44 protein-coding genes (1 of these 44 running past the window's edge) are annotated in these 48,146 nt (G+C 70.2%); 8 read left to right on the forward strand and 36 right to left on the reverse strand.

What is annotated here, in order from left to right; genetic code table 11:
* The 16 genes from AB6807_RS18110 to AB6807_RS18185 all read right to left on the reverse strand — a co-directional run.
* Positions 1-415, reverse strand: partial view of a phosphatase PAP2 family protein gene (locus AB6807_RS18110; protein WP_371085614.1) — the 5' portion only. 224 nt of this gene lie to the left of the window's left edge; 415 of the gene's 639 nt are visible here — the first part of the coding sequence; its start codon is at positions 413-415; its stop codon lies beyond the left edge, outside the window.
* A 251-nt stretch (positions 416-666) separates the two neighbouring features.
* Positions 667-1,116 carry a hypothetical protein gene (locus AB6807_RS18115; protein ID WP_116908472.1) on the reverse strand — a complete coding sequence of 150 codons (450 nt, stop codon included), beginning with the start codon at positions 1,114-1,116 and terminating at the stop codon, positions 667-669.
* Between the two features lie 107 nt (positions 1,117-1,223).
* The gene (locus AB6807_RS18120) at positions 1,224-1,784 is read right to left on the reverse strand and encodes an isoprenylcysteine carboxylmethyltransferase family protein (protein WP_371085615.1); all 561 of its coding nucleotides are present in this window, start codon (positions 1,782-1,784) and stop codon (positions 1,224-1,226) included.
* Between the two features lie 40 nt (positions 1,785-1,824).
* Positions 1,825-3,885 carry a phenylacetic acid degradation bifunctional protein PaaZ gene (gene paaZ, locus AB6807_RS18125; protein WP_371085616.1) on the reverse strand — a complete coding sequence of 687 codons (2,061 nt, stop codon included), beginning with the start codon at positions 3,883-3,885 and terminating at the stop codon, positions 1,825-1,827.
* Positions 3,886-4,042: 157 nt separating this feature from the next.
* Positions 4,043-4,774, reverse strand: a complete 732-nt coding sequence (locus AB6807_RS18130; protein WP_116908468.1) for an ABC transporter ATP-binding protein — start codon at positions 4,772-4,774, stop codon at positions 4,043-4,045.
* Positions 4,771-6,672 carry an ATP-binding cassette domain-containing protein gene (locus tag AB6807_RS18135; protein ID WP_371085617.1) on the reverse strand — a complete coding sequence of 634 codons (1,902 nt, stop codon included), beginning with the start codon at positions 6,670-6,672 and terminating at the stop codon, positions 4,771-4,773. The genes AB6807_RS18130 and AB6807_RS18135 overlap by 4 nt, the downstream gene beginning before the upstream one ends.
* Positions 6,669-7,697, reverse strand: a complete 1,029-nt coding sequence (locus AB6807_RS18140; protein WP_116908466.1) for a branched-chain amino acid ABC transporter permease — start codon at positions 7,695-7,697, stop codon at positions 6,669-6,671. The genes AB6807_RS18135 and AB6807_RS18140 overlap by 4 nt, the downstream gene beginning before the upstream one ends.
* A 200-nt stretch (positions 7,698-7,897) precedes the next feature.
* Positions 7,898-9,043, reverse strand: coding sequence for an ABC transporter substrate-binding protein (locus AB6807_RS18145; RefSeq protein ID WP_116908465.1), 1,146 nt, complete (start codon positions 9,041-9,043; stop codon positions 7,898-7,900).
* Positions 9,044-9,090: 47 nt separating this feature from the next.
* Positions 9,091-10,185 (reverse strand): 1,2-phenylacetyl-CoA epoxidase subunit PaaE, encoded by a 1,095-nt coding sequence (gene paaE, locus AB6807_RS18150; protein WP_371085618.1) that lies wholly within the window; start codon positions 10,183-10,185, stop codon positions 9,091-9,093.
* Between the two features lie 17 nt (positions 10,186-10,202).
* Entirely contained in the window at positions 10,203-10,721 is a 519-nt protein-coding gene (paaD, locus tag AB6807_RS18155) for a 1,2-phenylacetyl-CoA epoxidase subunit PaaD (protein WP_116908576.1), read from the reverse strand.
* 11 nt (positions 10,722-10,732) lie between these two features.
* Positions 10,733-11,512, reverse strand: a complete 780-nt coding sequence (gene paaC / locus AB6807_RS18160) for a 1,2-phenylacetyl-CoA epoxidase subunit PaaC (RefSeq protein ID WP_116908463.1) — start codon at positions 11,510-11,512, stop codon at positions 10,733-10,735.
* Positions 11,513-11,533: 21 nt separating this feature from the next.
* Positions 11,534-11,830, reverse strand: coding sequence for a 1,2-phenylacetyl-CoA epoxidase subunit PaaB (gene paaB / locus AB6807_RS18165; RefSeq protein ID WP_116908462.1), 297 nt, complete (start codon positions 11,828-11,830; stop codon positions 11,534-11,536).
* A complete protein-coding gene (paaA, locus tag AB6807_RS18170) occupies positions 11,827-12,837 on the reverse strand; it encodes a 1,2-phenylacetyl-CoA epoxidase subunit PaaA (protein WP_116908461.1) in 1,011 nt (336 codons plus the stop codon). Before paaA ends, paaB begins: the two co-directional genes overlap by 4 nt.
* Before the next feature lie 36 nt (positions 12,838-12,873).
* Complete coding sequence (gene paaK, locus AB6807_RS18175; protein WP_371085619.1) at positions 12,874-14,184, reverse strand: phenylacetate--CoA ligase PaaK; 1,311 nt, start codon at positions 14,182-14,184, stop codon at positions 12,874-12,876.
* A 13-nt stretch (positions 14,185-14,197) separates the two neighbouring features.
* The gene (gene paaI / locus AB6807_RS18180) at positions 14,198-14,650 is read right to left on the reverse strand and encodes a hydroxyphenylacetyl-CoA thioesterase PaaI (RefSeq protein WP_371085620.1); all 453 of its coding nucleotides are present in this window, start codon (positions 14,648-14,650) and stop codon (positions 14,198-14,200) included.
* The gene (locus AB6807_RS18185; protein WP_371085621.1) at positions 14,650-15,453 is read right to left on the reverse strand and encodes an enoyl-CoA hydratase-related protein; all 804 of its coding nucleotides are present in this window, start codon (positions 15,451-15,453) and stop codon (positions 14,650-14,652) included. The genes paaI and AB6807_RS18185 overlap by 1 nt, the downstream gene beginning before the upstream one ends.
* A gap of 182 nt (positions 15,454-15,635) precedes the next feature.
* Here AB6807_RS18185 and AB6807_RS18190 point away from each other — a divergent pair, with 182 nt between their 5' ends.
* On the forward strand, positions 15,636-16,289 hold the full coding sequence (locus tag AB6807_RS18190; protein WP_371085622.1) for a phenylacetic acid degradation protein PaaY: 654 nt from the start codon (positions 15,636-15,638) through the stop codon (positions 16,287-16,289).
* A gap of 89 nt (positions 16,290-16,378) precedes the next feature.
* Entirely contained in the window at positions 16,379-17,056 is a 678-nt protein-coding gene (locus AB6807_RS18195) for a TetR/AcrR family transcriptional regulator (RefSeq protein ID WP_371085623.1), read from the forward strand.
* A gap of 33 nt (positions 17,057-17,089) precedes the next feature.
* Here AB6807_RS18195 and AB6807_RS18200 read toward each other — a convergent pair whose 3' ends face one another.
* On the reverse strand, positions 17,090-17,893 hold the full coding sequence (locus tag AB6807_RS18200; RefSeq protein ID WP_371085624.1) for an SDR family NAD(P)-dependent oxidoreductase: 804 nt from the start codon (positions 17,891-17,893) through the stop codon (positions 17,090-17,092).
* Between the two features lie 174 nt (positions 17,894-18,067).
* Here AB6807_RS18200 and AB6807_RS18205 point away from each other — a divergent pair, with 174 nt between their 5' ends.
* A complete protein-coding gene (locus AB6807_RS18205; protein ID WP_371085625.1) occupies positions 18,068-18,634 on the forward strand; it encodes a TetR/AcrR family transcriptional regulator in 567 nt (188 codons plus the stop codon).
* A gap of 38 nt (positions 18,635-18,672) precedes the next feature.
* On the opposite strand, the gene AB6807_RS18210 is transcribed toward AB6807_RS18205, so the two are convergent.
* The 4 genes from AB6807_RS18210 to AB6807_RS18225 are packed head-to-tail and all read right to left on the reverse strand — an operon-like array spanning position 18,673 to position 22,780.
* Positions 18,673-19,710: a VWA domain-containing protein gene (locus AB6807_RS18210; RefSeq protein WP_116908454.1), complete on the reverse strand. Its 1,038-nt coding sequence runs from the start codon at positions 19,708-19,710 to the stop codon at positions 18,673-18,675.
* Positions 19,707-20,705: a DUF58 domain-containing protein gene (locus AB6807_RS18215; RefSeq protein WP_116908453.1), complete on the reverse strand. Its 999-nt coding sequence runs from the start codon at positions 20,703-20,705 to the stop codon at positions 19,707-19,709. Before AB6807_RS18215 ends, AB6807_RS18210 begins: the two co-directional genes overlap by 4 nt.
* Positions 20,686-21,708 carry a MoxR family ATPase gene (locus AB6807_RS18220; RefSeq protein WP_116908452.1) on the reverse strand — a complete coding sequence of 341 codons (1,023 nt, stop codon included), beginning with the start codon at positions 21,706-21,708 and terminating at the stop codon, positions 20,686-20,688. Before AB6807_RS18220 ends, AB6807_RS18215 begins: the two co-directional genes overlap by 20 nt.
* A 55-nt stretch (positions 21,709-21,763) precedes the next feature.
* A complete protein-coding gene (locus AB6807_RS18225) occupies positions 21,764-22,780 on the reverse strand; it encodes a S1C family serine protease (RefSeq protein ID WP_371085626.1) in 1,017 nt (338 codons plus the stop codon).
* Positions 22,781-22,870: 90 nt separating this feature from the next.
* Here AB6807_RS18225 and AB6807_RS18230 point away from each other — a divergent pair, with 90 nt between their 5' ends.
* The 5 genes from AB6807_RS18230 (at position 22,871) to AB6807_RS18250 (ending at position 26,957) form a co-directional block, all read left to right on the forward strand.
* Positions 22,871-23,731, forward strand: coding sequence for a TatD family hydrolase (locus AB6807_RS18230; protein WP_371085627.1), 861 nt, complete (start codon positions 22,871-22,873; stop codon positions 23,729-23,731).
* Between the two features lie 132 nt (positions 23,732-23,863).
* The gene (locus AB6807_RS18235) at positions 23,864-24,343 is read left to right on the forward strand and encodes a hypothetical protein (RefSeq protein WP_116908449.1); all 480 of its coding nucleotides are present in this window, start codon (positions 23,864-23,866) and stop codon (positions 24,341-24,343) included.
* Positions 24,344-24,440: 97 nt separating this feature from the next.
* Positions 24,441-24,962 (forward strand): DNA-deoxyinosine glycosylase, encoded by a 522-nt coding sequence (locus tag AB6807_RS18240; protein ID WP_371085628.1) that lies wholly within the window; start codon positions 24,441-24,443, stop codon positions 24,960-24,962.
* Positions 24,962-25,738 (forward strand): spermidine synthase, encoded by a 777-nt coding sequence (locus AB6807_RS18245; protein ID WP_371085629.1) that lies wholly within the window; start codon positions 24,962-24,964, stop codon positions 25,736-25,738. Before AB6807_RS18240 ends, AB6807_RS18245 begins: the two co-directional genes overlap by 1 nt.
* A 190-nt stretch (positions 25,739-25,928) precedes the next feature.
* Entirely contained in the window at positions 25,929-26,957 is a 1,029-nt protein-coding gene (locus tag AB6807_RS18250) for a sigma-54-dependent Fis family transcriptional regulator (RefSeq protein WP_286513070.1), read from the forward strand.
* Positions 26,958-27,000: 43 nt separating this feature from the next.
* Here the strand turns inward: AB6807_RS18250 and AB6807_RS18255 are convergent, their stop codons facing one another.
* The 15 genes from AB6807_RS18255 to AB6807_RS18325 form a co-directional block, all read right to left on the reverse strand.
* Positions 27,001-28,716 carry a DUF4157 domain-containing protein gene (locus AB6807_RS18255; RefSeq protein ID WP_371085656.1) on the reverse strand — a complete coding sequence of 572 codons (1,716 nt, stop codon included), beginning with the start codon at positions 28,714-28,716 and terminating at the stop codon, positions 27,001-27,003.
* A 7-nt stretch (positions 28,717-28,723) separates the two neighbouring features.
* On the reverse strand, positions 28,724-29,272 hold the full coding sequence (locus AB6807_RS18260) for a hypothetical protein (RefSeq protein WP_371085630.1): 549 nt from the start codon (positions 29,270-29,272) through the stop codon (positions 28,724-28,726).
* Positions 29,273-29,286: 14 nt separating this feature from the next.
* Positions 29,287-30,783: a DUF4157 domain-containing protein gene (locus AB6807_RS18265; protein WP_371085631.1), complete on the reverse strand. Its 1,497-nt coding sequence runs from the start codon at positions 30,781-30,783 to the stop codon at positions 29,287-29,289.
* A 57-nt stretch (positions 30,784-30,840) separates the two neighbouring features.
* Positions 30,841-31,557, reverse strand: coding sequence for a M35 family metallo-endopeptidase (locus AB6807_RS18270; RefSeq protein ID WP_371085632.1), 717 nt, complete (start codon positions 31,555-31,557; stop codon positions 30,841-30,843).
* A 57-nt stretch (positions 31,558-31,614) separates the two neighbouring features.
* Positions 31,615-36,447, reverse strand: a complete 4,833-nt coding sequence (locus AB6807_RS18275) for a hypothetical protein (RefSeq protein ID WP_371085633.1) — start codon at positions 36,445-36,447, stop codon at positions 31,615-31,617.
* A gap of 16 nt (positions 36,448-36,463) precedes the next feature.
* Positions 36,464-38,812: a hypothetical protein gene (locus AB6807_RS18280; RefSeq protein ID WP_371085634.1), complete on the reverse strand. Its 2,349-nt coding sequence runs from the start codon at positions 38,810-38,812 to the stop codon at positions 36,464-36,466.
* Between the two features lie 154 nt (positions 38,813-38,966).
* Positions 38,967-41,639, reverse strand: coding sequence for a hypothetical protein (locus AB6807_RS18285; protein ID WP_371085635.1), 2,673 nt, complete (start codon positions 41,637-41,639; stop codon positions 38,967-38,969).
* Between the two features lie 2 nt (positions 41,640-41,641).
* The gene (locus AB6807_RS18290) at positions 41,642-44,164 is read right to left on the reverse strand and encodes a baseplate J/gp47 family protein (protein ID WP_371085637.1); all 2,523 of its coding nucleotides are present in this window, start codon (positions 44,162-44,164) and stop codon (positions 41,642-41,644) included.
* Positions 44,161-44,550, reverse strand: coding sequence for a GPW/gp25 family protein (locus AB6807_RS18295; protein WP_371085638.1), 390 nt, complete (start codon positions 44,548-44,550; stop codon positions 44,161-44,163). Before AB6807_RS18295 ends, AB6807_RS18290 begins: the two co-directional genes overlap by 4 nt.
* Positions 44,551-44,726: 176 nt before the next feature.
* Entirely contained in the window at positions 44,727-45,056 is a 330-nt protein-coding gene (locus AB6807_RS18300; protein ID WP_116908438.1) for a hypothetical protein, read from the reverse strand.
* Positions 45,053-45,628 carry a phage baseplate assembly protein V gene (locus tag AB6807_RS18305; protein WP_116908437.1) on the reverse strand — a complete coding sequence of 192 codons (576 nt, stop codon included), beginning with the start codon at positions 45,626-45,628 and terminating at the stop codon, positions 45,053-45,055. The genes AB6807_RS18300 and AB6807_RS18305 overlap by 4 nt, the downstream gene beginning before the upstream one ends.
* Positions 45,629-45,630: 2 nt before the next feature.
* Positions 45,631-46,791 (reverse strand): hypothetical protein, encoded by a 1,161-nt coding sequence (locus AB6807_RS18310; RefSeq protein WP_371085639.1) that lies wholly within the window; start codon positions 46,789-46,791, stop codon positions 45,631-45,633.
* The gene (locus AB6807_RS18315) at positions 46,791-47,063 is read right to left on the reverse strand and encodes a hypothetical protein (RefSeq protein ID WP_116908435.1); all 273 of its coding nucleotides are present in this window, start codon (positions 47,061-47,063) and stop codon (positions 46,791-46,793) included. The genes AB6807_RS18310 and AB6807_RS18315 overlap by 1 nt, the downstream gene beginning before the upstream one ends.
* Positions 47,064-47,083: 20 nt before the next feature.
* Complete coding sequence (locus tag AB6807_RS18320) at positions 47,084-47,752, reverse strand: hypothetical protein (RefSeq protein WP_116908434.1); 669 nt, start codon at positions 47,750-47,752, stop codon at positions 47,084-47,086.
* A complete protein-coding gene (locus AB6807_RS18325; RefSeq protein ID WP_371085640.1) occupies positions 47,749-48,039 on the reverse strand; it encodes a hypothetical protein in 291 nt (96 codons plus the stop codon). Before AB6807_RS18325 ends, AB6807_RS18320 begins: the two co-directional genes overlap by 4 nt.
* Positions 48,040-48,146 lie beyond the last annotated feature (107 nt).

A 48,146-nucleotide genomic window follows, 5' to 3' on the forward strand; every position in this document is an offset into this window, starting at 1 on the left:
CGCGCGCCCAGCCCGTCACCGCCGCCAGCACCAGCAGCGGCGCGCACAGCCAGCGCAGGCTGGGCCGCAGCGCGAAGGCCAGCGCCACCATGAACATGACCGACGCATGCGTGCTCGGCAGCGAGCCGCGGCCCGCGTGCGCGATGTAGGCGGGCGCCAGGCCCAGCACGAAGGGGCGCGGCACGTCGAGCGACATGGCGATGCTGTGCGCCAGCAGCGACGTGAGGCCCGCGGCCGCCGCCACCACGAACAGCCAGGCACGGTCGTCCGGCTGGCGCCACAGCGCCAGCGCGACGACGCCCGCGCTCAGCCAGCTGCCCCACAGCGCGAAGTCCGACGCCACGGACAGCACCCACGGCGTGGGGTGGCTGCCGGCGGTGAGCCATTGAAAGAGCGCGACGTTCAGCATGTTCATGGGGTGACCCCCGGCAGGCGAGTGGAGAAAACGGGCGCGCGACGGCACCCGGCGCGGCGCGCGCACCAGACAAAGCGGGACATGGTCGAACCTTCAGTCGAAGAGAGGAGGGGCCTCGCTGCGCGCGATCACCCAGCCGTCACGCCGCCGTCACACAGCCTGCGCGATACGGTGCAGACAGGGGCGGCAACGCGCAGGTTGGCGCGGCAGGCGCAGGCGCTGTCGACGCACGGCGGCGTCGAAATCGCTTCTCAGGCGGCCGAAGGTGGGGCCGCGGTGGGCGGCAGGCGCCGCCAGGGCGCCGAGGGGGGCGGTGCGCCGCCGAGGAACGGCACCCGCTCGGGCGCCTCGCGCACGATCGGCACCGCAAGCCGCGCCACCGCCAGCACCAACGGCAGCATCGCCAGCACCATGGCCAGCAGCCCGCCGAGGGCGAAGTCGAAGGCGTCGGGGTGGTCGATGCTCGCGGGTGCCTGCGCGAACACGGTGGTCTCGTGGTCGGCCGGATGGTCGGCGCGGTCGTCGGCCTCGAACTGCACGGTGTCGCTCAGGCTGCGCACGCGCAGCATGGGCTCGTCTTCCAGGCCGTCGCAGCGAAAGTGCACCGCGATGAAGGGCTGCAGAAGAATCAGCAGCATGCCCAGCACGCACCACAGGGTGTGGTGGCTGGCGGCGAACCGTCGAACGCGTGCGAGGAGCATGCGCGGATGCTAGGAGCATCGACTGAACGCAACCTGATCGGCCGGGTCAGCATCCCGCAAGGTTGCGTGCAAGGCGCGTGCTACGCGTGCGGCACGCGCCGCGCTTGCTAGAGCACGAAAGGAATGAAGCGCCGCGTGCCGCGCATGTACGCGCGGTAGTCGTCGCCGAAGTGCGCGATGCACTCCTGCTCGTCGCGCAGCGCCGTCAAAAAGAGCAGCACCGTGGCCGCCAGCACCAGCGCCAGCGTGAGCCAGGTGAACTGCTTCAGGAAGGCGCCCCACGCCAGCAGCAGCAACGCCGTGTACATGGGGTGGCGAATGTAGCGGAAGGCGCCGGTCTTCACGATCGACGAGGTCTTCTCGAAGCCGTAGAGCGCGGGGTCGTCGTTGCGCGCCTCGGTGGGCTTGCCCACGGCCTTCAGCAGGCGCACCGCGTGGATGGGCAGCCAGATCGACAGCACGAAGAACACCGAGGAGACGATCTGCTTCGGCGAGAACGGGTCGTCGTGCCACGTGGGCAGGTTCAGCACGATCAGCACCAGCATGCACTCCCACGCGAAAAAGCGGTAGAAGCCGTGCGAGCCGGGCTGGCTCAGCGGGCCGCGCGACACATACAGCAGCGCGGCCGTGCCGGCGACGAACAGGAAGAGCTGGAACCAGAAGAGCATGGCGGCCGAATTTACACGGCCTTGCCAGCCCTGCGGCCCATCAGGCGCTCGGCGCGTCGGGTTTCTTCGACACCAGCGTCAGGATGTCGTAGCTGGCGACCAGCTCGCCGTCCTGGTTGGTCACTTCCACGTCCCAGGCCACCACGCCCTGGCCCTGGCCGCTGGCGTCCTTCTTGTTGCGGTCGATCTTGCGCTTGCAGGTCAGGCGCGCGCGAATGGTGTCGCCGATGCCCACCGGCTTGGTGAAGCGCAGCGTGTCCAGCCCGTAGTTGGCCAGCACCGGGCCCGGCGCCGGCGACACGAACAGCCCCGCGGCGGCCGACAGCACGAAGTAGCCGTGCGCGATGCGCTTGCCGAAGGGCGACGCCTTCGCGGCGATCTCGTCGAAGTGCATGTAGAAGTAGTCGCCCGACAGCCCGCCGAAGGCGACGATGTCGGCCTCGCCCACGGTGCGGCGGTGCGTGAGCAGCGAATCGCCCACGCGCAGGTCTTCGAAGTAGCGGCGGAAGGGGTGCACCTCGCTCTCGCGCACGGCCGCGCCGCGCACGTGCTCGCCGGTCACGGCGGCCAGCATGGTGGGCGAGCCCTGCACCGCGGCGCGCTGCAGGTAGTGCTTCACCGCGCGCAGGCCGCCCAGCTCTTCGCCGCCGCCCGCGCGGCCGGGGCCGCCGTGCTTCAGCTGCGGCAGCGGCGAGCCGTGGCCGGTCGATTCGGCCGCTGCCTCGCGGTCGAGCACCAGCAGGCGGCCGTGCCACGCGGCGGCCACCGGAATGGCCTTGGCCGCGATGGCGGGGTCGCGCGTGACCAGCGTGCCCACGAGGCTGCCGCGGCCGCGGGCGGCGAGCGCCAGCGCTTCGTCGATACCGTCGTAGGGCATCAAGGTGCTGACGGGCCCGAAGGCCTCCACGTCGTGCGCCGCGTCGTGTTCGAGCGGCTTGCGGCTCAGCAGCAGCGTGGGCGCGAAGAACGCGCCTTCGGCCACGCCGTCGCCCACGGGCGAGAAGCCGTCGCGCTCGCCGTACACCAGCTCGGCCCCCTGCAGCAGGGTGGCGACACGCTCGGCCACGTCGGCCTGCTGGTCGCGCGAGGCCAGGGCGCCCATGCGCACGTCTTCGCGCGACGGGTCGCCGGTGACGATCTTGGCCAGCCGCGCGCGCAGCCGCTCGGCCACCGCGTCCAGGTGCTGGCGCGGCACGATCGCGCGGCGAATGGCGGTGCACTTCTGGCCGGCCTTGATGGTCATCTCGCGCGCCACTTCCTTCACGAAGAGGTCGAACTCCTCGTCGTCGGGCGTGACGTCGGGCGCCAGGATGGCGCAGTTCAGCGAGTCGGCCTCGGCGTTGAACGGAATCGACTGGCGCACCAGGTTCGGGTTCACGCGCAGCCGGGCGGCGGTGTCGGCCGAGCCGGTGAAGGTGACCACGTCGGGTCCTTCGAGCCGGTCGAGCAGGTCGCCCGTGCTGCCGATGACCAGCTGCAGGCTGCCCGCGGGCAGGATGTTCGATTGCACGATGAGCCGCACCAGCGCCTCGGTGAGGTAGCTGGTGGCCGTGGCCGGCTTGCCGATGCAGGGCATGCCCGCGAGGAAGCTGGGCGCGAACTTCTCGAGCAGGCCCCACACCGGAAAGTTGAACGCGTCGATGTGCACCGCCACGCCGCCGCGCGGCACCAGGATGTGCGTGCCCGCGAAGCCGCCCTTCTTGCCGAGCGCAAAGGCCGGGCCTTCGTGCACCAGGTTGCCCGAGGGCAGCTCGTTGGTGCCGATGCCTGCGTAGGCGCTCAGCGTGCCCGCGCCGCCTTCGATGTCGATCCAGCTGTCGGCGCGCGTGGCGCCGGTGTGGGCCGAGATGGCGTAGAGCGTTTCCTTGTTCGCGGCCAGGTACTTGGCCAGCGCCTTCAGGCGCTCGGCGCGCTGCTGGAAGTCGAGCGCCATGAGCGCCGGAATGCCGGTGCGGCGCGCGTACTGCAGCGCCTCGGCGAAGTCGATGGCCTCGGCGTGCGTGCTGGCCACGGGCTGACCGTTGACGGCGCTGCGCAGCTGCTGGGCCGCCTGCTGGCCGATCCAGCGGCCGGCGATGTAGCTTTGGAGGGTGGTGGTCATGGTGCGTGTGTCCTTTGACGGTGTGTTGCCTTGCTCCTTCCCCCTCTGGGGGAAGGCGGGGATGGGGGCAAGCGGCACTGGTTCGGCGCAGTGCGTTGTCGGGCGCCGCGTGCCCCCACCCCAACCCTCCCCCGGAAGGGGAGGGAGAAAAACCGGGTCACTCTTTCTTGCCGATGCCCAGGTACGTATCGATGATCCGCTGGTCGTGCAGCAGGTCGCGTGCCTTGCCTTCGAGCGCCACGGCGCCCATTTCGAGCACGTAGGCGCGGTCGGCCACCTGCAGCGCGGCGCGCGCGTTCTGCTCCACCAGCAGCACCGACACGCCGTGCGTGCGCAGTTGCGACACCACGCGCAGCACTTCGCGCACCACCAGCGGCGCCAGGCCCAGCGAGGGTTCGTCGAGCATCAGCAGGCGCGGGCGCGCCATCAGCGCGCGGCCGATGGCCAGCATCTGGCGCTCGCCGCCCGAGAGCGTGGAGGCCATCTGCGGGCGGCGTTCCTTCAGTCGCGGAAAGATCTCGAAGATCTCGTCCATGCGCGCGCGCTGGTCGCGCTTGCCCTTGCGCCACTGGTAGAAGCCGCCGAGCAGCAGGTTGTCTTCGACCGACATCTCGCCGAACAGCTCGCGCCGCTCGGGCACCAGGGCCACGCCGCGCGCCACCATGGTTTCCACGCCGGGGCGCGCGATGCGCTCGCCGTTCAGCGAGAGCTGGCCGGTGGAAGGCAGCAGGCCCATGGCCGCGCACAGCAGCGTGGTCTTGCCCGCGCCGTTGGGGCCGATGACGGTGACGATCTCGCCTTCGTTCACCTGCAGACGCACGCTGTGCACCGCTTCGACGGTGCGGTAGGCGACGCAGAACGCGTCGAGTTGAAGCAGGGGGTGGCTCATCGTGCGTCTTCCAGCAGTTCGTCGTCGGCGCCGCCCAGGTAGGCCTCGAGCACGCGCGGGTTGGCCTGCACTTCGGCCGGCGTGCCGGTGGCGATGACGGTGCCGAACTCGAGCACCGTGATGCGGTCGGCCAGGTTCATCACGAACTCCATGTCGTGCTCCACCACCAGGATGCCCAGGCCTTCGGCGCGCAGCTGGCTCAGCAGCACCGAGAGGGCGCGTTTTTCAAGATGGCGCAGGCCGGCGGCGGGTTCGTCCAGCAGCAGCACCGAAGGCTGGCCGGCCAGCGCGCGGGCGATCTCGACCACGCGTTGCTGCCCCAGCGAGAGCGACGCGGCGGGCGTGTCGGCATGCGCGCCCAGGCCGCAGCGTTCGATCTGCTTGCGGGCCTCGGCCATCAGCGCGGCTTCTTCCGGGCGGTCGAGCCGCAGGGCGGCAGCGAGCCAGCCGCGCCTGGCGCGCAGGTGGGCGCCGAGCGCCACGTTCTCGAGCACGCTGCGCTGCCCCAGCAGGCGCACGTGCTGGAAGGTGCGGCCCAGGCCGCGCGCGGCGAAGGCACGCGAGGGCTTGCCCGACATGGCCTCGCCCACCAGGCGCACTTCGCCCGAGCTCGGGTCGTCCACGCCGGAGATCATGTTGAAGAAGGTGCTCTTGCCGGCGCCGTTCGGGCCGATGAGGGCGTGGATCTCCCCGGCCTTCAGCGTCATGGAGATTTCGTTGTTCGCCACCAGGCCGCCGAAGCGCTTGCTCACGGTGTCGGCCTGCAGCAGCAGCGTGCCGGTGGCGGGCAGCGTGCGCTGCGCCAGCTGTGCCTGTGTAGACACCACGGGCCCGGCGCCCGCCGGCTTGGGCACGGCGCGCACCCAGCGGCTCGCCAGCCGCGCCACCGTGGGCCACAGGCCGTCGGAGAAGCGCTGCAGCACGAACAGCATCAGCAGGCCGAACACGATCACCTCGAAGTTGCCGCTGGTGCCCAGCAGCGCGGGCAGCAGGTCTTGCAGCTTCTCTTTCAGCAGCGTGATCAGCGTGGCGCCCAGCACCGCGCCCCACAGGTGGCCCGCGCCGCCGACCACCGCCATGAACAAGAGCTCGATGCCGATGTTCAGGTTGAAGGGCGTCGGGTTCACGAAGCGCTGCATGTGCGCGTACAGCCAGCCCGACACCGCCGCCAGCAGCGCGGCCAGCACGAAGAGCTTGATGCGGTGGCGCGCCGTGTCGACACCCATCGACTCGGCCATGAGCCGCCCGCCCTTGAGCGCGCGGATGGCGCGGCCTTCGCGCGAGTCGAGCAGGTTGTGCAGCGCCCACAGCGCCAGCAGCAGCACCGCCCAGATCACCACGCCCAGCATGCGCGGCGTGGCCAGTGACACGCCCGCGATGACCAGCGGCGGCACGCCGGTGATGCCGGTCTGCCCGCCCAGGAACTCCATGTTGCCCAGCAGGTAGTACAGGCTCAGGCCCCAGGCGATGGTGCACAGCGGCAGGTAGTGGCCCTGCAGCTTGAGCGTGACCGCGCCCAGCATCCAGGCCAGCGCGAAGGTGAAGACCAGGCCCAGCAGCAGGCCGGCCCATGGCAGCAGCGCGGGGCTCGCCGCCGCGCCCAGCCAGCCCGCGGCCACGGGCGAGGTGCAGATCCACGCGGTGGCATACGCGCCCATGCCGACGAAGGCGGCCTGGCCGAAGGAGGTCATGCCGCCCACGCCGGTCAGCATGACGAGGCCGGCGGCCACCAGCGCGTACAGGCCGATGTTGGCGAGCACCGACACGGTGAATTCGGGCAGGAAGCCCCAGGCCAGCGCCAGCAGCACCACGCATGCCAGCGTGAGCTGGCGCGGCGTGACCAGCGGCTTGCCTTCGGGCGGGGTGTTCACGGCAACGGGGTTCGAAGACGCGCTCATTCCTCGTCCTCCACATGATGGCTGTTGAGCGAACGCCACCACAGCACGGGAATGATCAGGGTGAAGACCAGCACCTCCTTGAAGGGGCTGGCCCAGAAAGAGGCGAAGGCCTCGAGCTGGCCGACCAGCAGCGCGCCGGCCAATGCCAGCGGGTAGCTGGCGAGGCCGCCGACGATGGCCGCCACGAAGCCCTTCAGGCCGATGAGAAAGCCGGTGTCGTAATACACCGTGGTGATGGGCGCGATCAGCAGTCCCGAGATGGCGCCGATGAGCGCCGCCAGTGCAAAGCTCAGGTCGCCCGACAGCTCCGTCGGAATGCCCGAGAGCCGCGCGCCCACGCGGTTGATGGCAGTGGCGCGCAGCGCCTTGCCGACCATGGAGCGCCCGAAGAACAGGAACATGGCAATCACCAGCAGCAGCGTGACGCCCACCACCACCAGCGACTGCCCGCTGACCGGGATGCCGCCGATGTCGAAGCGCGCGTCCGAAAACGCCGCGGTGCGCGAACCTTCGGCACCGAAGAACAGCAGGCCCAGGCCGACCAGCACGCCGTGCAGCGCGACCGAGACGATGAGCAGCATCAGCACGTTGGCATCCGCCAGCGGCCGGTAGGCCAGGCGATAGAGCAGCGGGCCCAGCGGCATGATGAGAACGAGCGTGGTCAGCGTCTGCCCCGTCATGGACGTGGGCTTGAGCAGCAGCACCAGCGCGGCGGCCGCCGCCGGCAGCACCACGCACCATGCGAGCGCGGAGGCCCAGTCGACCACTGCGCCGCGCTTCCAGCGCCAGAACTCCACCACCAGCACCGCCGCGGCCAGCGCCAGCAGCAGCCACAGCGTGGCCGGCACGCGGCCGGTCTGCAGCATGGCCATGGACAGTGCGCCGAAGGCGACGAACTCGCCCTGCGGGATGAAGATCACGCGCGTGACCGAAAACACCAGCACCAGTGCCAGCGCCATCAGTCCGTAGACCGCGCCGTTCACGATGCCGTCCTGCCCCAGCAACAGGGCAATCTGCGAATCCATATAAAACCTTCGGGCTCGGCCCTTGTAGCGAGTCAGTGGGAGCTGCAGGCGCAATCAACCGGTGTTGCTGCCTGGCTCCTTCCCTTTCTGGGGGAAGGTTGGAATGGGGGCACGCGCGGCCTTCAGGGCTGCGCGGCATCGAATGCCGTCGGCCCCCACCCCGGCCCTCCCCCAGCGGGGGAGGGAGAGAGGACGGGAACTCAGGGCTGGTATTTCCAGGCGCCGTTCTCGATCTTCACCATCACGCGGGCGCGCTGGTCCAGGCCCAGGTGGTCGGCCGCGGTCATGTTGAACACGCCGTGCGCGCCGGCCACGTCCTTGGTCTGCTCGAGCGCGTCGCGCAGCGCGGCGCGGAACTCGGGCGTGCCCGGCTGTGCCTTCTTCAGCGCGACCGGCACGGCCGCGGTCATCAGCAGGCCGGCGTCCCAGGCGTGGCCGCCGAAGGTCGAGGTCGAGCCCTTGCCGTAGGCCGCTTCATAGGCCGCCACGTAGGCGAGCGCGGACTTCTTCACCGGGTTGGCGGCGGGCAGCTGGTCGGCCACCAGCACGGGGCCGGCTGGCAGGAAGGTGCCTTCCACGTCCTTGCCGCCCACGCGCAGGAAGTCGGCGTTGGCCACGCCGTGGGTCTGGTACATCTTGCCGGTGAAGCCGCGTTCCTTCAGCGTCTTCTGCGGCAGCGCGGCGGGCGTGCCCGAGCCGGCGACCAGCACCGCGTCGGGCTTGGCGGACATGATCTTCAGTGCCTGGCCCGTCACCGAGGTGTCGGTGCGCGCATAGCGCTCGTTGGCCACGATCTTGATCTTCTTCAGCTCGGCGGCCTTGGCGAATTCCTGCGACCAGCCTTCGCCGTAGGCGTCGGAGAAGCCGATGAAGGCCACGGTCTTCACGCCGTTGCCGGCCATGTGCTCGGCGATGGCCAGCGACATCATGATGTCGTTCTGCGGCGTCTTGAACACCCACTTCTTCTTGGCGTCCATCGGCTCGATGATGCGGGCCGACGCGGCCACCGAGATCATGGGCGTCTGCGCTTCGCTGGCCACGTCGATCATGGCGAGCGAGGCCGGCGTGGTGGTCGAGCCCAGGATCACGTCGACCTTGTTTTCCGCGATGAGCTTGCGCGTGTTGTTCACGGCCGCGGTGGTGTCCGACGCGTCGTCGAGCACGATGTAGTTGATCTTCTGCCCGCCGATCGTCTTGGGCATCAGCGAGATGGTGTTCTTCTCGGGGATGCCCAGCGAAGCTGCCGGGCCGGTGGCCGAGATGGTCACGCCGACGTTGACGTCGGCCCAGGCCGACAGGGCCGTGGCGCACAGGGCGGCAATCAGCAGGGGCTTGAAGAATTTCATGGTTGGTTTGTCTCCGGGTTGAAATGAAGGTTGAGGCCTGAAGTATCTCAGCGCTCGTCGAACGACAGCGTGACGCGTTCAGTGATCGGATGTGCCTGGCAGGTCAGTACGAAACCCGCGGCCACCTCATTCTTGTCGAGCGCGAAGTTTCTTTCCATGCGGACTTCCCCGTCAACGCACTTGGCGCGGCAGGTGCCGCACACGCCCGAGGTGCACGAGAAAGGCACCTCGAGCCCGGCCGCCGAGGCCGCGTCGAGGATGCTGGGCTGGCCTTCGGTGAAAGTGATTTCGCGCTGCAGTCCGTCGCGCACGATGGTGATGCGCGCCTGCTTGGCGTCGCCGGGCAAGGCTTCGTGCACCACGGCGCCGACCTGGGTCGCCGAGGTTGCCGAAGGCAGCGCCACGCCGAAGCGCTCGATGTGAATGCGTTCCTCGGGCACGCCCGCTGCGAGCAGCGCGGCCTCGGCCTCGTCGTTCATCTGGAACGGGCCGCACACGTACACGTGGTCGATCTGCGCGGCCGGCACCACGCTGCGCAGGAACTCGCCGATCTTCTCGCGGTTCATCACGCCGAAGCCCAGCGGCGAGTCGGTGTGCTCGTCGGAGAACACGTGCTGCAGCACCAGGCGCGTCATGTAGCGGTTCTTCAGGTCCTCGATTTCTTCCTTGAACATCGTGGACTGCAGCTGGCGGTTGCCGTAGATCAGCGTGAAGCGGCTTTGCGGCTCGCGCGCCAGCACGGTCTTCATGATCGACAGGATGGGCGTGATGCCGCTGCCGCCGGCAATGCCGACATGGTGGCGCGCGGCCTGCGCCTCGATGGGCACGAAGAAGCGGCCCTGCGGCGCCATCACCTGCACCTCGTCGCCGGGTTGCAGGTGCGCGTTGATCCAGTTGGAGAACACGCCGCCGCGCACCTTGCGCACGCCCACGCGCAGCTCGCCGTCGTCGATGCCGGCGCAGATGGAATACGAGCGGCGCAGGTCCTGCCCGTCGATGTCCTTGCGCAGCGTGAGGTACTGGCCCTGCGTGAAGCCGAAGACCTGCTGCAGCTCGCCGGGCACGTCGAAGGAGACGATGACGGCCTCGGCCGTGTCGGGCTCTACGGCCTTCACGCGCAGGGGATGGAAAAGGGTGCTCATCGTGGACATCGTGAAACTCAGATCGGCTTGAAGTGTTCGAAAGGCTCGCGGCAGGCCATGCAGCGGTACAGCGCCTTGCAGGCCGTGGAGCCGAAGGCCGACAGTCGCTCGGTGCGCTCGCTGGCGCAGCGCGGGCAGGCGATGCGCTCGCCGGCGATGCGCCCGAACAGCTTGATCGGCATGGGCGTGCCGGCGGCGGCCTCGGGCGTCAGGTGGGCCGGCGGCGCGATGCCGTAGGCCTTGAGCTTGGCGCGGCCCGCCTCGCTGATCCAGTCGCTCGACCACGCGGGTGCGCGGCGCAGCGTGGCGCGCGCGCGGCCCAGGCCGGCCTGCTCGATGGCGGCCAGCACGTCGTGCTCGATGGCCTCGGTCGCGGGGCAGCCCGAGTAGGTGGGCGTGAGCACGACCTCGAGGCCGTCGTCGTGCTCGATCACCTCGCGCACGATGCCCAGGTCGCACACCGACACGGCCGGCACCTCGGGGTCGAGCACCGTGTGCAGCACCGCCCATGCGGCATCGACGCGCGACGCGGTCATGGTGTGGTCGTTCACCACACGCCTCCGGGGAAGCTGCGCTGCAGGTGCTGCATCTCGGCCAATATGAAGCCCATGTGCTCGCTGTGCACGCCTTGCTTGCCGGTGCTGCGGAAGGCGGCTTCCTTGGGCGCGGCGAGGCCGGCCGCGTCGAGCACCTGCTGCATTTCGGCGAGCCACGGCGCGCGCAGTTCGCTCCAGGCCGGGCCCAGGCCGCTGGCGCTGGCTTCGGTTTCCACCGCGTCGCTCTCGAACAGCTCGGGCATGTAGAGCCACAGCTGCTTCAGTGCCTTTTCGGTGCGGCGGCGCGACTCTTCGGTGCCGTCGCCCAGTCGCACCACCCAGTCGGCGGAGTGCTGCTGGTGGTAGCGCGCTTCCTTCACGGCCTTGCCGGCAATGGCGGCCACTTCGGCGTCGCTCGACGTGGCCAGGCGCTGCCACAGCAGCTTGAGCAGGGTGGACACCATGGTGTTGCGCACCACGGCGAAGGCGAAGTCGCCGCGCGGCAGCTCGGCGATGGTGAGGTTGAAGTAGTCGCGCTCGTTGCGCAGGTAGGCGAGCTGGTCTTCGTCGTGTTCCCGGCCCGCGCCTTCGAGCTTGCCCGCGTGCGTGAGCAGCGCGCGCGCCTGGCCCACGAGGTCCAGCGCGATGTTGGCCATGGCGATGTCTTCTTCGAGCACGGGCGCATGGCCGCACCATTCACCCAGGCGCTGCGCGAGCACGAGGCAGGTGTCGCCGATGCGCAGCAGGTACTGCACGGCGGGCGTGCGGTTCAGTTCGATCGATGCTTGCATGATGTTCCCGTCAACGGCCGCTCACATGTGGTCCACGGACTTGGGCAGCGCGTAGAAGGTCGGGTGGCGGTAGACCTTGTCTTCGGCCGGGTCGAAGTACATGTCCTTCTCGCCCGGGTCGCTGGCCACGATCTGCTCGGAGCGCACCACCCAGATGCTGCTGCCTTCCTGGCGGCGCGTGTACACGTCGCGCGCCATCTGGATCGCCATCTTCGAATCGGCCGCGTGCAGGCTGCCGCAGTGCTTGTGGTCCAGGCCGGCCTTGCTGCGCACGAACACTTCCCACAGGGGCCATTCTTGTTTTGCTTCGGTGCTCATGCTGCTTCCTTCATCGGTTGTTTGTTGGCGTGGGCCATGGCGGCTTCGCGCACCCAGGCGCCGTCGTCCCAGGCATCGACGCGGGCCTGCAGGCGCTCGCGGTTGCAGGGGCCGTCGCCGCCGATCACGCGCCAGAACTCGCTCCAGTCGATGGTGCCGAAGTCGTGCGCCTGGCGCTCTTCGTTCCACTTCAGGTCGGGGTCGGGCAGCGTCACGCCCAGGATGGCGGCCTGCTCGACGGTGGCGTCGATGAACTTCTGGCGCAGCTCGTCGTTGCTGAAGCGCTTGATGCCCCAGCGCATCGACTGCGCGCTGTTGGGCGACTGGTCGTCCGGCGGGCCGAACATCATGATCGAGGGCCACCACCAGCGGTTGACCGCGTCCTGCACCATCGCCTTCTGCGCCTCGGTGCCCTGCTTCATCATCGTCAGCAGCGCTTCATAGCCCTGGCGCTGGTGAAAGCTTTCCTCGCGGCAGATGCGGATCATGGCGCGCGCGTAGGGGGCGTACGAGCAGCGGCAGATCGGCACCTGGTTCATGATGGCCGCGCCATCGACCAGCCAGCCGATGGTGCCCATGTCGGCCCAGGTGAGCGTGGGGTAGTTGAAGATCGAGCTGTACTTGGCCTTGCCGGTGTGCAGCGCGTCGAACATCTGGTCGCGCGAGGTGCCCAAGGTTTCGGCGGCGGCGTACAGGTAGAGGCCGTGGCCGCCTTCGTCCTGCACCTTGGCCAGCAGGATGGCCTTGCGCTTGAGCGTGGGCGCGCGGCTGATCCAGTTGCCCTCGGGCAGCATGCCCACGATTTCGGAGTGCGCGTGCTGGCTGATCTGGCGCACCAGCGTCTTGCGGTAGTGCTCGGGCATCCAGTCTTTCGCCTCGATGAAGTCGCCCGCGTCGATGTGCGCGTCGAAGCGCTGCTCGAGCTGCATTTCCTCGGCCGAACGCACGGCTTTCTGCTTGCCGTCGCCTGCGTCCTTGCCCATGGTGTCCATGGCCTGGGTGTACATGTGCGTGTCCTTTGGGTGAGTGTTGGGGGGGCGCGTTCAGCGCGGGCGCGTGTCGATCACGCGGCGCGCCTTGCCGGTCTGGGTGCGTTCCATCTCGTTGGGCGCGTGCACCACCACGCGCGTGGAGATGCCGATGAGCGTTTTCACGCGGTGCTGCACCCATTCGCCGATGGCCGCGCGGTCGGCCGCGGCGGCGTCGGCCGCATTGAGCTCGCAGTGCACCTCGACCTGGTCGAGCTTGTCCGCGCGGCTCACGTGCACCTGGTACAGGCCCGAGAGCGCCTGGTGCGCGAGCACGATCTCTTCGACCTGCGTGGGGAACACGTTGACGCCGCGGATGATCATCATGTCGTCGCTGCGCCCGACGATCTTGCCCATGCGGCGGAACGCGCGCGAGGTGGGCGGCAAGAGGCGCGTGAGGTCGCGCGTGCGGTAGCGCACGATGGGCATGGCCTCCTTGCTCAGCGAGGTGAAGACGAGCTCCCCCTCTTCGCCGTCGGCCTTCAGCTCGCCCGTCTCGGGGTCGATGATCTCGGGGTAGAAGTGGTCTTCCCAGATGACGGGGCCGTCCTTGCTCTCCACGCATTCGCTGGCCACGCCCGGGCCCATCACTTCGGAGAGGCCGTAGATGTCGACCGCGTCCAGCCCGGCCTTGGCCTCGATGTCGCGGCGCATGGCCTCGGTCCAGGGCTCGGCGCCGAAGATGCCGACCTGCAGCGAGCTGTCCTTGGCGTCCAGGCCCTGGCGCTCGAACTGCTCGATGATCACCTGCATGTAGCTGGGCGTGACCATGATGATGTTCGGCTTGAAGTCCTGGATGAGCTGCACCTGCTTCTCGGTCTGCCCGCCCGACATCGGGATGACGGTGCAGCCCGCGCGCTCGGCGCCGTAGTGCGCGCCCAGGCCGCCGGTGAACAGGCCGTAGCCGTAAGACACATGGATCATGTCGCCCGGCCGCCCGCCCGCCGCGCGGATGGAGCGCGCCACCAGGTCGGCCCAGGTGTCGATGTCCTTCAGCGTGTAGCCGACCACGGTCGGCTTGCCGGTGGTGCCCGAGGAGGCGTGGATGCGCGCGACCTTCTCGCGCGGCACGGCGAACATGCCGAAGGGGTAGTTGTCGCGCAGGTCGCTCTTCACCGTGAACGGGAACTTCGACAGGTCGGCCAGCGACTTCAGGTCGCCGGGTTGCACGCCCTTGGCATCGAAGGCCTTGCGGTAGTGGGGCACGTTGTCGTAGGCGTTCTGCAGCGTGGCGCGCAGGCGCGTGAGCTGCAGCGCGGCGATCTCGTCGCGGCTGGCGGTTTCGATGGGGTCGAGGTCGCCGGGGGCGGGGCGTTTCACGGTCATGGGCTTTGTCTCCTCAGGCTGCGACAGCGGGACGGCCCTTGGCCGTGTACGAGCGGCCGCGGAACATCGCGATGCGCTCGCCGCGCTGGTTGGTGATTTCGGTGTCGTACACGCCGGTGCGCCCGGCCTTGGACACCTCGTGGCAGCGCGCGGTGAGCACGTCGCCCTCGCGCGCCGGGGCGATGAAGTCGATGGAAAAGCCCGAGGCCACCGTCAGCTCGTTGTACGAGTTGCAGGCGAAGGCGAAGGTCGAGTCGGCCAGCGTGGCCATGAAGCCGCCGTGGCAGGTGGCGTGGCCGTTGAGCATGTCGGGGCGCACGCGCATTTCCAGCGTGGCCTGGCCGGGTCCGACCTCGACGATGCGCATGCCCAGGCCCTGGGTGGCGTTGTCGTTGGCGAACATGCCGTCGCGCACGTACTCGGCGGTCTGCTGCGGGGTGCGGGTGACGGAAGACGTGTCGGTCATCAACGGTCCTTGAAAACGGGGGCGCGCTTGGCGCGGAAGGCTTCCACGCCTTCGCGGTAGTCGGCGGCACTGCCCATGTCGCGCTGCAGGCGGGCTTCTTCGGCCAGCGCCGTGTCCAGGTCCATGTGCTGCGCGGCGGCCATCGCCTGGCGCGTGGCGACCAGGGCGCGGGTGGGCATGCCGGCCAGCCTGGTGGCGAGGGCGGCGGCCGTTTCGGCCAGGGCCGCGTCGTCCACGCACTGCCAGATGAGGCCGATGCGCGCCGCTTCTTCGGCGGCCAGCTTGTCGCCCAGCAACGCGATGCCCAGCGCGCGCGCCGAGCCCACCAGGCGCGGCAGCAGCCAGGTGCCGCCGGTGTCGGGCACTAGGCCGATCTTGGTGAAGGCCTGGATGAAGCTGGCCGAGCGGCCCGCCACCACCAGGTCGCAGCACAGCGCCAGGTTGGCGCCCGCGCCGGCGGCCACGCCGTTCACGGCCGCGACCACGGGCACCGGCATCGAGCGCAGGCGCGCGACCAGCGGGGCGTAGTAGGTGGAGATGACGTGGCCCAGGTCCTTGGGGGCGGCACCGGGCGTGGGGTCGGGCGCGACCGAAGGGTCGGCCAGGTCCTGGCCCGCGCAGAAGGCGCGGCCGGCGCCGGTGAGCACCACGCAGCGCACGCTCTCGTCGCCGGCCGCCGATTCGAGGGCGGCCAGCAGCTCGGCATGCAGCCCGGTGGTGAAGCTGTTGAGCGCCGCGGGGCGGTTCAGGCTCAGCGTGCGCACCGCGCCGGCGTTGCTGATGAGTACCAAAGGCTCAGTCATGCGTGTCTCTTTCATCCTTGTGGGAGGCGTGGCCAACGTGCAAACACTATTGACCGACCGTTCGGTTGATTTTAGGATCGACCTCGATGCCGGCACAAGCGGGAGCGGTTTAGGGCAAACCCTAGGCCGTGGGCCAATCGCCAGCCGCCGACCCCGCGCGCCCACGAACAAAAGGAGACCGAATGCCCAGCTATGCCATCGACGGCGTGATTCCCGTCGTCCACCCCAGCGCCTACGTGCACCCCACGGCCGTGCTCATCGGCGACGTGATCGTCGGCCCGCACTGCTATGTGGGCCCCTGCGCCAGCCTGCGCGGCGACTTCGGCCGCATCGTGCTGGAGGAGGGCTCCAACGTGCAGGACCACTGTTGCATCCACGGCTTTCCCGAGAACGACACGGTGGTGGAGGTCAACGGCCACATCGGGCACGGCGCCATCCTGCACAGCTGCATCGTGCGGCGCGACGCACTGGTGGGCATGAACGCGGTGGTGATGGACGAGGCCGAGATCGGCGAGAAGGCCATCGTCGCGGCCTGCGCCTTCGTGCCCGCGGGCATGAAGGTGCCGGCGCGCTCGCTGGTGGCGGGCATTCCGGCCAAGGTGAAGCGCGAACTGACCGACGACGAGATCGCCTGGAAGCTGGAAGGCACGCAGACCTACCAGGCGCTCACCGTGCGCAGCCTGGCGAGCCTGCGCGAGGTGGCGCCGCTCGCGCAGGTGGAGGCCGACCGGCCGAGCCTGCCGCGCACGGACGTGCGCTCGCTCATCGCGACGAAGCGCGGTGAAGCTGAAGGTGAAGGCGTGGGTGTGAGCGAAGGCGTGGGCGCGAAAGGCTGAAGCCGCCCGCGCTTCGTGCAAGATCGCGCGCCGCCCTCGGCAAACGAACCACCCGACCACCCAACCACCGAACCCAGGAAACCGACCCGATGCCGCGTGGAAGATCCGCCACCTACGACGACCAGCGTGAACTGATCCTGGCGCAGGCCGCGCAGCTGTTCGCGCGCAGCGGCTACCCGGCCACTTCCATGAACCAGGTGGCCGAGGCCTGCGGGCTCTCGAAGGCCACGCTGTATCACTACTACAAGGACAAGAGCAGCCTGCTGATCAGCATCGCCGAGACGCACGTGTCCAAGCTGGCGGCGCTGGTGGCCGAGGAAGAGGCCTCGACGCAGACCGACGAGGAGCGCCTGCGCCGCTTCATCTACCGCATCGTGGAGGAGTACGCCGGCGCGCAGGACGCGCACCGCGTGCTGACCGACGACGTGCGCTTTCTGGAAGAAGCCGACCGCGAGCGCGTGCTCGACAAGGAGCGCGAGGTGGTCGCGGGCTTTGCGCGCGCGGTGTCCGCGCTGCGCCCCGGCGCGCCCAGCGACGACCTGGCCAAGCCGCTGACCATGCTGCTGTTCGGCATGATCAACTGGATGTTCACCTGGATGAAGCCCAACGGCCGGCTCGACCACGCGGCCATCGCGCCCATCGTGGCCGACCTGTTCCTGGGCGGCATCGGCGCGGTGAAGTCGCCGGACTACGCGGCCATCGCGGCGGTGAAGGCCGCGATGGAAGCGCAGGCGACCCAGGGATCCAGCGACTCAGTGATTCAGTGATTCACTGATTCAGTGACTCAGTGACTCAGTGACTCAGGACGTCACCGAATAGCGCGCCGCCGGCTTGCCGTTCTGCGACGCGCCGAACAGCTTGGCGCCGGCATCCACGAAGGTGGCGAGCAGCGCGGCGTCGTTCACCGACGGCAGCGTGATCGGCTCGCCCAGGTCCAGCCCGGCCAGCGCGGCGTCCACGCAGTGTTCGGCGGCCATGATGGTGCCTTCGGCCAGGTTCGACATCGGCACGCCCGAGAGCTCCCAGATGTCGGTGGCGGTGGCTGCCGGCAGCACCAGCTGCACCTTCACGCCGGTGCCGCCCACTTCGTCCTGCAGCCCGCGCGTGAACGCGACCACGAAGGCCTTGGTGCCGCTGTAGATGCTGCTGATGGGCAGCGTGTGAAAGCCCAGCACCGAGCCGATGTTGACCAGCGTGCCCCGGTTGCGCGCCTTGAAGGCGGGCAGCACGGCGTGGCTCAGGCGGGCCAGCGCCACGATGTTCACGTCGAGCATCTGCTGCATCTGCGCGTTCGAGGTTTGCGCCACGGGCGCCAGCGTGGAAGTGCCGGCGTTGTTCACCAGCAGGGTGATGGCGGGGTCGGTGGCCACCACCTGCGCCACGCGTTCCAGGTCGGCGGCGGCGCCCAGGTCGGCCACCAGCGTCTGCACCTTCACGCCGTGTTCGGCGCGCAGCGAGGCGGCCACTTCGTCGAGCCGGTCGCCGCGGCGGGCCACCAGCAGCAGGTCGTACCCGCGGCGGGCCAGGCGGTCCGCGTAGATCTTGCCCAGGCCGGCCGAGGCGCCGGTGACGACGGCGGTGCCGAGGGTTGCTTGTTCGCTCATTTCGATTCCATTCAGAGGTGGGTTCAGGAAGACATCCGGGTCGTTGCCGGCTCGTTGCCAGGTCATTGCCGGTTTAAGCATGATGACCATCATGTTTGGCAGGTCGAAGCATGATGGCTATCATGCTTAGCGTCAAGCCAGTGTTCGAAGTACCCGGGAACGGAAAGAGGTCACATGCGATACCCCGCAGCGGAAACCGCCGAAAAGCACCAGAAGATCCTGTCCGAGGCCTCGCGCCTGTTCAAGGAGCGCGGCTTCGGCGTGAGCGTGAGCGAAATCATGAAGGCCACCGGCCTCACGCACGGGCCCTTCTACAACCACTTCGACTCGAAGGAGGCGCTGATGGCCGAGTGCATCACGCACTCCGCCGCCGGTGCGCTGGTGGAGCTCGACGAGGCCGGCGAATCGCCCGAGCGCATGCGTGCCTACGTGCGCGACTACCTGAGCCACGAGCACCGAGACGCGCGCGCCGAAGGCTGCCTGGTGGCGGCCTTCGCGGGCCAGGCGGAGGGCACCTCGGGCGTCGGCGCGTCGTTGACGGCGTACCTGAAATCCGTCATCGACCGCTTCACGCGCAACTTTCCGTGGCGCACGAAGAAGAATGCGCGCGGTGACGCGATCCGCATGCTCGCGGCGATGTACGGCGGCGTGGTGCTCGCGCGCGCGGTGGACGACGAGGTGCTGTCCGAGGAAATACTGCGCGAGGTGCTCGAGGGCCTCCAGGCCATTCAAAAAGCCTGAAGGCCTGAAGCCCCGAGCTTGGCCGGGCCTCTACAAGGTCACAGGATCCGGTTGAACCACAGCAGCGACAGCCCCGCCGACAGCAGCGTCAGCACCGCCGCGCCCAACGCGAACAGCGCGGAGATCTCGGTTTCCTTCTTCTCCACGGTGAGCTTGGAGCTCAGCGTTTCGTAGACCTTCTTCAGGTCGCTCGCGGTGCCGGCGTAGAAGTACTCGGCGTTGGTCTTGTTGGCGATGGCCTTGAGCGTATCTTCGTCGAGCCGCACGCGCATCGACCAGCCCTCGAAGCCGATGGTCTCGCCGTCGACCGTGCCCACGCCCACCGTGTAGATGCGCACGCCGCGGTCGGCCGCGGCCTTGGCCGCGTCCAGCGGGTCCACGCCCGTGGTGCGCTGGCCGTCGGTCAGCATGATGACGGCGGCCGAGGTGAACGAGCCAGGCGCCACGGGCGTGAAGTCCTTGAGCTTCTTCTCCGACGAGTCGATGGCCGCGCCGCGCTGGCGGCTGGGCGCGCTGAACTGCTCCACGTCCAGCCCCGCGTCGGGGAACAGCGTGGCCAGCGACACCACGATGGCGTTGCCCGTGGCCGTGGCGCGCTGCAGCTGGAAGCTGTCGATGGCGGTCACCAGGTCTTCGTGGTTGGTGGTGGGCAGCTGCGCCACCTGCGCGCTGCCCGCGAAGGCGACGATGCCCACCTTCACGCTGCGCGGCAGGTCCTTGATGAAGCTCTTGGCCGCCTCCTGCGCGGCCACCAGCCGGTTGGGCAGCACGTCGGCCGCGCGCATGCTGCCCGACACGTCCATCGCCAGGATGATGGTCTGCTGGTTCGACGGCAGCACCACCACCGCCATGGGCCGCGAGGCGGCGACCAGCATCGCTGCCATGGCCAGCAGGAACAGCAGCGGCGGAATGTGCCGCCGCAGGCTCTGCCCGGTGCCCATGGCCTCGCGCACGATCGACAGGCTGGCGTAGCGCACCGCCATCTTCTTCTTGCGGCGGATCAGCCAGATGTAGAGCAACACCAGCAGCGGCAACGCCGCCAGCAGCCAGAGGAATTGAGGCCAGAGAAAGGTCATGCTGCCACCGCCTTCACACCTGCGGAGCCGATGCGCGTGCGGCGCTTGCGCAGATCGGCAAAACGAACGATGGCCTCGACCAGGTCGTCGCTGGTCGACAGCTCCAGCGCGTCGACGCCGGCCTTGGCCAGCGAGGCGCGCAGCGTGCTCTCGCGCTCGGCCGCCAGTTTGGCGAAGCGCTTGCGAAAGCCGCTGTCATGCGTGTCGACCCACAGCTGCTCGCCGGTCTCGGCGTCGCGCAGCGGCACCAGGCCGAGGTCGGGCAGCTCGAGCTCGAGCGGGTCGAACAGGCGCACGGCAATTACTTCATGGCGCTGCACCAGCTGCCCCAGCGGGCGTTCCCAGCCGGGCTCGCTCAGGAAGTCGGACACCACGAACACGGTGGAGCGCCGCGGCATCAGGTTAGCGGCCGATTTCAGCAGGTCGTCCAGCCGCGTCATGCCTTTTTGCGTGGGCGCCGCCTCGGCTTTTTCGGCGCGCTTTTCCATGGCGTGCAGCAGGTGCAGCACATGGCGGCGACCGCTGCGCGGCGGAATCACCGCCTCGAGGTCCTTGCCGTACACCAGCGCGCCGACCCGGTTGCCGTGCCGCGTGAGCAGCCGCGCGAGCACGCCGACGAAGCCGGCCGAAATCTCGCGCTTGGCCTTCAGGCCCGAGCCGAAGTCGACCGAGCGGCTGAGGTCGAGTACGAACCAGGCGGCCATCTCGCGGTCTTCGGTGAACACGCGCACATAGGGCGTCTGCAGCCGCGCGGTGACGTTCCAGTCGATGTGGCGCACGTCGTCGTGGTGCTGGTATTCGCGCAGGTCGGCAAGGTCGAGGCCGGCGCCGCGCATCAGCGTGCGGTAGTCGCCCTGCAGCAGTCCGTCGAGTCGGCGAATGACGGTCCATTCGAGCCTGCGCAGCGCGCGCTCGGCGCCGCCGGCCACGGCCGCTTCCGCAGCGAGCCGTTCGTCGTTCGCGGCCGCGGGGGCCTTACGCCACCAGCTTTTCATGTTCGAGTGGCTTGGGAGGGGCGGGAACCGCACGCATGATCTTCTCGACCAGGCCGTCGGGCGTGAGCCCCTCGGACAGGCCTTCGTAAGACAGCGTCACGCGGTGGCGCAGCACGTCGGGCACCAGCGCGGTCATGTCCTCGGGCAGCGCATAGCTGCGTCCGCGCAGCAGGGCCAGCGCGCGCGCGCCTTCGGTCAGGCTGATGCTCGCGCGCGGGCTGGCGCCGAAGGTGATGAAGCGGCGCAGGTCCTTCAGGCCGTGCTTCTCGGGCGTGCGCGTGGCCGACACCAGCTTCACCGCGTACTGGATGAGCGAAGGGTCGACGTACACGCGGCGGGCCTCGGCCTGCAGCGCGGCAAGCTGCTCGGTGGTCGCGACCGCGGTGGCTTCCACCGGCGGGCCGATCACGCGCTGCACGATCACGAACTCTTCCTCGTCGGTGGGGTAGTCGACCAGCACCTTCATCATGAAGCGGTCGACCTGCGCCTCGGGCAGCGGGTAGGTGCCTTCGGTCTCGATGGGGTTCTGCGTGGCCATCACCAGGAAGGGGCGCGGCACCTTGTGCGTTTCGCCCGCGATGGTGACCTGGCGTTCCTGCATCACCTCGAGCAGCGCGCTCTGCACCTTGGCCGGCGCGCGGTTGATTTCGTCGGCCAGCAGCAGGTTGGCGAACACCGGGCCCAGCGAGGTACTGAACTCGCCCGTCTTCTGGTTGTAGATGCGCGTGCCCACCAGGTCGGCCGGCACCAGGTCGGGCGTGAACTGGATGCGCTTGAAATGCCCGCGCACCGTGTCGGCCAGCGTCTTGATGGTGAGCGTCTTCGCCAGCCCCGGCACGCCTTCGACCAGCAGGTGGCCGCCCGCGAGCATGGCGACCATCACGCGCTCCAGGAAGCGGTCTTGCCCGACCACCACGCGCTTGACCTCGTAGAGGATCTGCTCCATCAACTCTGCGGTGGCGACGGGCGTGGCGAAGGTGCTGCTGGGGGTCTCTGTGCTCATGCGAAGGGCTTTCGTAGAGGAAAGGAGTGCGGGGAAGAAGGGCGGAAAAGAAAGATCAGAAAGGTGGCGAACCCGCCGCCGAAGCCGCGTTCTCGATGGGCACCGCGAAGCCGATGCCGATGAAGGTGCGCTGCTGCGTGGGGTTGAGGATGGCGGTGACGATGCCCAGCACCTCGCCGTCCATGTTGATGAGCGGCCCGCCCGAATTGCCGGGGTTGGCCGCGGCGTCGAACTGGATCAGGTTGCCCAGCTCCTGCTTGCCTTCGGGCGAGCGGAACGAGCGCTTCAGCCCCGACACCACGCCGGCCGACACCGACGGCCCGATGCCGAACGGAAAGCCCACCGCGGCCACCTGGTCGCCCGGGCGCAGGTCGGCGGTGGAACGCATGGTGGCCGGAATGAGGTCGTCGGGCACCTTCTGCGCCTGCAGCACCGCCAGGTCGTTCTCGGGCTGCACGCCGGTGATGGTGGCCACGGCCTCCAGGCCGTCGTAGAAAGTGACCTTGATCTTGTCCGCGCCCGCGACCACGTGCAGGTTGGTGAGGATCACGCCCTTGTCGACGATCACCACGCCCGTGCCCACGCCGCGCTCCACCTCGCCGGTGGGGCCGCCGTCGTTGGGTGCCTCGGGCGGCTTGCCCTTGGCCACGTTGCGCCCGCGCTTCTGCGTCTTGGCCTCGGGGGTGTTCTTTTCCTCGCCGTAGCTCACCACGCGCACCACCGAGGGCCGGATGATGTCGGCCGCCTTGGCCGCGGGCGAGGGCAGGGTGTTGGTCTGCAGCGTGCGAAGCACCGCCGCGTCGATGTCTTTCTGGGTGAGGGCCTTGGCACCGGGGCGCGGCGCCCAGATGGCACCGCCGACCAGCGCGGCCGACAGCACGACGAGCAAGGCGAAGCTGCGGCGCCCGGGTTGCCAGCCGGCTTTCTTCACCGGCGCGGCCTGCAGGGCGCTGCCGGCATCGGCCGCCTGCGCTGCGTCAGGCGATGCCGGCGCGTCCGCCTGATCGGCCGCATCCGTTGCGGCCGGTGGCGGCGTGCGGGGCGAACGGCTGTAGAAAGCGGGCCTGCGCATCGGAGCACCTCCGGCAAAGAAATATCGCGTGAAGGAGTTCACAGTAGCACGCTTTCTTCTGCTGTGCATCCCTTCGGGCATCATGGTGCGATGGCTACCTTCGTCGATACCCACTGCCACCTGGACGCGCCCGAATTCGGTGCGCAGATGCCCGTCATCCGCGCCCGCGCGGCGCAGCAAGGGGTGGCGATGTGCGTCATTCCCGCGGTAGCCGCGTTCAATTTCGCCACCGTGCGCGAGCTGGCCCACATGCAGGGCGACGCCTATGCGCTGGGCATTCATCCGCTGTGCACCGGCCAGGCGAAGGACGAGGACCTCGACGCGCTCGACGCCGAGCTCGGCGCCCGCCGCGACGATCCGCGCCTGGTCGCGGTCGGCGAGATCGGGCTCGACTACTTCGTGGAAGGCCTCGACGGGCCACGGCAGGAGCGTTTCTTTCACACTCAGTTGCAACTGGCACGCAAGCACGGGTTACCCGTGCTCATTCATGTGCGGCGTTCGGTCGACAAGGTGCTCAAGCACCTGCGCCAGACGGCGGGCGGCAGGCCGTGGCAGGGCATTGCCCATGCTTTCAACGGCAGCGAGCAGCAGGCCCAGGCCTGCATCGCGCTCGGTCTGAAGCTGGGCTTCGGCGGCGCCGTGACCTTCGAGCGCGCGCTGCAGCTGCGCCGCCTGGCCAGCACCTTGCCGCTGGCGTCGATCGTCATGGAGACCGACGCGCCCGACATCCAGCCGCACTGGCTCTACCGCACCCAGGCCCAGCGCGACGCCGGCGAGGCGCAGGGCCGCAACGAGCCCGGCGAGCTGCCGCGCATCGCGCAGGTGGTGGCCGGGCTGCGGGGCATCGGCATCGACGAACTGGCCGAAGCCACCACCCGCAATGCGCTCGAAACGCTGCCGCGGCTGAAAAGTCTGATGCCCGTGTCGGAACGCCCGCCGCACCCCGCGTAGGCCAATGTCCCGACCTGCAACCGAGTGTGCAGATGCCATGCATTTGCTGTCATCCTTGAGGTTCGGAAGTTCGTTGCATAGACCAGTGGCACGTCAGTCACTTCAAAACTTCATCCAACAAGGAGCGTTTTCATGACCACGTCTTTTGTTCGCACCATGCCCGTCGTCCTCGCGCTGGCGCTCGCCTCCATCGGCGTGTCGGCAGTGGCACAGACCACGGCTCCCGCCACCACGGCAGCCCCGGCCACGGCCGAACCCACCACCGGCGAAAAGGTGAAGGAAGCCGGCAGCAACGCCGTCGACGCCACCAAGCGCACGACCAAGAAGGCCGTGAACGCCACCGAGAACGGCGCTGAAAAGGCATGGGACGCCACCAAGCGCACCACCAAGAAGGCCGCCAACGCCACCGAAAACGGCAGCAAGAAGGCATGGAACGCCACCAAGCGCACCACCAAGAAGGCCACCACCGCCACCAAGAACGTGGCCGCGAAGACCGGCGACGCGGTTGAAAACACCGGCCACAAGGCCGCCGACGGCATGCGCAGCACCGGCGCCGCCATTGGCGAGAAGATTCCCGGCACGGCCGAGAACGCAGCCGCCAAGAAGCAATAAGCTTTCCGGCTTCTCTCCGAAGAACCCCCAAAGAACCCCCAAAGAACCCGCCTCGGCGGGTTTTTTCATGGGCCGCGACAGTGGCACGATGCCTCCCATGACTCCCCCCACCGCATCCGCCGCCGTGCTCACGGGCCTCGCGCCCATCGTCTCGCCGAACACCGCCGTGCTCGTGCTCGGCAGCTTTCCCGGTGTGAAGTCGCTCGAACGGCAGCAGTACTATGCACACCCCCAAAACCAGTTCTGGAAGATCCTGCAAGCCGTGTGGCCCGACATTCCCCTGCCTTCGGGCGCCGACAGCTACGCCGCGCGCTGCCAGTGGCTGCTCGACCGCGGCCTGGGCGTGTGGGACGTGTACGGCGCCTGCGAGCGCGAAGGCAGCCTCGACTCGGCCATTCGCTCGCCGGTGGTGAACGACATTGCCGGCCTGCACCTGCCCAGGCTCGCCGCCATCGCGCACAACGGCGGCGAGAGCTTCAAGCACGCACGCCACACGCGCGCGCTCGGCGTGCCGGTTCATTCGCTGCCATCCACCAGCCCCGCCAACGCGTCGTGGAGCTTCGAGCGCAAGCTCGCGGCCTGGCGCGAGGTCTTCGCAGCCCACCACCTTGTCGTCTGATGGCATCGAGCAAAACACCCGCCCAACCCCTCGTCCTTCCCGAAGTCAATTTCTCCGACTGGGGCGACATCCGCTACCTGCACCTGGGCACCGAATGGGTCCAGGGCTCGATGAAGATCGACGCGCCCTTCGAGATCGAGCTCGAGTACGTGCAGCGCATGATGGCCTGGCTGCTGTTCGCCGACGGCAAGACCGTGGCCAGCCGCCATGCCATGCAGCTCGGCCTGGGCGCGGCCACGCTCACCAAGTTCAGCCGCAAGGTCTTGCGCATGCGCACCACCGCCATCGAGCTCAACCCGCAGGTGGTGTCGGCCTGCCGCGGCTGGTTCAAGCTGCCGCCGGACGACCCGAAGCTGCGCGTGGTCATCGCCGATGCCGCGGCCGAGATCCGCAAGCCCGAGTGGCACGGCACCGTCGATGCCTTGCAGGTCGACCTGTACGACCACGAGGCCGCCGCGCCCGTGCTCGACAGCGAAGACTTCTATGCCGACTGCCGCGCGCTGCTCACCGAAGACGGCTGCATGACGGTGAACCTGTTCGGCCGCTCGTCGAGCTACGAACGCAGCCTCGAGAAGATCGCCGCCGCCTTCGGTGCCAACGCGGTGTGGGCCTTCAAGCCGACGCGCGAAGGCAACACCGTGGTGCTCGCGCAGCGCACGCCGAGCCGGCCCAAGCGCGAGCTGCTGGCCGAGCGCGCGCAGACCATCCAGACGCGCTGGAACTTGCCCGCGCCGAAGTGGCTGCGCGTGTTCAAGCCGATGCAGGTTTCGTTGTGAAACATCTCCGCGCCCCGGCAAGAGGCCTTTACGTTTAACTTCCTACGGAAAACGGTAGTACGTAAGGCCTGCCTTCACTAATGGAATATTGACCGGGGAGGGACCTCCGGCTCACGATGGCCCGCCAGTCGATTACCGCGTCATCCACCTTCCGGGTCATTGCGTGTTCCAAGCCTGCTTTCTATCGCCCTTGCCGAGCGAGCTGCACACCGGCCACGGCGTCGATGTGTCGGGCCAGCCCCTCGTCGGCGCCTCGCCCCGCTTCGTCGGCATGCTCGGCCAGTTGCGCCGCGTGGCGGCAAGCGACGCGCCGGTGCTGGTCGAAGGCGAGACCGGCTGCGGCAAGGAACTGGCGGCGCGCGCGGTGCATGCATGGGGCGCGCGCAGCAAGGGCCCGTTCGTGCCCGTCAACTGCGGCGCCTTGCCCGACCACCTGCTGGAGGCCGAACTCTTCGGCCACGAGCGCGGCGCCTTCACCGACGCCAAGGCCGCGCGCCGCGGCCTGGTGGCCGAGGCCAACGGCGGCACGCTGTTTCTCGACGAGGTCGATGCGCTGAGCGCCAAGGCGCAGGTGGTGCTGCTGCGCTTCGCGCAAGACCAGCGCTACCGGCCGCTGGGCAGCGCGCGCGAACTGCGCACCGACGTGCGACTGGTCACCGCCACCAACCGACCGCTGGACATCGCGGTGGAGGCCGGCGACTTTCGCGCCGACCTCATGTACCGGCTGAAGATCCTTCAGGTGCGCCTGCCCGCGCTGCGCGAGCGGCCCGGCGACGCGGTGCTGCTCGCGCGCTATTTCCTCGAGGCCTTCTGCGCCAAGTACGGCCTGCCGGGGCGCCGCTTCGACGAGGCCACGCTCGACTGGCTGCACCGCCAGCCCTGGCCGGGCAACGTGCGCGAGCTGGAAAACTGGGTGCACCGCGAACTGCTGATGGCCGACGGCAACACCGTGGGCCACGCCGCCGCGCCTTCGCAACCGTCTCAAGCTTTCCAGGGTGCCGACAGCATGCGCTGGCGCACGCAGGACCACGCCAACTTCCAGGACGCCAAGGCCGAGGCCGTGCGCAGCTTCGAGCGCGACTACGTGGTCAACGTGCTGCGCCAGTCCGGCGGCAACGTGACGCAGGCCGCGCGCATCGCGGGCAAGGAGCGACGCGCCTTCGGCAAGCTGCTGAAGAAGTACGGCATCGACCGACGCGGCGTGGCCGAGGCGAACTGAGCCACCGTTTCAATACCGCTTCAACATCGCTGTACAGGGTGCTTCAGGGCCGCCCCAGGAAGATCTCCCGGATCACATCGCGGTAGCTCGCCAGTTCGGCGCTGCGTGCCGTCGCCGCCGCGCCGCGCAGGTCGGTGCTTCGCGTGTTGGTCGCCACCTCCACGGTGATGACGCTCATCGACGGGCGGTCGGTCGCGCGGCCTTCGGTGATGTCCTGCGGCCCCCAGCCGCCCAGCGAGGTGCCGCCCGGAATCGCGCCGCTCCAGCCCGTGGTCGGCGTGCCGCCCAGGTGGTTGCCCTGCACGCCGCGGCCGAAGCCGCGCCGCGCCATGTCGCCGGCCATCGCGAGCGCCAGCGCCTGGTCGCTCGCGGTGCGCGCCGACGCGGCCGCCTGCAGCGCGGTGGCCGCTGTGGGGTCGGCCGCCCGTGCCAGTGCGCCGGCCGACACCGTGTGCGCGTCGCTGAAGATGCCCGCGGCATCGCGCGTGCTCGAGCCGTGCACGCTGGCGATGCGGCTCGGCCGGAAGCGCTCGATGAGCCGCATCAGCGCGATGTTCTCCGGCAGCACCGCGCGCGCCGGCGAGCCGGCGTCCATCGGCGTCGCACGGCCCGCGGGGGTGGCCGCGTCCAGCCCCTGGCCGGGGCTCGGAAAGTTGCGGTTGGTCGGCGTGGCGCGTTCGCGCGTGCGCGTGGCCGCGTTGTCGGGGAAGAGCACGGGCACGACGATCACCGTGTAGCAGGGCCGCAGCAGCGCGTTCTGCAGCGTCTGGATGAGCATCTGTGCCACCTCGATGCCGCCTTGCTCCGAGCCGTGCACGCCCGCGATGACCAGCGCGCGTTCGTCGCTGGTGCCCGGAAAGAAGAAGGCATCGACCGAGCGCCCGCCCGACGTGGTGAGCAACGACGCCGCGATGCCGCCGCGCTCCTCGGTCCAGCCGTGGTCGCGCTGCCGGCGCCGCCGCTCGTCGAGGTCGGCGGTGGGCCACAGGGGCTCGGGGCCGTTGCGCGCGATGGCCTGCGCGAGCCACAGGTCGTCGGAGCCGGCGGGGAAGATGCGCGCGAGCACCGCGTCGAGGTCCGGGTCGGCCACCGGCCGGCCCTGCGCGCGCAAGGCATCGAACACCCGGCCCTTGTCGGCGGCGGACAGCCAGATGGCGTCCACGCTGTCGGAGAGCGGGCTGGCCAGCAGCGCATCGGGCGCGGGGCGGTGCGTGACGCGCGCCGGGCCGAGGCCGAAGGCCAGTTGCACGGCGGCGCGGTCGGCTTCCTTTTCGGCTGCAAGGTCGGTGCTGTGACGGGCCGTGAGGTCGGGGGTGTGACCGGCCGCATCGTCCGGGCGTTCGCCCGCGCCGCGCATCTGCGCCACGTGCGCGACTTCGTGCGCCAGCAGAAAGCGTTCGCCGATGCGCCGCGCGGCAGGCATGGGCCCGCCGAGCACGATGGCGTCGGCCGTCGAGAAGGCGCGCGCGCCCACGGCCTGCGCGGCCTGCGCGGCTTCGTTCGATGCGTGCACGCGCACGGTGTCCAGCGGCTGTCCGAGTCCGCGTTCGAACGCCGTGCGAAGCGAGGACGCCAGCGGTGCGCCTGCGGTGGCCGCGCAGCGTGGGCACGAGCCGCCGCATGCGCACGTGTTCGCCGCCGTCTCAGGGTGCGCTTGCGCGTCGTTGCCCGACGCGGCAGGGCGCGAGCGCGACATCGCCTTCCCGCCCTTTCCGGCCTTCGCTGCCTTCGCGCCCTGCCGCTTCGGCACCGGCGGCATGCGCCCGCTAGCGGAACTCAAGCTGAAAGCTCTCCGCTGCGGGACGCGGCGCGCCGTCGGCGTGCGGCGCCGCTTGCCCGTCGGCCCACAGCCAGCGCGCCGGAAAGTGCAGCCGCAGCGTGTGCGGCGCGCGCTGGTCGGTGCGCAGGCCCAGCAGCACCCACAGGTCGCAGGGCGCGGCCGTGCCGTTGGGGTTTTCGACGTGCGCGATGTGCAGGTCGATCGACCACGCCTCGCCGACCGCGTCCACCCGCACCGGCGTGGCCGTGTCGGTGGTGAAGAACTCGCCCGGCACGCGCGCCACCAGCCAGCCGCCATGCAGCGAGGCGGCCGACATCGGCACCGACGGCGTGAGCCCGACGAAGCTGCTGCCGGCCAGCGTGGCGGGCAGTTGCGCGCCCGACACCACGCGCACGCGGGTCTCGTGCGCGCCGGAGGTCGGGCGCAGCAGCGCGAGCAGGTCCACCGCCAGCCGCGCGGCCGGCGGCTGCACGCGCCCGTGGCTGTCGATGACCTGCAGCGCGTCCAGCGGAGAGGTGAAGGTGATGTCCGTCATGCTGCGCGCCCTCGTCAAGCCACCCGCGTGTCGCCGCCCGGCACCGGGAAGTCGCCCACCGGGCAATCGGGAAAGTCGGGCCCGGCCACGAAGTCGTAGCCGGCGGTGGTGCGGTCGGTGCGCAGCGTGCGCGCGAACGCCTGCGACGGAAAGGAGCGGCAGTCGGGCGCCACCGCCACCATCGGGTCGAAGGCGTGCGTGGTGCCGTTGTAGGCCCGCGTGAAGCCGTAGGTGACGCAGCCCAGCACGCGGTCGGGCGCGTTGTCCTTCACGCACGACACGCAGGTCTCGGCCGTCCAGCTCAGGCTGGTGGTGCCCAGCATGGCGGGCGTGCGGTACGGAATGTCGTAGATCGACTCGGTGCTGCTCACGCGCTCGCCCGCGTCGGGCAGCGGAAAGCCTCGCGGTATCTCGTGCTCGCCCTGGCCCGCCAGGTAGGGGCCCGAGGGCGTGCCGTAGAAGGGCTGCGCGCTGTTCGGGTCGTTGTCGACGAAGTCGCTGCGCCCGCGCGCGTCGTACGGGTGCGTGCTGTTGATGATCTGGATCATGTGGAAGCCGTCGCAGTGGCAGCCGTCGGCGGCGGCCGGCTGGTTCGCGTCGGCCATGAAATGCAGCTCCGCCGCGATGCCCGAGGCCAGGTCGCTGCCGGCCGCCGCGAAGCCGCGGCGCACATCGGTGAAGGCCAGCGGCATCGCGTGCAGCGTGCCCAGGTGCTGGAAGCAGCAGGAGATGGGGCACGACACGGCCGCGCGCCGCTGCGTGGGCGAGGGCGGGCCGATGAAGTTGGCGGGCAGCACCTGGATGGTCGGCGCGCGCTGCAGCGCCGACGTGCCGAAGGCCCCCGCGCCACGCGATTGCTGCACCACATGCGCGAGCTCGTGCGCCAGCAGGCGCCGGCCTTCGGCGCGGCTCGGTGCGTACTCGCCGGGGCCGAACACGATGTGCTCGCCCACCGTGTACGCGCGCGCATCGACACCGGCCGCGCTGCGTGCCGCGTCGGCGCCGGTGTGCACGCGCACCGCGCCGAAGTCGTGGCCGAAGCCCGCTTCCATGAAGCGGCGCGTCGCGGCGTCGAGCGGGCGCGAGGCGGAGCGCAGGCCGCCGGTGTCGAGGCCCGCGGGCGCACGCGGTGCTGATGTGTAGCGCGGCGCGCGCTGCAGGCCGGTGCCGCGTTCGGCGGTGCCGGTCGCATGAGTGGCGTGGCCGCCCGCGACGATGCGCGCGGCGATCGCGTCGGCCTCGCGCTCGTGCGCGTCGCCGGGCTGGCTCAGCGCCGGACCCTGGGGCGCGGCCCTTGCGCGGCAGCGTGGGCAACCGCCGCCGCAGGCGCAGGCACTTGCCGTGCGCGACGGTGCGGCCCCGTGCGCGGATGCCTGCGCGGACGCCGATGCATGCGGGCGACCCGCCGGCAGTCGGTACTCGCGGCGTTCCACCTGCGTGCGCACAGGCGCGGCGCGATGCCTTGCCGACGGCCGGGTGGCCGGCTTCGCGCGGGGCTGGAGGTCTGGCATGGCGAGGCTCCTTCATCCGTCATCGATCGTTGCGCGACCCGCTGTCGCGGCGCGCCCTCAGGGCTTGGACGCATCCCAGGCGAAGTGCGCATACGAGTCGGCGTTGTTCATCGCGTCGCTCACCGACATCTTTGCGTACTTGGCGCTCTCCCATTCGTAGGCGTTGTCGTCGCAGCCCACCACGTCGTGCGCCAGTTCGTGGATCACCGTGCTGGCCTGCAGGTCGGGCGCCGAGCCGAACCAGTAGGGGCACACGTGCAGGTCGCTCCACACCGAGTACACGTAGGCCAGCACGTTCTTGTCGCACGAACTCTCGCACTGGAAGTCGATGGATTGCTTGATCGCGGTGTTCAGCTTCTTGAACCGTTCGAGGATTTTCGCGATGTCCTTGTCGTAGGTTGTGTGGAAGTGTGTGGTGAGCAGCGCCGACACGCGCGCCGGCAGCGGGCTCGGCAGCGCGCCCAGCCCGGTCACCACGTTGCCCAGCCAGCTGGCGCCCAGCGTCTGCGCCGCGTTGGCCACGGGCTTCCAGTTGGCGGGGCAGTCGTCGAAGCGGTTGGCCGTGCCGGCGGGGCCGTGCACCACGCCGTTCTTTCGCTCGCCGGCTTCCTTCTTCGCGCCGCAGCGCGGACAGCTGCCGCCGCATGCGCAGGAGGTCGGCGGCGAGGAAGAAGGGGCAGGGGCCGCGCGCGCTTCGCTGCGCGCGTTCTGCGGCGCATGCCGGCGTGCATGCCGCTCGTTGCCGAAGCGCGAGGCCGACTGGAAGACCGACATGGCGTGCTCCTTGTGCGGTTCGCCCGAGACGAGTTAAGGGTGCAGGCGTTCAGGGTTTCACGGGTTCCTTTTCGGCGCCCGCTTGCGTGCCGTCTTCACCGGCCCGGGCTGCGAGGCCAGCAGCCGCTTGGCACGCTCGATGAGCGTGGTGGCGAGCTGCTTGTCGCCCAGCGCATCGGCCAGCTTGGCCGGCGCGATCTCCAGCACGCCCTCGACATCGCGCACGCCCGCTTCGTTGAGCCGCTTGCGGGTGGCCGCGTCGATGTCGAGCTTGTCGAGCGGCGTACGCACGGTGTCGGAAGGTGGCGCCGGGGGTTGCGGCGCAGGCGGCGTCGGGGCCGGAGGCGTGGGCGCTGGCGGTGCCGGTGGCGAAGGTGGCGGCGGCGGCGGTGCCGGTGGCGTGGCCGGCGTGGTGCGCGTCCCGAAGATCACCGTGCCGTCCAGCGCCACCGATTTCGGCACGATGCGCACCGGCCCGGTCAGCGTCACCTGCACGTTCGCACCCGGCGCGAGCCGCACCGGCTCCTTGCCGCGCACGATGTCCTGCTTGCCGGCCGCGTCGGTCACGCGCAGGAACAGGTCGCCTTCCTTCTGCAGCACGGCCGTCTGCTTCGGGTCGTACACGGCCGAGAAGGCGCCCGCCTCGTCGGTGGTGCCCACCACCTCGATCTGCGTGCCGTTGCCGCGCAGCAGCCCCACCACGTAGCCCTGCTGCCCCTGGCCGCGCGCGTTCACGAAGCGCCCGCCCAGCGCCGAGCCGCCCTCCACCGGGGCCGCCACCTGCACCGTCGCCACCTCGGCGCTGCTGGCGATGAGCTGCGCGGTCTGCGCGCCCGCGTCGGCCTGCGAGCGCAGCGCCTGCGCCATCGGGTGGTCGGCGCCCAGCTTCACCGCGAGGCGCTGCGCCTCGTAGCTGTAGGCCTGCGTGGTGGCCACGTGCGTCTCGTTGGCCACGGCCATGGAGCGCGCCGCGTAATGGCGCGACAGCCCGGCCATCTCGGCCGTGGTGAAGGCGTTGTCGGGCAGCGCCCCGCCCAGCTCGCGCGCGTTGGCCGAGAGCGACTGCGTGGCGAACTGCGACAGGCCCGCGGCGTTGCCGAAGGTGCGGTCGCAGAAGGCCGCGTCCAGCACCTGGTTGGCCGTGTCGATGGTCGGCAGCGGGTTGGCGCCCACGCGCGCGGGCCGCGCCACGATGCAGTGGTCGGCCTGGTTGAGCGTGGTGATGTTGGTGCGAAAGCCCTGCGTGAGCGCCGAGATGGTGTGGTTCGCGTCCTCGCGAAAACGCGAGCCCGTGACGCGCACCGTGTCGCCCATCAGCACCGCGTTGGCCAGGAAGGGCTCGCGCCTGAACACCGACGCGGTGTTGGCCGAATAGCCCAGGTCGTCGAAGCACAGCAGCGCCTGCGACACCAGCGAGCGGTTCACGCTGCCCAGGCGCACGTAGTTGTCGTCGAACAGCGTCTCGCCGCCGGGCAGCACCGCCTCGGCGCGCGCCGCGTAGGCATTGGCGTTGTCGAAGTACTTGCCCAGCGTGCGCGCCAGCAGCCGGTGGATGCCGCCCAGGTTGAACAGCAGCACGCCGCCCACCACCGTGTCGAGCAGGCCGAAGCGCCCGCTGAACTCGCTGTTCAGGTGGTTGTTGGCGACGGACACCGGCCCGAAGGCGTAGGCCGTGAGCGCGCGGCCCGCCGGCTGGTCCACCCGGTTGTCGTGCACGCGCAAGGCCGGCTTGCGCCCGGTGGCGGTCGAGGCCTGCGAGGTCAGCGCGCCCGCGAAGCGAACGTAGAAGCCGCCGCGCAGCCCGGCGCGCCGGTTGTCGTCGGCCGCGGTGCCCACGGGGCCGTTCGCGGCCAGCACGTTGTCGGTCATTTCGAGGTCGTTGCCGTAGCCCACGAACACGCCGCACACCGGGTCGATCAGGCTGGCGCCGTTCTCGTACACGTGGTTGCCGCTGAGCACCGCCGATTCCACGATGGCCAGCGACACGCCGCCGCGGCCGATGCTCTGCGCGTCTTTCACCATCGCGTCGGTGAAGGGGTTGCGCAGGTTGTGGTGCAGCCGGTTGGCCAGCACCACCAGGTCGCGCACCGGGTCGGTGGCACGCAGCAGCGGCGTGAGCCCCAGGTTGAGGATGGCCGCGTCGATGTACGCCAGCAGCGCGCCCTTGGGGTCGTTGGCCGGAATGGCCGGCGTCTTGCTGGCCAGCGTGGCGCCCTCGCGCAGCGCGAAGCCGATGCCCGACAGGCCCATCATCGACACGTCGTTGCCCTCGATGCCGATCTCGTGCAGGAAGCCGCGCTTGGCCGCCGCCACGTCCACCGCGCGCGGCGCGACCGTGACCGCGTTCACCAGCACCCCGTCGGCGTCGCGCGCCTCGGCCACGCGCAGCACGCGGTACTGCGGCGACACGTCCAGCGTGTAGGCGCCGGCGGCGGTCTTCACGCTGGCCATGCCCTGGGCGTCGCTGCGGTCGGTGGCGGTGGTGTCGGCCTCGAGGTACACGTCGACATCGGGCACGGGCTTGCCCTTCTCGTCCTGCACCAGCGCGAGGAACTGGCCGTTGGCCGTGACGTTCACGGCGGCGCCCGGTGCATCGGGGGCGGCTGCCGCTGCAGCGGTCGCGAAGGACGCCGTGGAGAGCGACGCGCTCAGGCTCGCACCGGTCACGTTGCCCGGGTTCGCGCGCTCGATGATCACCGGCGGCGGCGGGTCGATGTCGCCCCCCAGCGTGATGCCGTTGCCCCCACCGCCCACGATGCGGTTCTGCACGATGCGCACGCGCTCCGAGCCCTGGCGCACATGGATGCCGCCGAAGGCGCGGTACGGCTGCCGGGGCACCAGCTTCACCAGCGCGAAGGCCCACACCTTGAACGCATAGAGCAGCACCAGCTTCGGAAACTTGTAGATCACCTGCGGCCGCGCGCAGGGGTCTGCGGGGTCGCGCGTGGGGTCGTCGTCGGGCGTGTCGGGGTCGTCGGGCGTGTCGTCCACAAAGGGCAGCAGCACCAGCGTGTTGCGCTCGATGAGCACGTCGTCGGCGTTGATGGAAATGGTGGCGCGCCCGTCCACCGTGTCGAGCAGGTGCAGCCGGTTGTCGTCGATCTTCAGCTCTGCGGCCTGCGTGGCGCGAATGGCGTTGGTGCGCGCGATGACGCGGCAGCCGTGCACGCGCAGGTCGCGGCAGCTGCCCTCGGCCGTGCCTTCGATGGCGATGGCGATGCCGTCGTAGGTGACCAGGTCGAGCTCGCGCACCTCGATGCCGTCGCAATCGGTGAACGACAGGATGGGCTGGGTGCGCGTGTCGGTGCGCGGCAGCACGATGGAGCGGCGCGCGCAGCCATGGACCACCACGTTGCGCCGGCCCGTGAGCGCGAGGTTGGCGCGGTGCAGGCCGGGCAGCAGGCACAGCTCGCCGCCGGCCAGCGGCAGGTGGCGCGCGGCTTCTTCCAGCGCGTTGAAGTCGCCGAAGCTGGACACGCCGTCGCCCACCAGGAAGGTGCAGCAGATCTTCTGGTTGGTGAGCGGGCGAAAGCGCTTGCGGCAGTCTTCGATGGCACCCGAGATGTCGGTGTTGCGCCGGCCCGTCCAGTCGATTTCGGCGAGCGCCACGCGGTGGTAGACGATGCCCGTGGGCGGCGCGTCGTCCACCAGCACGGCGGGGTTGGCGATTTCGCCCGCGCGCACGGCAAAGGTCCAGTAGTCGCCGGGGCGGTAGTTGCCCGCGCCCGGCGCGTCGAACTGCAGGCGGATGCCGTCGCGCAGCTCGACCGGGTCGACCGCGTTGGTGAAGGCGGACACGTCGGCGATGCCGTTCCACAGCCGGAAGAACACCGAATCGGTGGTCGAGGGCAGGGCGCCGAACACCGGCGGCACGGCCAGCTCCAGGTCGTGGTCGGTGGTGAGCGTGGCCATGGCGCCATAGCTCGGCTGCCACGCGCCGATGGCCTCGTCGTACTGCAGCGCCTCCAGGTAGAAGGCGTTCAGGCCCGAGTGGATGACCGCCGCGCGGCCCGCGTCCAGCGTCACGCGCGGCGGGTTCACCGTGGCGTCGAAGCGCCCGCGCGCGGCGAGCCCGCCGTTCCACTGCGACCACTTGAAGCGCGCCGTGCCCTGGCTGGTTTCGGCGATCTCGATGCGGTACAGGTTGTGCTCGAAGCCCGTGTACCCGCCGCCGCCCACCACCGGGCAGTCGCCCGCGATGGCGATCACCGGCGCCAGCGACGCGGTGAGCCGGCCCTTGGCCGACAGGTCGTCCCGCAGCTTGGCGCGGATGGTGTCGCAGTCTTCGTCCGCGCCCAGCCGCAGCAGGCGGATGCGGTAGTTGACGTAGGCGCGCTCGGTGGTGTCGGGCCCGCCGAGCGCGGGCTCGATCAGGCGCTCCGGGTACTGGAAGCCGTGCAGCGACTCTTCGGACACCTCGAGGATGACCGCGTCGCGCACGCCGTCGCCGATGCTGTCGGGTGTGGGCAGCGGGCTGGAGGGCCGCGGGCTGGAAAGCGGCGGGCCGAAGTAGGTGGCCGTGCGCTCGACCAGCGCCGCCGGGTCGGCCGCCGCGCCGGCCAGCCGCGCGAGGATGCCGTCGGCCCACGCGCGCCCCGGGTGCAGCTGCACATGCACCTGCCCGTTCACCACCGCGGCCGACTGCACCTTGAAGCCGTCGGCCTCGTCGGCCGGCACCGCGCACACGCCCGCGCCGATGACGTCGCGCCCGGCCTGCGCCTGCCAGCCCAGTTCGAGCAACTGGCCGTCGGTGAAGTCGGTGTCCAGCGACACGCGGCCCTGCTGGTGCAGCACCCCGTTGACGTTGCGCAGCACGCCGTTGGCGGCGGGCGCCACGCCGCGCTCGTGCGCATGCGGATCGAAGTCGAGGTTGGAGAAATCGCCTTGCATCACAGCCCCCTCTTTGTCATGTCACAGGCACGACGAGCGGCCGCACGCCGACCGGCATGAACTCGCGCAACCGCACCTGCAGGTTGGTCCACTTGTGCGCCTCCAGCAGAAAGCCGAAGGCGCCCATCGCGTCGTCGTCGGGGCCGCGCGTGCGAATGCGCACGTCGCTGCCGCGCGCCAGCTGCGCATAGCCCGGGTCGCCGAAGCGCTCGGCGGTGAAGGCCAGGCGCGCATCGCCCGCGTGCAGGCAGAAGTGGTTGGGCGGCAGGCGGTTCGCGCCTGCGCTGAACCAGCTCCACTTGATGCAGCCGTGCTGGTTGTCGAGCACCTCGAAGCGCTGCGCGAACAGGCCGCCCGCGCCGCCCACCGCGCTGGTGCGCACCGGGCCGAACACGGTGAGGCCCTGGAACTGCAGCGGCGCGGCCCAGGCGTTGGCAGGGTCGGTGGCGGCGCCGATGGCGAAGGTGCCGTTCGGTACATCGTCCACGCCAAGGCCTGCGTCTACAACGCTGTCGGCGATGTCCAGCCGGTAGCGGTCGTCCACCGCGATGGCGCCCACGACCGAACGCTGCACCACGATGTCGGGCGTCGGCACGAAGGCGTCGCGGTCGGCCGCCTGCGCGAAGCCGTAGCCGTTTTCCAGGCGCAGCGCGGGCGTCATCGGCGCGCGGCTGTCGTCGCGCAGCGCGTGGCCGCCGGGGTCCAGCGTGCAGCCGATGATTTCCAGCCGCGCGAGGGCGGCACGCGCGATGAGCGCGCTGCCCGCCGCAAAGCCCGCGCCGGGCGCAAGGTGCAGGCCTTCGAGCCGCACGGCGGGCGCGTCCAGCGTCGCGTCCACCGCATCCACGGGCCTGAAACCCAGCGGTCGCGCGAGCAGCACCACGGGCCGCTGCCCGTCGGCCGCGCGCACGGTGAGCGAGTGCGCGAGCCGCACCGACACGCCACCATCGATGGCCGTGCCCGCGAGCGCGCCGATGTCCAGCGTGTGCACGCCGCTGTCCTGCAGCTCGATGACGACGGGCTGCGTGGCGGTGGCCAGGTTGTCCATCTGCGCCTGCAGCGGCGTGCCACTGGGCAATGCGCTGGCCTCGCGCACCTCGACGCCGTCGCGCTCGAAGAGGCTGCGCACCACCGGCTGTGCGCCCACCGGGCCGGGGCTCGCGTCGGTGAAGCTGGCGTACAAGTGCGCCTCCGTGCCCGTGACCAGCGCATCGCGCTGCGCCGCGGTGCCCACGCCGACCAGCACGCGGCCGATGTCGGGGTCGATGACGACTTCGCCGTCGGCCACCGGCTGGCGCAGGCCGGTTTCCCAGGCGCAGAGGTTGTCGCCGCGAAAGCGCCACGCGGTGGCGGCGAACAGCGCCTGCGATGACTGCGGCAGGAACAGGTTCAGCCCGACGTTCGCCAGGTCGAGCCCGGTGGGCGGGGCGGTGGTGTCGTCGAAGAAGTCGATGTGCACATAGGCCTCGGGGTGGCCGGCCTGCGCGCCGGTGGTACTGGTGGCCCCGGTCGTGATGCGCGCGTCGAGCATGGGGCCGGGCACGGCGTCGGGCTGCGTGAGGGGCGCGACCACGCCGCCGGAGGCGTTCAGGTCGAGGTCGGCGGGCCGCGCGATGTTGAAGAGCCGCACGGGCCGGTCCAGCGGGTGCAGGTCCAGCCGTATCGCGAAGCGCGCGAGCGGCGAGGGCTGCGCGCCCAGGTCGCTCGTGCCCTTCACCAGCGGCGGCAGCGCAGGCCACTGCCAGGCGGAGAGCCGCCACAGGAAGATCGCGAGGTTCGGCAGGTTGACGTGGCGCACGTCGTCCACCGCCGGCTTCACGTCGGCGCTGTACGCGAAGGTGTCGAAGGGCGTGCCCAACAGGGCGAGCGAGGCCGGGTCGCGAACGGGAGCGGTGCCGCCGCGCGGAACCATGAAGCGCGTGATGCCGTCGCCGCCCCACGGCGGCAGCCCGCCGGCGTCGGGGCGCTGGTGGTTCAGGTGCTGGCGCCAGCCCAGGTTCTCTCGCAGTTCCACGCCGCGGCAGGCCCAGCCCGTGAGGTCGGCCGCGAGCCGCTCGATGGCGCCCAGCGTGCCCTTGCGGCGGCGCAGCGCGATGGTGTCGGCCACGTCGGCGCGCAGCGTGCGCGGCTCGCCCTTCAGGTGCGTGGTGCCCAGCAGGTCGCCCAGGTAGGGCACGACCCAGTCTTCGCAGGTGTCGATGAAGAGGTTGTCGTAGAGCCGGCCGATGTCGTCGTGCAGCGCGCCGAAGGCCTCCTCGATGGCGCCGAGGTAGGCGCGCAGCGGGTAGGCGGGGGACTGCTCCGAGTCGCGCGTGCGGTAGATCTCGGGGAGGCGGTCGAAGAGGGGGACGGTGGGGGTGCTCATGCGGGCGCTCCCTGTGGTTTTCTTTCTCGCTCGCCTGTTGGGGGAGGGTTGGGGTGGGGGCACGCGGCGTGTCCATCGGGCGCTCTGGCTGCCCCCATCCCGGCCTTCCCCCAAAGGGGGAAGGAGCAATGCAAGACACTTGCGGGTTTCGTGTTCATGCGCATTCCCCTGCCGACGGTTCGACCGCCGGCGTCAGCGTGAGGTGCGCCGGCAGCAGCTGCAGCAGCTCGCGCGGCGTGCAGGGCAGCAGCGCGGCCATCGGGCGCGGCGGGTTCGGCAGCGCCAGCGTCGCCGTGTCCGTCACCCCCGCGGCAAAGCGGCCCATCGCGCTCACGCGGCACCACAGCACGCCGGACACGTTCTGCAGCCGGCCTTCGATGCGGCTCGCGTACTCGCGCTCGCCCAGCCGGCGCGCGCGCAGGCCGAAGAGCCCGGTGCGCTCGTGGTCCGCATCGCCGGCCAGGCCCATGGCCGCGCGCAATGCCGTGGCCACGTCCTCCGCCCGGTACGTCGGGTCGCGCGCGTAGCTCACGTCGACGAACACGTAGCGCAGCAAGGCCTGCTGCACGATCACCGGAAAGCGGTCGGGGCCGCGGCAGCGCTGCGCGTGCGCGAGCGTGGCGCGCACGTCCGCGAACTCGGCCTCGCGCCCCGCCTCCAGCAGCACCCGCAGAATCACCGCGGGCACGCCCTGGTACAGGTCCCACGCCGCGGTGGCGGTGGTCACGCCCGGCACCGACAGCGTCTCGGTCTCGAAGTCGCGCAGGCTCACGAGGCGGCCCAGGCTCTGCACCTTGCCGGGTGCGGCCTCGCGCGCCTTCTCCAGGTCTTCGGGGTCGGCGCCGCCCGACACGATGCCCGCCAGCGACACCTTGTCGAAGCCCTCGGGCCGCTCGCTCGACGAAGGCGTGGCGCCGGGCTTGACCGGCCCGCGCGCACCGGTGCCGCTGCGGTAGCGCGCCACCACGTTCTTCATGCCCGAAGGCAGGCGCGCGCCCGTCTCGCCGTCGCCGAACTGCACGAAGCTGCGGCCCTCGGCGTCTTCGCGCACGATGTAGATCTCTTCCTGCGGGCCGTGGCCGAAGAAGGCGTCGACCCGCGTCCACAGGCGCCCGCCCACCCACACTTCGAGGAACGGCGTTTGCGGCGGCACCGCGCCGTTCGACAGCCAGTAGGTCAGCGGCGACTTGGGCAACACGAAGGTCTGCAGCGCCTGTCGCGCGTCGCCGTTGCCCAGCACCGCGTCGGCCTCCTGCTTGCCTTGCGTGGCATCGGCCAGGTTGCCGAACCCGGTGACGGCCGGCGTGGCCTCGTCGAAGTCGGCGCGGGTGAAGGGCGCGGGCGCGCGGTCGAAAGACAGCGGCCACATGCGTGCCGCGTCTTGTGCAGGTGGCACGGGTGGCACTGGTGGGGGGAAGTCCGCGGGCACGTTGGTGCAGGTCAGCTCCACGCTGCGCCCGTCGGCATGCGACAGGTACAGCTTGCGCCCCGCCAGCGCGCTGGCCTGCGCGGCGCTGCCGTAGAAGCTCAACGCCTGCGTGCCGTTGGCGAAGGCCGCGCCGTCGAAGGTGGCCAGCGGGCGCAGCTGCAGCATCGGCCCCCTGGTTTCGTGCAGCCGCAAGGTGCGCAGGTCGGCCAGCGCCTGGAAGGTGGGGAAGGCCGATGTCCAGTCGGGCGCGAAGGCGCGGTCCAGCCGCACGAAACTGGCGGGCATGTTCAGGTTGCCCCAGCGCGCGGGCTGCGAGCGCACCGTGGCAATGGTGCGCGTCACCGCGATGGGGAAGCCCACCGTGCCGGTGACGAGCGCGGTGCCGCCGGCGGCCAGGTCGTGCACTTCCTGCTCCAGCGGAAAGGTCTGCGCATCGAGCGCCATGTAGGGGCTCGCGTAGGCCACGGTCGACTTGCTGCCGCGCGTGAAGGGCGTGTTGCTCACCGTGGTGACGGGCGCGCTGCCGCCGCTGCTCTCCACGAACTGCAGCGGCGCGCTCGCGCCGAAGTGCCTGAAGCTGCGCCCCAGCAGGAAGGCCCGGCAGTGCGTGAACCAGCCGTGCGTGAAGTTGCCGGCCAGCGTGAGCACCACGCGCCCGAGCTGGCGCTCGACCTTTTCCACCACCACGATTTCTTCGTAGCTCTGGTTCAGCGTCCACCCCAGCGCCAGCTGGAACTGCAGGCCCAGCAGGTTCTCCTCGGGCACCAGCACCAGCCGGTCGCCCTTCTTCAGTTCCACCGCCTCGAGCGAGGCCGAGTCGCCCGCGCCGCCCACCGTGGCCAGCTCCACGCGCGCCTGCCCCGCGCCGATGACCCAGCCGTACTGCCGCTGCCGGTACAGGTTGAAGCGCCCCAGGTGCGGCCACGCGACCAGCTCGTCCACCGTCTGAAAGTCCGCCGGCGCGCTCACGTCGCGCAGGTCGGCCTTCACCGGAAAGCCCGCGCGCACCGTCACCGGCTGCGTGCCGCGCGCCTCGAAGGCGAAGGTCGCGCGCCCGCCGATGCCGGGCGCGAGCCGGTAGCCCGTGAGCCGCACCAGGTCGCTCACGCTGGTGCGCCATGCGGCGGTGCGCAGGAAGGCCTCGTTGGCGTAGTGCTCCTGGTAGAAGCTCAGGATGTCGCCGAGCACGGCCGCCCCCTGCATCAGCGCGATGGCCGGGTCGTCGGGGTCGCGGTGCGTCCATTCGGCGAGCTCGGGCGCGGCGTCGATGCGGCGCGTCATGGCCTCGACGAAGTCGGGATAGCGGCCGATGCGCCACGCCATGCGCGGCAGGCCCGGCCGGTTGAAGGGCAGCCGCGGAAAGCGGAAGCCGTCAGTGATGAGCGGGTCGCAGGCCATCGCTATTGCCTCCCGCCCTGCACGTCGATGCGCACCAGGCCGCGTTCGAGGTGGTCGGGGTCGTTGGCGCAGAGCACCACCTCGTCGAACCCCATCTCCAGCACTTCGGTGCCGGGCAGCCCCGGCGTGGGCGCGTCGAAGCGCTTCATCACGATGGACACCAGGTGCGCCACGCCCGCCACCCCGTGCACCCGCCCTTCGATGGCGCTGCGGTGCAGGTCCTGCCCGAAGGTCCAGGCGTCGGGGTGGAAGAAGCCGGGCCGGCCGTCGGCGGTGTAGCCGTCGGAGAACGCCTGCTCCAGCACGAAGCGCAGGTCTTCGACCCACTGGTCGGGCTGTGCGCACACCACGATGCGCAGCTCGATGGGGATGTAGTGCGGCGGGCGCAGCTCCAGGTCTTCGCCGATGAGGCGCACAGCCTCCAGGTGCGCGGCCACGTCGGCGCGCAGGGCGTCGTCGAGCGTGGTGCTGCCCGCGGGGTCGATCACCACGCGCACGGTGCGCCAGCTGCCGGTCCAGGCGTAGCGGGCCACGGCGCGGGACACGCGCGGCACCTCTTCGGCGCGGCGCACGTAGTCGGCCAGCGTCACCGCGCGCAACTGGCGCGCGCGGTAGGCCTCGGGCGCGTTGCGGCGGATGCGCTCGGGCGTCTCGGGGTCGCGGCCGTCGGTCACGTCGAAAGGGTTCCAGGCGTCGGTGAAGGCGCCTTCGAGCGCGCCGGAAAGCTTGGCGACGTTCACCAGCTGGTCCGCGCCGACGTTGCCCTGGTGGCCGCCGCCGATCTGGTACTGCGTGCGCAGCACCGCGCCGAAGGGCAGCAGCTGGCCGTTGACGCCGTTGCCCAGGCGCAGCGTGCTGCGTTGCCGCTCGTCGGTCTCGACCATGAAGCGGCGCCCGAACGAGGCCGAGTCGTCGCTGTGTACCAGGCTCTCGGTCTCGCTCCATGCCTGGGTCTCGATGCCGGTGAGCACGCTGACCTGCAGCGTGGAGCGCGCGGGGACCTCACCATCCAAGGCGCCATCCACGGCACCGTCCATCGGCTTGGGCAGGTACGCCAGCGGCCCTTCGGGCAGCGCGGCCAGCACCCAGTCGTTCGGGTCGCCCTGGCGCTCCAGCCGCTGGTGGTAGCGGTGCTTGTGGTCGGGCGTGTCGGTGGGCAGCACCGCGCCGGCCTCGAAGAAATCGACCGCCATCGGCAGGCCTTCGTGCACCGGCAGCAGGTTGCCGAAGAACAGCGAGATGTCTTCCTTCGGCACGCCGGCGCAGAAGGTGGTGAAGCTGTAGTCGAAGCGCAGCCGGTCCTCGTCGCGCCACTGCAGACGTACCAGCCAGGTGTCGGTGACAGGGTCGTGCAGCGTCTGCGCCGCGTCGTTGCCCGCCAGCAGCCGCAGCAGCTGGCGCTTGTTGCGGTTGCGCCCCGGCAGGAGCGCGGTGAGCGGGTTGAGCTGCTCGGCGATGAGCAGCTGCGGCAGCGCGCCCGCGCGCACCAGGTCACGCAGCGCATCGGCCTCGGCCTGGCCCGCGCCAGGCACCAGCGGCACCACGTCGGCCACGGTGCTGCCCGCGCGCAACGCGGGGTGCGCGTTGCGCCAGGTGTGCATGCGCAGCCGGTTGACCAGCGGGTCGAAGCGCTGGCGCTGCGCGCTCGGCAAGAAGCGTTCGCGGCTGGCGAAGAACACCGCGTCGTCTTCGGCGGGCGACACGCCGGTCCACACCAGCACGTCCTGGTCGTCGAGGCGAAAGGGTGCCTGCCCTGCCACCACTTCGAGCGCGAGCCAGGTGCTGGCCTGGTTGCCCTCGTGCAGGTGGTAGTCCATGAGCCGCGCCTGCCGCGCCAGCGTCACGCGCTTGCACGCCGTGGCCAGGTAGGCCTCGGCCATCACGCGGTCCTGATAGTCGGCCAGCTCGTCGGCGGCGGCGGCGAACAGGTCGATCAGCACCTGGTCGTGGTCGGCCTCGCTGGTGCTCTTCCAGCCCGGCACGCGCTCGGCCATGGCGGTCATGAGCGTGTGGCGGAAGGAGTCGTAGTCGCGCGCCAGGTAGTCGATCTTCGGGCCGGGCGACAGCGGCGGGCCGTCTTGCGGCGGCGCGCAGTCGTTGGTGAAGCAGCCGGGGCGAAACTTGAAGCCGATAGAGGAGAAGAAGGGGTCGATGCGGCTGCCGTCCCACACCAGCTCGAGCGTGTAGGTCGAGTAGTCGCCCACCGGCGCCACGCGCAGCGAAAGCCGCGTGGCGTCCACCCCCGCCACCGCCGTGACCTTGACCTGCCCGGCCGCCGCCCCCGCCGGCACGCGCGTGCCGCCCCGCACGCGAAAGATCTGCCCCGCGCGCGCGGGCGTGGCCGTGATCTCGGCCAGGATCGCGGCCACGTGCAGTTCGTTGAAGAAGCGCAGGTCCAGGTCGGCGTGGTCGGGGTTGGCACCCGGCGGCAGCGCGACCAGCACCAGCTTCATGCCGTTGAGGTTCTTGCCCGCGAGCACGTCGGCGCGGTCGTCGACCAGTTCCTGGAACACGACTTCGCTCATGACCCGGCCCTCTGGAACTTGACGATCCGCGAATCGGGGCTGCCCGCGGGCCGGTACTTGATGGTGACCGAGAGCATGGCGAGCCCGTCGTCCCAGTCGACCTCGATCAGCTCCACCGTGAGCCGCTGCCCGAGCCAACGCGACAGCGCCTGCGTGATGCGCGCCTTGACCACGCCGCGCAGCACATCGGACGCGGGCTCGAACACCAGCTTGCGCAGGCCGGCGCCGAATTCGGGAAGAAAAAGCCGTTCCGCGGGGGCCGTGAGCAGCAGCTGCAGAAGCTCGTCGCGCACCTGGTCCGCATCGGACACCGGCGCGGCCGTGCGCCCGTCGCGGCCGATGCGGAAGGGAAAGGCGAGATGGCGTCCGTTGGGGAGGGGGGCCATGTCAGGGACTCCCTTTTGTGTTGCTGTTCAGGGGGTGTGAACAGGCCGCCGGGTACTCCCCTCCGCGAATGTCCCCCGGCCTGCGGCCTCCTCCTTTGTTTCGCTGCGGGAAGCACCCGACGCCCTGTTCGAGCCCTGAACGACCCCGGCAGCGGCAAGAAGAACGGATGTTCATCTCAGACCCCCGTCGCCCGCGTCTGCGTCTGCACCACGATCGCGACGCCTTGCGGTGCCTGCAGCGCGTTGTAGCAAACACCGACGCTCGACTGCAGCAGAAAGCCCACGCCGTGCAGCTTGGTCTGCACCGCGCCGCAGGTCCAGCGGATGAGCAGGCACGGCATCGGGTTGGGGCCCGAGAAGAACGTGCAGCCGACCACGGGGTGCACGTCGGTTTCGAGCAGCGCCGGCGCACCGTCGATCACCGCCTCGGTGTTGGTGGTGAAGAGCTGCGCCATGCCCGCGTGCGGACACATCACGGTGCTGGCCGTGGTGAGCAGCGGGATCATGGCGGCACCCCGAACGCCATCGCGCCGTTGACAAGGCTCACGCCCGCCAGGCCGACCTTGATCAACCCGTTGTTCAGCGAGATGTTCGTGCCGCTGATCTCCAGCTTGCAGGCCTGGAAGCTCAACGCGATGCCGTCGCCGCTCAGCACGATTTCCGCGCCGCCGCTGTGCACGATCTTCACCTCGTCGCTCTCGTCGTCGAGCACGATCCTGTGGCCGTTCTCCGAGACGATCACGCGCACCTTCTCGCCTTGTGGGTCGGGCCGCTGCCCGTCGGCGAACCAGCAGCCCGACCACAGCGGCAGGTCGAGGTTGCCGGCCTCGAACTCGATCCACACGCCCGAGCCCACGGCCGGCAGCATGACCATGCCGTGGCCGTCGCCCGCGAAGGGCAGCACCGGCATCGCCCAGCCGCACTCTTCGCCGTCGAGCAGGCCCGGCAGCGTGGCCTTGATGCGGCACCGGTTCTCGGGGTCGGACACATCGCTCACCAGGCCGCGGTACTTGCCGTAGTAGGTGGAACCGATGCGCTCGACAACGCGCTCCAGGGTGAGTTCGGCAAGGTCGATCATGGTCAGAAGATTCCCACGCTGGCGGAGACTGAAACGCCTAGCCCACCACCCAGTGCTTCCGCCACGGCGGCACCGGGCACCGTGCTGGCCGAGTCGGTCTGCGCTTCGAGCTCCTGGGTGTAGAGCGATGGCGTGATGCGGTGCACCACGCGGGTGATGAGGTAGTCGCCGCTGTACGGCGTGGCGCCCGCGTCGACGCGCACCTTGTTGTAGGGCGTGAGCACCGCGCCGTAGCAGCCCGGCACCACGCGGCTGCGCAGGTGGTACACGTAGCCGCGCCGGCGGGCCTGGCCGCTCACCGCGGCGCTCGGGTCTTCGCGGTGGTTGTCGGCGGGGTGCAGCAGGCGCCGCGGCGTCAGGTCGGCGGGCGTGGCGGGCAGGTCGCGCATCAGGCCGAGGTCTTGCGCGCTGGTCTCGAAGGTGGTCACGCCCTGGTCGTTCACGCGCAGCACGCGCGAGCGGGTGCGTTCGGGGCCGCGCGGGTCTTCGGTGATCTCGGCGTCGGCCAGGTTGCGCTCGATGCCGATCATCACCAGCGCGGGCAGGTCGGGCGCGCCGTCGGCGGCGCCGGGGTCGGGCAGGAAGCAGCCGATGCTCTTGCCGCCTTGCTGCTCGGCGGGCAGCACATAGGCGTGCCGGCCGTTCAGCCGCGCCAGTCGGCGCAGAAAGGTCAGCACCGTGCCGCGCCGGGTGGTGGTTGCGGGCGTGCCTTGCGTCGCGGGAATGCGCGTTTCGCCGATGACCTGCGAGAAACGCTCGAACAGGATTCGCGCCACCTCGCTGTCGCTCTTGTTCTCGAAAGGCTTCTCTGCCTCTTCGTCGCGGTCGAGGAAGGCGCTGTCGTCGCGCACCACCATGGTCGCGGTGCTGCGGCCCGGTTGCGCGTCGAGGCCCGCGTCGACGCTGGCCAGCGGCCCGTCGATCAGCGGCACGAAGCGCCCGCTGCCCAGGTCGAGCTCGATGCGCACGCGCGAAAAGGGCGTGGCCGTGTCGCCCGGCCAGTGCTGCCAGGTGCCGTTGGCGTCCAGGCACAGCGCCATGCGCACATGCGCTTCCCAGAAGGCGTCCATCTCCTGCGTGACCTCGATCTGCTCCACGCGCGCGAGTTCGTCCGCGCTCGCGGCGCGGTCACCGAACCAGAGGCGAAAGCGCATGTCGGCCATCAGCTTTTCGGCACGGCCAGCGTGTCGCCCGGAACGTCGACCAGGGTGCGCCCGTCGAGCGCGGTGTTGGCGTCGGCCACGTGCCAGAACTGGGTGGCGTCGCCCTGGTTGGCCTGCGCGAACAGGTCGAGGCGGTCGTGCGCCTGCACGGTCTGCGTGTCACCCGTGACGGGGGTGAGCTTGCGCAGGCGCAGCGCGGTCACGCGCTCGCCGGTGGACGCAACGGTTTCGACGGTGGCGACGTTGGCGTAGCGGGAGTTGGCGAGGAACATGGAGGCTCCTTTTCTTTTTTTCACAGCGGAATGAGGTCGGCCACCTGGTCGACGGTGTTGGCCAGGTTGGCGATGGCCTGCGCTTCCTTGGCCAGGGTGGTGAATTCCAGCGCGCCCTTGGCGAGCACGTCGTCGGAGCAGCCGTCGACGGCGATCACGCTGAGCGAGATGTCGACTTCGGCACGCAGCGGGTTGAGCACGGCGTCGTACTCCAGCTCGCCGATGGTCATGCTGTCGATGGTCACGGGCAGCACACGCGTGAGGCCCCAGATGAAAAGAATGCGCGGGTATTTCTCGCGCGGAATGGGCTGCGCCGCGGGCGTTGCACCACCGCCCGAGATGGCACTGCCGATGGCGTCGATGGCCGCGCCCACCAGGCCTGCGAGCTTGCTGCTGGGCAGCACCATCTTCTCGAGCGCGCTGAGCTGCGGCCCGATGCCGAAGGTGCGCGCGAGCGTCTTGTCGTCGGCGAGCAGGTTGGCGGCGCTGAAGTGGGCCTTGAAGCTGATCTTCTCGAAGGTGTGCTCGCCGGCCTGGGTGGTTTCGCGCTGGGTGGCACCGGTGGGGCGCGGCGGTATCTGCAGCACGCGCGAGAGCGACTCGGGGTTGTACTGGAAGATGACGACGTTCGGAATCGGCCCGATCAGGTCGGTGCCGTATTCGATGAGGGCGCCGCGCAGCATGGTCATGGCGTGAGCTTCCGGGTGTTCTTCTGCGGGGTGTGCGGAGTGCGCGGGGTGCTGGTGTGTCGCGCGATCTGCCGCGCGATGCGCGTGGCCAGCTCGGCGGGTTGCGGCGAGGCGGGTGTGTCGATGTGGCCTGCGTCGAGGGTGTCGATGGCGCGTGCCGTGAAATTTCGCTGTTGCAGCGCACGTGACAGGGCAGGGCCCAGAAGCCTGGCTGCCGCGTGTGCCGTGGCCTGGTCGATGCCGCGCAAGTTCAGGTCGAGGCGGTCGATGACGATGCGTTTTGTCATGGTGTTTCCTCCGGCTGTTGTTCGGGGCGTGTGAACAGGCCGCCGGGTACTTCCCTCCGCGAATGTCCCCCGGGGCTGCGCCCCTCCTCCTTTATTTCGCTGCGGGA

Source organism: Variovorax sp. RCC_210, assembly GCF_041355175.1.
Classification (GTDB): domain Bacteria; phylum Pseudomonadota; class Gammaproteobacteria; order Burkholderiales; family Burkholderiaceae_C; genus Variovorax.

Excerpts from the sequence above, each read along its gene's own strand:
- AB6807_RS18115 (WP_116908472.1), bottom strand. The coding sequence starts at position 1,116 with ATGCTCCTCGCACGCGTTCGACGGTTCGCCGCCAGCCACCACACCCTG.
- AB6807_RS18120 (WP_371085615.1), bottom strand. The coding sequence starts at position 1,784 with ATGCTCTTCTGGTTCCAGCTCTTCCTGTTCGTCGCCGGCACGGCCGCG.
- paaZ (WP_371085616.1), bottom strand. The coding sequence starts at position 3,885 with ATGACCACCACCCTCCAAAGCTACATCGCCGGCCGCTGGATCGGCCAG.
- AB6807_RS18130 (WP_116908468.1), bottom strand. The coding sequence starts at position 4,774 with ATGAGCCACCCCCTGCTTCAACTCGACGCGTTCTGCGTCGCCTACCGC.
- AB6807_RS18135 (WP_371085617.1), bottom strand. The coding sequence starts at position 6,672 with ATGAGCGCGTCTTCGAACCCCGTTGCCGTGAACACCCCGCCCGAAGGC.
- AB6807_RS18140 (WP_116908466.1), bottom strand. The coding sequence starts at position 7,697 with ATGGATTCGCAGATTGCCCTGTTGCTGGGGCAGGACGGCATCGTGAAC.
- AB6807_RS18145 (WP_116908465.1), bottom strand. The coding sequence starts at position 9,043 with ATGAAATTCTTCAAGCCCCTGCTGATTGCCGCCCTGTGCGCCACGGCC.
- paaE (WP_371085618.1), bottom strand. The coding sequence starts at position 10,185 with ATGAGCACCCTTTTCCATCCCCTGCGCGTGAAGGCCGTAGAGCCCGAC.
- paaD (WP_116908576.1), bottom strand. The coding sequence starts at position 10,721 with ATGACCGCGTCGCGCGTCGATGCCGCATGGGCGGTGCTGCACACGGTG.
- paaC (WP_116908463.1), bottom strand. The coding sequence starts at position 11,512 with ATGCAAGCATCGATCGAACTGAACCGCACGCCCGCCGTGCAGTACCTG.
- paaB (WP_116908462.1), bottom strand. The coding sequence starts at position 11,830 with ATGAGCACCGAAGCAAAACAAGAATGGCCCCTGTGGGAAGTGTTCGTG.
- paaA (WP_116908461.1), bottom strand. The coding sequence starts at position 12,837 with ATGTACACCCAGGCCATGGACACCATGGGCAAGGACGCAGGCGACGGC.
- paaK (WP_371085619.1), bottom strand. The coding sequence starts at position 14,184 with ATGACCGTGAAACGCCCCGCCCCCGGCGACCTCGACCCCATCGAAACC.
- paaI (WP_371085620.1), bottom strand. The coding sequence starts at position 14,650 with ATGACCGACACGTCTTCCGTCACCCGCACCCCGCAGCAGACCGCCGAG.
- AB6807_RS18185 (WP_371085621.1), bottom strand. The coding sequence starts at position 15,453 with ATGACTGAGCCTTTGGTACTCATCAGCAACGCCGGCGCGGTGCGCACG.
- AB6807_RS18190 (WP_371085622.1), top strand. The coding sequence starts at position 15,636 with ATGCCCAGCTATGCCATCGACGGCGTGATTCCCGTCGTCCACCCCAGC.
- AB6807_RS18195 (WP_371085623.1), top strand. The coding sequence starts at position 16,379 with ATGCCGCGTGGAAGATCCGCCACCTACGACGACCAGCGTGAACTGATC.
- AB6807_RS18200 (WP_371085624.1), bottom strand. The coding sequence starts at position 17,893 with ATGAGCGAACAAGCAACCCTCGGCACCGCCGTCGTCACCGGCGCCTCG.
- AB6807_RS18205 (WP_371085625.1), top strand. The coding sequence starts at position 18,068 with ATGCGATACCCCGCAGCGGAAACCGCCGAAAAGCACCAGAAGATCCTG.
- AB6807_RS18210 (WP_116908454.1), bottom strand. The coding sequence starts at position 19,710 with ATGACCTTTCTCTGGCCTCAATTCCTCTGGCTGCTGGCGGCGTTGCCG.
- AB6807_RS18215 (WP_116908453.1), bottom strand. The coding sequence starts at position 20,705 with ATGAAAAGCTGGTGGCGTAAGGCCCCCGCGGCCGCGAACGACGAACGG.
- AB6807_RS18220 (WP_116908452.1), bottom strand. The coding sequence starts at position 21,708 with ATGAGCACAGAGACCCCCAGCAGCACCTTCGCCACGCCCGTCGCCACC.
- AB6807_RS18225 (WP_371085626.1), bottom strand. The coding sequence starts at position 22,780 with ATGCGCAGGCCCGCTTTCTACAGCCGTTCGCCCCGCACGCCGCCACCG.
- AB6807_RS18230 (WP_371085627.1), top strand. The coding sequence starts at position 22,871 with ATGGCTACCTTCGTCGATACCCACTGCCACCTGGACGCGCCCGAATTC.
- AB6807_RS18235 (WP_116908449.1), top strand. The coding sequence starts at position 23,864 with ATGACCACGTCTTTTGTTCGCACCATGCCCGTCGTCCTCGCGCTGGCG.
- AB6807_RS18240 (WP_371085628.1), top strand. The coding sequence starts at position 24,441 with ATGACTCCCCCCACCGCATCCGCCGCCGTGCTCACGGGCCTCGCGCCC.
- AB6807_RS18245 (WP_371085629.1), top strand. The coding sequence starts at position 24,962 with ATGGCATCGAGCAAAACACCCGCCCAACCCCTCGTCCTTCCCGAAGTC.
- AB6807_RS18255 (WP_371085656.1), bottom strand. The coding sequence starts at position 28,716 with ATGCCGCCGGTGCCGAAGCGGCAGGGCGCGAAGGCAGCGAAGGCCGGA.
- AB6807_RS18260 (WP_371085630.1), bottom strand. The coding sequence starts at position 29,272 with ATGACGGACATCACCTTCACCTCTCCGCTGGACGCGCTGCAGGTCATC.
- AB6807_RS18265 (WP_371085631.1), bottom strand. The coding sequence starts at position 30,783 with ATGCCAGACCTCCAGCCCCGCGCGAAGCCGGCCACCCGGCCGTCGGCA.
- AB6807_RS18270 (WP_371085632.1), bottom strand. The coding sequence starts at position 31,557 with ATGTCGGTCTTCCAGTCGGCCTCGCGCTTCGGCAACGAGCGGCATGCA.
- AB6807_RS18275 (WP_371085633.1), bottom strand. The coding sequence starts at position 36,447 with ATGCAAGGCGATTTCTCCAACCTCGACTTCGATCCGCATGCGCACGAG.
- AB6807_RS18280 (WP_371085634.1), bottom strand. The coding sequence starts at position 38,812 with ATGAGCACCCCCACCGTCCCCCTCTTCGACCGCCTCCCCGAGATCTAC.
- AB6807_RS18285 (WP_371085635.1), bottom strand. The coding sequence starts at position 41,639 with ATGGCCTGCGACCCGCTCATCACTGACGGCTTCCGCTTTCCGCGGCTG.
- AB6807_RS18290 (WP_371085637.1), bottom strand. The coding sequence starts at position 44,164 with ATGAGCGAAGTCGTGTTCCAGGAACTGGTCGACGACCGCGCCGACGTG.
- AB6807_RS18295 (WP_371085638.1), bottom strand. The coding sequence starts at position 44,550 with ATGGCCCCCCTCCCCAACGGACGCCATCTCGCCTTTCCCTTCCGCATC.
- AB6807_RS18300 (WP_116908438.1), bottom strand. The coding sequence starts at position 45,056 with ATGATCCCGCTGCTCACCACGGCCAGCACCGTGATGTGTCCGCACGCG.
- AB6807_RS18305 (WP_116908437.1), bottom strand. The coding sequence starts at position 45,628 with ATGATCGACCTTGCCGAACTCACCCTGGAGCGCGTTGTCGAGCGCATC.
- AB6807_RS18310 (WP_371085639.1), bottom strand. The coding sequence starts at position 46,791 with ATGGCCGACATGCGCTTTCGCCTCTGGTTCGGTGACCGCGCCGCGAGC.
- AB6807_RS18315 (WP_116908435.1), bottom strand. The coding sequence starts at position 47,063 with ATGTTCCTCGCCAACTCCCGCTACGCCAACGTCGCCACCGTCGAAACC.
- AB6807_RS18320 (WP_116908434.1), bottom strand. The coding sequence starts at position 47,752 with ATGACCATGCTGCGCGGCGCCCTCATCGAATACGGCACCGACCTGATC.
- AB6807_RS18325 (WP_371085640.1), bottom strand. The coding sequence starts at position 48,039 with ATGACAAAACGCATCGTCATCGACCGCCTCGACCTGAACTTGCGCGGC.